This is a genomic window from Ohessyouella blattaphilus (assembly GCF_024721265.1).
Classification (GTDB): domain Bacteria; phylum Bacillota; class Clostridia; order Lachnospirales; family Lachnospiraceae; genus Aequitasia; species Aequitasia blattaphilus_A.
On record NZ_JAMXOC010000024.1, the window covers coordinates 1 to 46,455 of the forward strand.

40 protein-coding genes, 2 pseudogenes and 1 riboswitch are annotated in these 46,455 nt (G+C 43.3%); of the genes and pseudogenes, 31 read left to right on the forward strand and 11 right to left on the reverse strand.

Annotated features, from left to right (window positions below):
• Together NHH16_RS12840 and NHH16_RS12845 are read left to right on the forward strand one after the other, a co-directional pair.
• Positions 1-219, forward strand: a pseudogene (locus NHH16_RS12840) (hypothetical protein); the annotation flags it as partial.
• Between the two features lie 178 nt (positions 220-397).
• On the forward strand, positions 398-1,294 hold the full coding sequence (locus tag NHH16_RS12845) for a carbohydrate kinase family protein (RefSeq protein ID WP_262070010.1): 897 nt from the start codon (positions 398-400) through the stop codon (positions 1,292-1,294).
• Positions 1,295-1,465: 171 nt separating this feature from the next.
• Here NHH16_RS12845 and NHH16_RS12850 read toward each other — a convergent pair whose 3' ends face one another.
• Positions 1,466-1,843 (reverse strand): RidA family protein, encoded by a 378-nt coding sequence (locus tag NHH16_RS12850; RefSeq protein WP_262070011.1) that lies wholly within the window; start codon positions 1,841-1,843, stop codon positions 1,466-1,468.
• Between the two features lie 27 nt (positions 1,844-1,870).
• Complete coding sequence (locus NHH16_RS12855; RefSeq protein WP_262070012.1) at positions 1,871-2,533, reverse strand: helix-turn-helix transcriptional regulator; 663 nt, start codon at positions 2,531-2,533, stop codon at positions 1,871-1,873.
• A gap of 169 nt (positions 2,534-2,702) precedes the next feature.
• Between NHH16_RS12855 and hydA the strand changes: the two genes are divergently transcribed.
• From hydA to yqeB, 3 genes are read left to right on the forward strand one after another with little or no spacing between them, the layout of a single operon-like run.
• On the forward strand, positions 2,703-4,073 hold the full coding sequence (gene hydA, locus NHH16_RS12860; protein WP_262070013.1) for a dihydropyrimidinase: 1,371 nt from the start codon (positions 2,703-2,705) through the stop codon (positions 4,071-4,073).
• A gap of 14 nt (positions 4,074-4,087) precedes the next feature.
• The gene (yqeC, locus tag NHH16_RS12865) at positions 4,088-4,840 is read left to right on the forward strand and encodes a selenium cofactor biosynthesis protein YqeC (RefSeq protein ID WP_262070014.1); all 753 of its coding nucleotides are present in this window, start codon (positions 4,088-4,090) and stop codon (positions 4,838-4,840) included.
• Complete coding sequence (gene yqeB / locus NHH16_RS12870; protein ID WP_262070015.1) at positions 4,837-5,661, forward strand: selenium-dependent molybdenum cofactor biosynthesis protein YqeB; 825 nt, start codon at positions 4,837-4,839, stop codon at positions 5,659-5,661. The genes yqeC and yqeB overlap by 4 nt, the downstream gene beginning before the upstream one ends.
• Here yqeB and NHH16_RS12875 read toward each other — a convergent pair.
• The 4 genes from NHH16_RS12875 to NHH16_RS12890 form a co-directional block, all read right to left on the reverse strand.
• The gene (locus NHH16_RS12875; RefSeq protein ID WP_262070016.1) at positions 5,649-6,236 is read right to left on the reverse strand and encodes a nucleotidyltransferase family protein; all 588 of its coding nucleotides are present in this window, start codon (positions 6,234-6,236) and stop codon (positions 5,649-5,651) included. The genes yqeB and NHH16_RS12875 overlap by 13 nt on opposite strands.
• 33 nt (positions 6,237-6,269) lie before the next feature.
• A complete protein-coding gene (locus NHH16_RS12880) occupies positions 6,270-6,962 on the reverse strand; it encodes a helix-turn-helix transcriptional regulator (protein WP_262070017.1) in 693 nt (230 codons plus the stop codon).
• A 108-nt stretch (positions 6,963-7,070) separates the two neighbouring features.
• A complete protein-coding gene (locus tag NHH16_RS12885) occupies positions 7,071-8,462 on the reverse strand; it encodes an NCS2 family permease (protein ID WP_262070018.1) in 1,392 nt (463 codons plus the stop codon).
• Positions 8,463-8,480: 18 nt separating this feature from the next.
• Complete coding sequence (locus NHH16_RS12890) at positions 8,481-9,887, reverse strand: uracil-xanthine permease family protein (RefSeq protein ID WP_262070019.1); 1,407 nt, start codon at positions 9,885-9,887, stop codon at positions 8,481-8,483.
• Between the two features lie 165 nt (positions 9,888-10,052).
• Positions 10,053-10,156: riboswitch (purine riboswitch) on the forward strand.
• Positions 10,157-10,244: 88 nt separating this feature from the next.
• Between NHH16_RS12890 and NHH16_RS12895 the strand changes: the two genes are divergently transcribed.
• The 23 genes and pseudogenes from NHH16_RS12895 to NHH16_RS13005 all read left to right on the forward strand — a co-directional run bounded on the left by NHH16_RS12895 (position 10,245) and on the right by NHH16_RS13005 (position 33,738).
• Entirely contained in the window at positions 10,245-11,519 is a 1,275-nt protein-coding gene (locus NHH16_RS12895) for an amidohydrolase family protein (protein WP_262070020.1), read from the forward strand.
• 27 nt (positions 11,520-11,546) lie between these two features.
• Positions 11,547-13,862 carry a xanthine dehydrogenase subunit XdhA gene (xdhA, locus tag NHH16_RS12900; RefSeq protein WP_262070021.1) on the forward strand — a complete coding sequence of 772 codons (2,316 nt, stop codon included), beginning with the start codon at positions 11,547-11,549 and terminating at the stop codon, positions 13,860-13,862.
• Positions 13,855-14,742, forward strand: a complete 888-nt coding sequence (gene xdhB / locus NHH16_RS12905; RefSeq protein ID WP_262070022.1) for a xanthine dehydrogenase subunit XdhB — start codon at positions 13,855-13,857, stop codon at positions 14,740-14,742. The genes xdhA and xdhB overlap by 8 nt, the downstream gene beginning before the upstream one ends.
• The gene (gene xdhC, locus NHH16_RS12910) at positions 14,735-15,202 is read left to right on the forward strand and encodes a xanthine dehydrogenase subunit XdhC (protein WP_262070023.1); all 468 of its coding nucleotides are present in this window, start codon (positions 14,735-14,737) and stop codon (positions 15,200-15,202) included. The genes xdhB and xdhC overlap by 8 nt, the downstream gene beginning before the upstream one ends.
• Positions 15,203-16,317: 1,115 nt before the next feature.
• Positions 16,318-17,322 (forward strand): LacI family DNA-binding transcriptional regulator, encoded by a 1,005-nt coding sequence (locus tag NHH16_RS12915; RefSeq protein WP_262070024.1) that lies wholly within the window; start codon positions 16,318-16,320, stop codon positions 17,320-17,322.
• Positions 17,323-17,342: 20 nt separating this feature from the next.
• A complete protein-coding gene (locus NHH16_RS12920; RefSeq protein WP_262070025.1) occupies positions 17,343-18,173 on the forward strand; it encodes a sugar phosphate isomerase/epimerase family protein in 831 nt (276 codons plus the stop codon).
• A gap of 19 nt (positions 18,174-18,192) precedes the next feature.
• A complete protein-coding gene (locus NHH16_RS12925; protein WP_262070026.1) occupies positions 18,193-18,687 on the forward strand; it encodes a TRAP transporter small permease in 495 nt (164 codons plus the stop codon).
• Between the two features lie 18 nt (positions 18,688-18,705).
• Complete coding sequence (locus NHH16_RS12930) at positions 18,706-20,016, forward strand: TRAP transporter large permease (protein ID WP_262070027.1); 1,311 nt, start codon at positions 18,706-18,708, stop codon at positions 20,014-20,016.
• Positions 20,017-20,048: 32 nt separating this feature from the next.
• Positions 20,049-21,086, forward strand: coding sequence for a zinc-dependent alcohol dehydrogenase (locus NHH16_RS12935; protein ID WP_262070028.1), 1,038 nt, complete (start codon positions 20,049-20,051; stop codon positions 21,084-21,086).
• Positions 21,087-21,106: 20 nt separating this feature from the next.
• Entirely contained in the window at positions 21,107-22,153 is a 1,047-nt protein-coding gene (locus NHH16_RS12940; RefSeq protein WP_262070029.1) for a TRAP transporter substrate-binding protein, read from the forward strand.
• A 19-nt stretch (positions 22,154-22,172) separates the two neighbouring features.
• Positions 22,173-22,961: a sugar phosphate isomerase/epimerase family protein gene (locus tag NHH16_RS12945; RefSeq protein WP_262070030.1), complete on the forward strand. Its 789-nt coding sequence runs from the start codon at positions 22,173-22,175 to the stop codon at positions 22,959-22,961.
• Positions 22,962-22,974: 13 nt separating this feature from the next.
• A complete protein-coding gene (locus NHH16_RS12950; RefSeq protein ID WP_262070031.1) occupies positions 22,975-23,412 on the forward strand; it encodes a cupin domain-containing protein in 438 nt (145 codons plus the stop codon).
• 14 nt (positions 23,413-23,426) lie between these two features.
• Positions 23,427-23,999 (forward strand): SIS domain-containing protein, encoded by a 573-nt coding sequence (locus NHH16_RS12955; RefSeq protein WP_262070032.1) that lies wholly within the window; start codon positions 23,427-23,429, stop codon positions 23,997-23,999.
• A gap of 44 nt (positions 24,000-24,043) precedes the next feature.
• A complete protein-coding gene (locus NHH16_RS12960; RefSeq protein WP_262070033.1) occupies positions 24,044-25,003 on the forward strand; it encodes an ROK family protein in 960 nt (319 codons plus the stop codon).
• A complete protein-coding gene (locus NHH16_RS12965; protein WP_262070034.1) occupies positions 25,004-26,104 on the forward strand; it encodes a Gfo/Idh/MocA family protein in 1,101 nt (366 codons plus the stop codon).
• A gap of 12 nt (positions 26,105-26,116) precedes the next feature.
• Positions 26,117-27,082, forward strand: a complete 966-nt coding sequence (locus NHH16_RS12970) for a sugar phosphate isomerase/epimerase family protein (protein WP_262070035.1) — start codon at positions 26,117-26,119, stop codon at positions 27,080-27,082.
• A 166-nt stretch (positions 27,083-27,248) separates the two neighbouring features.
• Positions 27,249-28,279, forward strand: a pseudogene (locus NHH16_RS12975) (LacI family DNA-binding transcriptional regulator).
• Entirely contained in the window at positions 28,276-29,181 is a 906-nt protein-coding gene (locus NHH16_RS12980; protein WP_262070036.1) for a dihydrodipicolinate synthase family protein, read from the forward strand. The pseudogene NHH16_RS12975 and the gene NHH16_RS12980 overlap by 4 nt, the downstream one beginning before the upstream one ends.
• Positions 29,182-30,129, forward strand: a complete 948-nt coding sequence (locus tag NHH16_RS12985) for a Gfo/Idh/MocA family protein (RefSeq protein ID WP_262070037.1) — start codon at positions 29,182-29,184, stop codon at positions 30,127-30,129.
• Between the two features lie 10 nt (positions 30,130-30,139).
• Complete coding sequence (locus NHH16_RS12990; protein ID WP_262070038.1) at positions 30,140-31,021, forward strand: sugar phosphate isomerase/epimerase family protein; 882 nt, start codon at positions 30,140-30,142, stop codon at positions 31,019-31,021.
• A 20-nt stretch (positions 31,022-31,041) separates the two neighbouring features.
• Positions 31,042-32,022: a Gfo/Idh/MocA family protein gene (locus NHH16_RS12995; RefSeq protein ID WP_262070039.1), complete on the forward strand. Its 981-nt coding sequence runs from the start codon at positions 31,042-31,044 to the stop codon at positions 32,020-32,022.
• 17 nt (positions 32,023-32,039) lie between these two features.
• The gene (locus NHH16_RS13000; protein ID WP_262070040.1) at positions 32,040-32,822 is read left to right on the forward strand and encodes a sugar phosphate isomerase/epimerase family protein; all 783 of its coding nucleotides are present in this window, start codon (positions 32,040-32,042) and stop codon (positions 32,820-32,822) included.
• Positions 32,823-32,865: 43 nt separating this feature from the next.
• Positions 32,866-33,738: a ribokinase gene (locus NHH16_RS13005; protein ID WP_262070041.1), complete on the forward strand. Its 873-nt coding sequence runs from the start codon at positions 32,866-32,868 to the stop codon at positions 33,736-33,738.
• A 96-nt stretch (positions 33,739-33,834) separates the two neighbouring features.
• On the opposite strand, the gene arcC is transcribed toward NHH16_RS13005, so the two are convergent.
• From arcC to dpaL, 4 genes are read right to left on the reverse strand one after another with little or no spacing between them, the layout of a single operon-like run.
• Complete coding sequence (arcC, locus tag NHH16_RS13010) at positions 33,835-34,779, reverse strand: carbamate kinase (RefSeq protein ID WP_262070042.1); 945 nt, start codon at positions 34,777-34,779, stop codon at positions 33,835-33,837.
• Positions 34,780-34,794: 15 nt separating this feature from the next.
• A complete protein-coding gene (gene ygeW, locus NHH16_RS13015) occupies positions 34,795-35,988 on the reverse strand; it encodes a knotted carbamoyltransferase YgeW (RefSeq protein WP_262070043.1) in 1,194 nt (397 codons plus the stop codon).
• 19 nt (positions 35,989-36,007) lie between these two features.
• Positions 36,008-37,324 (reverse strand): YgeY family selenium metabolism-linked hydrolase, encoded by a 1,317-nt coding sequence (locus NHH16_RS13020; protein WP_262070044.1) that lies wholly within the window; start codon positions 37,322-37,324, stop codon positions 36,008-36,010.
• Positions 37,325-37,339: 15 nt separating this feature from the next.
• Entirely contained in the window at positions 37,340-38,566 is a 1,227-nt protein-coding gene (gene dpaL / locus NHH16_RS13025; protein ID WP_262070045.1) for a diaminopropionate ammonia-lyase, read from the reverse strand.
• A 272-nt stretch (positions 38,567-38,838) separates the two neighbouring features.
• Here dpaL and ssnA point away from each other — a divergent pair, with 272 nt between their 5' ends.
• Genes ssnA through xdh form a run of 3 tightly spaced genes read left to right on the forward strand, consistent with a single transcriptional unit; the run spans position 38,839 to position 45,736 of the window.
• Positions 38,839-40,170 carry a putative aminohydrolase SsnA gene (gene ssnA, locus NHH16_RS13030; protein ID WP_262070046.1) on the forward strand — a complete coding sequence of 444 codons (1,332 nt, stop codon included), beginning with the start codon at positions 38,839-38,841 and terminating at the stop codon, positions 40,168-40,170.
• A gap of 15 nt (positions 40,171-40,185) precedes the next feature.
• On the forward strand, positions 40,186-43,176 hold the full coding sequence (gene ygfK, locus NHH16_RS13035; protein ID WP_262070047.1) for a putative selenate reductase subunit YgfK: 2,991 nt from the start codon (positions 40,186-40,188) through the stop codon (positions 43,174-43,176).
• Between the two features lie 13 nt (positions 43,177-43,189).
• Positions 43,190-45,736, forward strand: coding sequence for a selenium-dependent xanthine dehydrogenase (xdh, locus tag NHH16_RS13040; RefSeq protein ID WP_262070048.1), 2,547 nt, complete (start codon positions 43,190-43,192; stop codon positions 45,734-45,736).
• A 171-nt stretch (positions 45,737-45,907) separates the two neighbouring features.
• On the opposite strand, the gene tnpA is transcribed toward xdh, so the two are convergent.
• Positions 45,908-46,318, reverse strand: a complete 411-nt coding sequence (tnpA, locus tag NHH16_RS13045; RefSeq protein WP_262070049.1) for an IS200/IS605 family transposase — start codon at positions 46,316-46,318, stop codon at positions 45,908-45,910.
• Positions 46,319-46,455 lie beyond the last annotated feature (137 nt).

Sequence of the window (46,455 nt, forward strand, 5' to 3'; positions counted from 1 at the left end):
CCGATTTTTAGCGGCAATCGAATCAAAAGAGGTTTATATGCTTCTGGGTCAGGTGCCGTTTTAAATGCTGATGTAAACGCCGCTGCCAACATAATGAGAAAAGCGCTTCCTTTAGCCTCGTTAGAAATAGAGCCTAACAAGCTAGAATCGCCTAAGGCCATTAACCTACAAGATTTAAATTGTAAAAGTATTCCGGTCAAACGGATAGTGGCGGCATGAGACCACCTTCTCGGCACGAACAGCCTGTACAATACAGGTTCGAAAGACGAAAGTGTTACGGCTAGTAAAGTAAGTCGAAGACTTACATCCTTGTTCGCACTTCGGTGCACAAGATACCACTTCCAAGCATAGACACCCCGAGTTGGTTATTCATCCGAAAAAAGGTAATCTGACCTGGATGTACGATCCGATTCCCCATACAGGTGGCGCGAATAATCTCCTGGTTGATTTAGCGCGATTAGATGCCGACTTACCGCTAAAATACAGCGGCCAGTTAGGCGACGATGAAGATGGTCGCTTCGTGCTTGAGACATTAGCTGCTTACCCTAATATAGATGTGCAAAATGTAACAATCAGAGGGAGGACGGCGAAGTCTTTAGCGATGACGGAAAGGGAGAGTAAAGAGCGAACCTTTTTCTACGATCCCGGCTCTAGTCTAGACTTCTGCATCGACGATATCGATTTTGAACACCTAGAAGCGGATTTTTTTCTCTTAGAGTACCTGTTGCTTTTTGGAAAGCTAGACGAAGCTCATCCTGAGTACGGTACGTATGGCGCCGAAGTGCTACACGCAGCACAGAAGCGAGGAATGAAGACTTTTGTGGATATGGTCTCGGAAGAGACGACGCGCTATGAAAGCGTTGTCCGCCCAGCGCTTAAGTATGTGGATTACTATATCTCCAATGAGGTAGAAGCAAGCGGCGTACTGGGGTATAAAATCTACGATGACCAGGGAATTATCGAAGATATGCTTCCTGAGGCGTTAGATAAGATTAAAGAATACGGAGTCCAGGAATGGGTTATTATCCATTCGCCAAAAGCCGGCTATGGACTTAACTGCCGTACCGGCGAAAAGGTAAAAGTCCCCAGCATGGATCTGCCAAAGGGATATATAAAAGGAACCACAGGAGCCGGAGATGCGTTCTGCGCTGGCGTTATCTACTCGGCTTATAAAGAGTTAGACCTTACCCAGGCTCTACGAAACGGTGCTATGTGTGCCGCCCTTTCGCTCTCGAAGGAAGATAGTAACTCTGGAGTTACTTCGTATGAAGAAATGCAAAATACAAGATTTTAAAATAGAATTTGCGTTCCGCAAATTCCTGCGCCTTCGGCGTGTGCTATTGCACAAAATTCCTATCGCCGAAGTGCGCATCCTTAGCGGAGCGCTTTTTATGTAATAGGAAAGTTCTTTGAACTTTCCTATTACATAATTAATGAGGGACAGGCTTTGCCTGTCCCTCACTAATTAACTGTTCATTTCGACGATCGCTTCTACTTCACAGAGAACCCCTTTTGGCAGGGTTTTTACCGCTACACAGGAGCGGGCGGGTTTGCCGGTAAAGTATTCGGCGTAAACCTCGTTAAAAGCAGCGAAGTCGCCCATGTCTGCTAAAAAGCAGGTGGTTTTGATGACGTTATCAAAGGATACATTTTGGCTTTCTAAGAGTCCAGCCATATTTTTCATTACCTGTAAGGTTTGTTCTTTGATGTCGCTACCGATGATTTCGCCGCTTTCAGGAGAAAGAGGGATCTGTCCGGAAGTGAAGAATAAATTGCCGGAAATAACTCCTTGAGAATAAGGTCCGATAGCAGCTGGAGCTTTGTCTGTACTTACTTTTTTCATTGATAAATACCTCTCTTTATTTTAGTTTTAATTGTTACCTTCTGTTTTCGTGGCGGCGTCGATATAGCTATACAGAGTAAACTTGGAGATGTTAAAAAAGGCAGAAATCTTATCCCCTGATTTGGTGACGAGGAAGGCGCCAGCGTCGTTTAAGAAGCGAATCGCGTCCACCTTATCTTCCTTGGTCATTAAGGCCACCGGTTTACCAATAAGGGCTACCGATTGGTCGATCAAATCATCGAGAATATCATTTACATTGCTAGTAATCTGCTTGGGTTTTTTTGCCGTGCTCTCTTCTGGAGTGCTGATTAGGGAATCAAGAGCGCTATGGATCGTCATCAGCCCCGTAATATCGTAGTTTAGAGAAAAGATATATTGAACCTTATCGTCCTCAGTGCGGATATACATAGTGCTGGATTTGAGAATACGTCCATCTTTGGTCTTGGTAAGGTAAGCTAGCTGATCCTTTAGTGCCTCGGGATTCTTATTAAGAGTCTCGATTACAATGGCTGAAGGACCATCGTCTAACTTTCGGTTACTGACGTGGCCATTGATAATATAGACGATGGAGTGCTCAAAGTCCTTTTTCTTCAAATCGTGGATGACAATCTCGCAATTGCTTCCAAATTGTGCAGCTAGCCCGTCGGCCATTTGGATTAACAAACCGAGGGTACCCTTTGTGGTTGCCATATACAACATCCTTTCACGAAACATTCTACTAATATCATACCACCTAATATATTTTTAGGCAACCTAAAAAATATTTATAAACCATAAGGAGAATGCTTGCTTTTTGTAGCTTGCTTAGGGTACTATAAGGTTAAAGAAAAGACGGATTGGTAGAGGAGTGTGGTTACATATGAAAAAGCTTTTTAAAGGCGGTAAGACCGTCTCTAGCGAGGGGGTCTTAGAACAGGATATTTTAATCCAAGATGAGAAAATCGTGGCCGTGGGAAAGGATTTGCCTGACGAGGACGCAGAGGTTATCGATGTGTCGGATAAGCTTTTGTTTCCTGGGTTTATTGATGCCCATACCCACTTTGATTTAGAAGTAAGCGATACGGTGACGGCTGATGATTTCTATACGGGCACGCGCCAAGCGGTGGCAGAAGGCACCACCACGATTATTGATTTTGCTACCCAGAATCACGGTGAGACCTTAAAGGAAGCGTTAGTTAACTGGCATCGAAAGGCCGATGGCAAAAGTAGCTGTGACTATGGCTTTCATATGGCCATATCCCAGTGGAATGAGCGGATTGCCCAGGAGCTGCCACTAATGAAGGCGGAAGGGGTGACTTCTTTTAAGCTGTATATGACGTATGACGCCATGTATTTAAATGATGGGGAGATATATAAGGCGCTGAAAGCCATTAAAGAGGAGCATGGTGTGGTAGGGGTGCACTGCGAGAATCGGGATTTGATTGCGGCTTTAGTAGAAGAAGCTAAGAGTAAGGGGGATTTGGCCCCTTTTTATCACGAAAAGACAAGACCGTATCAAGCGGAGGCGGAAGCGATTAACCGCTTGCTAGAGATCGCTTCAGTGGTTGATGTTCCGGTGCTAATCGTCCATTTAAGCACGAAGGCTGGACTCGGCGTTATCCGGGGAGCGAGGGAGCGTGGTCAGAAGGTATTTGTGGAAACGTGTCCTCAGTATCTCCTGATGAACAGCGAGAAATATCAGCTAACGGACGAAGAGGCGATGAAATATATTATTGCGCCACCTCTTCGCACGGAAGAGGATCAAAGGGCCTTGTGGGAAGCGATAGCAGTAGCAGATATCGATACGGTAGCGACGGATCACTGTAGTTTTACGACTGCGCAAAAGGAGAAAGGCCTTCAGGATTTTACGAACATTCCCTGTGGTATGCCAGGAGTAGGTACTCGTCCGGCGCTTATGTATACGTTCGGAGTGGGCGAAGGGAAGATTAGCATCGGCGAAATGTGTCGTCTGTTAGCGGAAAATCCGGCGAAGCTATACGGCTTATACCCGAGAAAAGGGACGCTCCTACCAGGAAGCGATGCCGATATTGTGGTGTGGGATGAAGAGGTTAGTCGCACCTTAACGAATCAGTCGCTATCTGCTTGTGACTATAACCCTTATCAGGGGACGACAGTAAAAGGCGGAGCTACTAAAGTTTATTTGCGGGGCACGTTAGTGGCCCAGGACGGGGAGATGGTTAGAGAGAATACAGGGTGCTATCTTTATCGCCAACCGACCCAGATGTACTAAGGGGGGGGCAAGCCATGAGTAAAAATCAGAGTTTGGCAACGGTAATGAAACTTACACCTGGTGAGGTGATTACCCTAACAGGAGCAGGGGGGAAGACTACCACCTTGTTTCAGATCGCCGAAGAGCTTCGTGTTCATAAGGTGCTACTGAGCACAACGACGAAGATGTGGCAGCCTACTAAGGAACAAGTGGATTATCTATATTCTCAGTCGGAAATGGGGCAAACCTTAATCGTCCCGAAGAGAGGGCGAACCTTTCTGTATGGTACCATTCTGGAAAACGGAAAGTGTACAGCAGTAAGCGAAGAGCTATTAGAGAGGGTAGCGACGGGATATGAATATACGGTTATTGAAGGGGACGGTTCTCGGGGTCTACCCTTGAAGGGGTACAACGAGGATGAACCTTGCATCCCTAGCTTTGCTAGCCTCGGAGTAGGGATCGTTACTCTAAAAGGATTGGATAAAGAGGCGAACGAAAAGAACGTTCTGCGACCATTAGCGTTTACTCAGATGACCGGAATGCAGCCAGGAGAGTTTGTAAGCGAAATTCATCTTGCTAGGTGGCTAGCTCATCCCTTGGGATTATTTAAAAATAGCCCTAGACGTAAGATTTTATTATTTAATCAAGTGGATATTGAGAAAGAGTTAGAAACAGTAAAGCGTATCCTGGATTTGTGTTCAGCGGATTTTACCAAGGAGCTGGAGAGAATCATCGTTGGCGATGTGAAAAAGGGCGAGTACGAAGTGTTAGAAGGAGGTATCGGGTGAGAAAACTACTAATGAATAAAGAGATTATCTGCGTCAGAGGGGCAGGGGATTTGGCTACCGGCGTCATTCAAAAGCTTGCCCGCAGCGGCTTTCGTGTATATGCGTTAGAGATTGAGCGGCCGACCACCATTCGCCGTCAAGTGGCACTATCCACAGCCATGGCAGAAGGGGAGGCTAAAGTGGAGGATATCTGCGGGAGAAGGGTGGAATTCTCTGTAGACAATCTTGAAAAATGTTGGCAGCAAGGTGTAGTGCCTCTACTTACGGATAAGGAAGGGGAGACAACGAAGAGGATTAAGCCAGCGGCTTTAGTGGATGCTATTCTGGCGAAAAGGAACTTAGGAACGAAGCGGGAGATGGCGCCGATTACCATTGGGCTAGGACCGGGATTTGTGGCAGGAGAGGACGTAGATGTGGTGATAGAGACCATGCGTGGTCACGATTTGGGAAGGCTGATTAGTGAGGGCGCAGCGCTGGCGGATACGGGGATGCCAGGCGAAATTGGTGGTCAAGGGAGAAAACGGGTGATTCACGCACCCATCCCGGGCTGTGTTCACCATATAGCAAATATAGGTGATTATGTTGAGGCAGGAGCGCCCCTTTTAAAGATTGATGAACAAGAAGTGTGTGCTCCTTTTTCCGGAGTTTTGCGCGGGTTAATCCAGGAGGGCATGGAGGTGCCGGCGAAAATGAAGATTGCTGATTTAGACCCGAGGCGCCTAGAAGACGAACAGATTTATCGGATCTCCGATAAGGCTAGATGTATCGGCGGCGCCGTTCTCGAAGCCATTCTTTATCTGCAGACAAATCAGTCTAAATAGGTTTTTTCAGAGAGTAGTCTTTGGTAATCACTGTAAGTATCAATATCGGTAAAGCAAAGCGGGTCGTCAAAAGCGACTCGCTTAATTTTATCAGGAAAAGCTTTTATGATACTGCGGCCACCTTGGTCGCCAGTAACCTCTAATAGGGCAGGGCGAAAAGCGGCCGGAAAGATCACGGGGTTCTTATCCTGACCATTGATCACGGGGAGAATAATCTGCTCAGGGTTCTCCCTATGAGTCGTGATTAGCTTATTGATAATCCCAGTCGTAAGTAGGGGCTGATCAGCCACGAAAAACATCATTGCCTGATTCTCAGGACAATGCTTTACGCCAAGGAGTAGAGACTGGCTTTGTCCAAGCTTAGCCTTGGTGTTTTTAATGCTCTGAAACCCGTACTTGTTTCCAAGGTCGGTGTACGTATGATCTCGCTGGATTAGTAGTTTTTCGGAAACGTCAGCATGGCTAATGGCTTCCATCGTGTATTCAATTACCGGCTTCCCGGAAAAATCCATCAGTAGCTTGTCGTCTGCAAAACGCTTACTAAAGCCAGAGGCTAAGAGGATGGCTGTTACCATAGATTTCATCTCCTGTAGGTTTCCCTTAGATGCTTATTGATTGGTAATTTCACTTAAGTAGCGATAGATAGTAGCTGACGAACAGCTTAGTTTTTCCGCGGCAAAGGGAATGGCTCCCTTTAGCTGAAAGAGTCCCTTTTCGTGTAAGCGGGTTACAATCTCCATCTTTTCGTGTTGCTTTAAGCGGTTGCTAGGAACGGTAATGTTTTCTGTGGCTTCCTGGTACATGTTTTTCATTAGGGCAGGCACATCCATAAAGAGGTTGTCGTTGCCATTTTCCTTGGTGCCACCGTTATCACTGGCGGTGCTCCCGGTCTCATTACCAGTAATGAAATTTTTGATAAACGCCTCAGGGTGGATGGCCGAAAGAAGCCCCTGGCGCAGTTCCTCAAAGCGGCTGTCGTCAAAATTGACGTGCAATAGGCCAACGGTTTCGCCCTCGTCATCCTTAATAAACATTGTGGAAGAACGCAGGATTTTACCACTTTTTGTAACTACTCGGTAGTTACAGATAGAGTTATTATTTTTATACGCTTTCGTAGAAAGCATGTGATGAGCGGAATCGGTGATAGGGCTACCGACGACGCGACCGCTGATGTGATTATTGGCGATGGCAACGATGGTATTTGATTTTAGGCCCTGGAGGACGATTTCATAATCCGGTCCTAGAGCATTCCCCAAAAACTCTACAATTCCTGCATAGTGTCTTATTATATCTTCTCTCATAGATTCTTTGCCTCATTTCTGTTCTGTGAATAAACGTACCAAAGATAGTTCGGATTGTCAAATGAGGCATATCGCTGCTGCGATATGCCTCGTAAAGATAGACTCTTCCTATAAGAAGAGATATTTTAAAATAAATAGGACCGTCAGTATATACATGAGAACACTTAGTTTCTTTTCCTTTGCCTTTCCGGTTAAAAGAGTCATAACGGTATACGCGATAACGCCCATAGAGATTCCTTCAGAGATGCTGTAGAAAAACGGCATCGCAATCATACAAATATAACATGGAATCGCTTCAAGAGCATCATCAAAATCAATCTCCGTAATATTTGTCAACATATAGAAGCCAACGATAATCAGAGCCGGTGCCGTCGCAAAAGACGGAATCGCTAGGAAAATCGGTGAAAGAAGTAAAGATAGAGCAAAGAGGATGGAAGTTACCGCCGCTGTTAAGCCGGTGCGTCCGCCCTCTGATACACCAGATGCGCTTTCAACGTAGGTGGTAACGGTTGTGGTTCCTAGCACAGCGCCTGCCGTAGTGGCCACTGCATCTGAAAGAAGAGCGCCCCTTATGCGGGGAAGTTTGCCGTTTTCATCTAGCATACCTGCTTTCGTAGAAACACCAATTAGGGTGCCGATTGTATCAAACATGTCCACAAAGAGGAAGGCAAAGACTACCACCACAAAGTTTAAGGAGAAGACCCCGGAGAAATCTAGCTTACCAAAGACCGGCATAATACTAGGAATGGATAAGCCGTTACTAAAGTCTGGCAATAGGCTGTAGAAACCAAGCTCTGGGTTAGGAACGTAGAGCGTAGTTACTTGACAGACGATTCCTAATAACCAGGTGATGATAATTCCCCAAAGAATATTGCCTTTCACCTTTTTGACCACAAGAAAACCGGTAATCAGCACACCGATTATTGCTAACACCACCGTGATGCCTGCGTCGTTAAAGGTGGCGGTAACGCCTTCTACTCCGTGGGTATTGTTAAAGCCATCGAGAGAAAACAGTTCTACTAAGGTGGCGCCACCGATGACGATTTTCGCGTTCTGCAAACCGATAAAGGCAATAAAGAGGCCGATACCTACGGATACTGCGGATTTTAAATTGCGGGGAATGGCATTGAAGATCGCTTCCCGAACATTGGTTAGGGAAAGCAGGATAAAGATAATGCCTTCAATGAAAACGGCTGCCAGCGCCGTCTGCCAAGAATACCCCATTCCCAGGACGACAGTGTAAGCAAAGTAAGCATTGAGTCCCATCCCTGGTGCGAGAGCAAAGGGATAGTTAGCCATTAAGGCTATTAAGAGAGAGCCAATAGCGGAAGCGATGGCCGTGGAGGTAAAGATGGCTCCAGGGTCCATCCCCGTAGCGCTTAAGATGCTTGGGTTGACGGCCAGAATGTAGGCCATGGTCATAAAGGTGGTAATGCCGGCAATCGTTTCTGTTTTTACATTGGTTCCGTTTTCTTTCAGTTTGAATAATTTTTCTAGCATAGATGGTGCTCCTTTCGGTTAGGAATCTAGTAACGCTGCCTTGGCCTTTTCCAGCTCTTCCTTATCTTTAATCGGGAAGATTAAGTTGAGAATAATAGCAACGATACAGGTAGCAGCAACAGAGTCTGAGAAGATAAAGCGGATCGCGCTTGGTAGCTGCGCCACCGCGGCAGGATCTTTCGCTAGTCCCAGACCTAGGGCAAAGGTTACCCCGAGGATCAAGACGTTTCGTTCACTAAATCCGGCTTTGGCGATCATCTTAATGCCATTGATAATAATCATGCTAAAGACGGAGATAATGGAACCGCCGAGAACTGGTGCCGGAATAGCGGCAAATAGCGCACCGAGCTTAGGGACAAAACCGCTAATCATCAGGATAAAGGCTCCAGTTGCGATACAAAATTTGTTGACCACTTTAGTCATTGAGACGATACCGGCGTTTTGACCAAAGGCGGTATTAGGTAAAGCGTTAAAACAAGCTGCCAAGATAGAGCCGCCAGCATCTGCTAGAATAGCTCCTGAGGTCTCGGTCTCGGTGGCTTCCCGGTCAAAGCCAGCCATAGTAATTCCGGAGGTGTTGCCAATTGTCTCTAACCCCGAGGTGATATAAAGAGCGGCAAAGCTTATGGTAACGGGGATAGAAAACGTCATCTTAAAATGGAAAGGCTTAGGAACGCTAAACCAACCAGCTTCCATAATCGCCTGGGTATCTACCATCCCTAAGAAGGCACAGAGGATATAGCCGATAACCATGGCAATAAGTAGGGCAGAGCTTTTAAATAAGCCCTTACCGAAGCGCTGGAGTAAGACGACGATTGCCAGTACCAAGAAGGCGATGGAAAGGTTACGGATGGAGCCGTAGTCCTCTGACCCGACGCCACCGGCAAAATAGCCAGCTCCAGCGCTCATCAGGTTGATACCGATGGTAATGAGAGTGCTACCAACTACCAAAGGTGGAAAAAATTTGCGTAGGTACTTATAAAAGACCCCGATTAACACTTCGGAGACGCTACCGAGAAGACAACCACCTAATACCGCACCGATACCGCCAGTTGCTGCTACTGTGGTTGCTGTGGGCACAAAGGCGAAAGAAGTCCCCATAACGATAGGCAAGTTGCCACCAATACGTAGGCGTTTGCCCAAACGAATAGGGTAAAGTTGAATAAAGGTGGTTAGTCCCGACACGAACATGGCACATTGCATCATGATAATTGTGTCGGCGCCATTTAGGCTACAAGCTCCCGCGATTAGGAGAATGGGAGCAAGGTTTGAAGCAAACATGGCGAGAACGTGTTGCATTCCTAAGGGGATGGCTGTTCGTAGACGGGGTTTTCCATCCAATTGATAGACCAAATCGTGTTCTTGCTGCTCCAGCGACTTCGCGTTTACTGACGCAGCAGTTTCTACAGTTTCTACAATTTCCATTTTTATACCTCATTCCTTTCAAAAACGAGTACTATAAGGGCAAGATTGTTATAAATTTATTGTAAGAAAAAATTATTATAATGTCAATTTATTTGTGCAAGTTTGTGTAGTTTCATATAAATGCATATTTACTATTGTGTATATTGACGAAATATAGTATTATGTTTGTAAGAAAATATTTGCATTTATATATGTTCGATGTATGAATCGGGTCGGACGTCTCTACCAACTACCGTAATCAGTTGCCTATAAATGCCTACGTCTTTACAGATGATATGGCATTTATAGGTTTTTCTAATGCTTTTTCTGTAAAGCTGTAAAGATGAAAACTTATGTTTATGGAAAGGATAGGTGCAAATGAAAGAAGAAGTAAAAGTTCTAAAAGGCGATATCTGCTACAGCGATAAAGATAGGAAGCTGATTACGGTGGCAGATGGATATCTTGTGTATCAGGGGAATCAGATATTAGGAGTTTACGAGGCGCTGCCGATAGAGTATCAAGGGGTGCCCATAAGCGACTATACGAACAAGCTGATTATTCCTGGGCTTACGGACCTACACGTTCACGCTCCTCAGTATGGGTTTCGCGGTTTGCAGATGGATTTGGAGCTACTAGAGTGGCTTAATACGACCACCTTTGTGGAGGAGGCAAAATACCAAGATCTAGAATATGCCAAGAAGGCTTATACTCAGTTTGTCAATGATTTGCAAAAAGGGGGTACTACTAGAGCTTGTATTTTTGGCACGATTCACTCGGAAGCGACGAAGATGCTAATGGAGTTATTAGATGAGTCGGGGCTAGTAGCGTATGTGGGAAAGGTGAATATGACCCGCAATAGTCCAGATAATCTGCGAGAAACTGCAGAACAGTCACTAAGGGATACGAAGCAGTGGGTTCAGGAGGTGGGAGATAAATATACTCACGTGAAACCGATTTTGACCCCGAGATTTATACCCTCTTGTGATGAAGAAACCTTGCATGGCCTTAAGGCTATTCAGGAGGAATATAAGTTACCGGTCCAGTCCCATCTCTCGGAGAACAGGGATGAAATCCGTTGGGTGAAAGAACTGGTGCCAGCGTCAACGTGTTACGGAGATGCTTATGCCAGAACCGGTCTATTTGGCGATGAGGTACCAACGATTATGGCACACTGCGTTTATAGTACCGAAGAGGAAATCGAGATGATGAAGGATAGAGGGGTCTATGTGGCTCACTGTCCCCAGTCCAACACCAATTTATCCTCCGGGATTGCGCCTGCCCGGTTGTATCTAGATAAAGAGCTTAAGATAGGGCTTGGTACAGACGTGGCTGGTGGCGCGAATCTTTCGATTTTTCGGGCGATGACCGATGGGATTCAGGTCTCGAAGCTTTATAAAGTCTACGTCCAGCCAGACCAAAAGCCCCTTACAATGGAAGAAGCCTTTTATCTAGGCACTTATGGAGGCGGTAGTTTCTTTGGTAAGGTGGGGAGCTTTTTACCGGGATTTGAAATGGACGCTTTAGTTCTTGATGAAAGCGATATTCCTCATCCTCAGGAGCTGACGGTAAAGGAACGCCTAGAGCGGTTCTTATACTTATCTGGGGATCCGGGAGTTAAGCATAAATATGTAGCTGGTAAGCAAATTAGGTAATCTATATAAAAAAGGGAGGAAAGTTAGATGGGCGTTTATAGTAACTTTAAAAGAGTAGATGCTACCGGCAAGGTAACCGGCGAAGCCAAGTATACCGATGATCTTTTGCCGGAGCGCTGCCTCGTTGCGAAGGTGGTTCACAGCACCATCAGCAATGGTCTTGTGAAGAAGATTCACACTGAGAAAGCGGCGGCGCTTCCTGGCGTGGTGAAGATCGTTACCTGCTTCGATGTGCCGGATATACAGTTCCCGACCCCGGGACATCCGTGGTCTGTAGAAGAATCTCATCAGGATGTGTCTGATAGGAAGCTGCTCAATCAAAGAGTGCGCTTTTACGGGGATGACATTGCCGCCATTGTCGCGGAGGATGAAGTCAGTGCTGCTAGGGCCGCAGCCCTATTAGAAGTAGAATACGAGGAATACGAACCGATTCTCTCGCCAGCGGCAGCGATGGCACCAGGAGCGTCAGTGATTCACCAGGAGTATCCGGGAAACGTGCTTAAGAAAACCGGTTTTAAGCTGGGAGATTGTACCTACGCGGAAGCCCTTAAGGAAGAAGGGTTAGTGCGTCTAAGAAAGAACTATGAAGTGCCAAGAGTTCAGCACTGTCATATTGAAGTACCGGTCTCCTTTGCCTATATTGATGTGAACCAAAAGATTACCATCGTTAGCTCCACTCAGATTCCTCATATTGTTCGCCGAGTGGTGGGTCAGGCTTTGGGAATCGGCTGGGGTCAGATCCGCGTAATCAAGCCGTATATCGGTGGCGGCTTTGGGAATAAGCAGGATGTGCTCTACGAGCCGTTAAATGCTTTTTTGACCCAGCAGGTGGGCGGCCGTCCTGTAAAGCTTGAGTTATCGCGAGAAGAAACTCTGGCTTGTACAAGGATGCGTCACCGGATGCTTTTTTCGGTGGATGCAGCCGTTAGGAGTGACGGAACACTGGTGGCGAGAAAGGCCGAAATTCTATCGGATCAAGGGGGATACGCTTCCCACGGCCATGCGATTGTGGCCAATGCGGCCAATGAATTTAAGCAGCTATATCACGATGAGAAGGCCTTAGAAATAGACTGTGCAACGGTCTACACCAATCTAGGCGTAGGCGGAGCGATGCGAGGATACGGCATCCCTCAAGGAGATTTTGGTCTGGAGGCTATGATTGATGATTTGGCCGCCTGTATCGACATGGATCCTTATGAATTTCGTCTTAAAAACTGTGTGAAGGAAGGGTACGAAGACCCACATAACCATATTAAGTTTCATAGCTACGGGTTAGAGAAATGTATGGAAGAGGGAAAGGCGTTTATCCACTGGGATGAGCGCCGAGCAGAGTATGCCCAGCAAACGGGGCCGATTAGAAGAGGTGTCGGAATGGCCATCTTCTGTTACAAGACTGGTGTTCACCCTATATCTTTAGAGACGGCGGCTTGCCGGATGATCCTTAATCAGGATGGTTCCGTTCAGGTACAGCTAGGGGCTACTGAGATTGGTCAGGGTGCCGATACGGTCTTTACCCAAATGGCAGCCGAAGTCTTGGGAATTACCGAAGATAAGATTTATGTAATCTCTACTCAGGATACAGACGTGACCCCCTTTGATACAGGCGCGTACGCTTCTAGACAGTCATATGTAAGCGGAAAGGCGCTAGTGAAGACCGGGAAGGTCCTAGTAAAGCGGATTCTCGATTACGCCGGCGAAGTATTGGCACGCCCGGCCGAGTCCCTTGCTTTAGTTAAGAATCAGATTGTGGATAAAGATTCGGGGAAAGTTTTGCGCTCATTAGCAGAGGTGGCTACAGAAGCTTTTTATTCTTTGCAGCATAGCGTGCATATTACCGCTGAAGAAACGTCTCACTGCAAAGACAATACCTTTGCCAGTGGCGCTTGCTTCGTGGAAGTAGAGGTGGATATACCTTTAGGTCAGGTGAAGGTCCTAAAGATTGTCAATGTTCACGATAGCGGCAAGCTTCTTAATCCCCAGCTAGCCCAGGCTCAGGTCCATGGCGGTATGAGCATGGGGCTTGGTTACGCATTATCAGAGGAGCTTCTATATGATGAAAAGGGCAAGCCTCTTAACGATAACCTTCTGGATTATAAACTGCCAACGGCGATGGATACTCCGGATTTACACGTGATTTTTGTGGAAGAAGAGGACGAAAGCGGACCCTTTGGCAATAAGGCTTTAGGAGAGCCGCCGGCAATACCGGTAGCACCAGCTATTCGTAACGCAGTGCTACACGCCACCGGCGTGGCAGTAGACTCGCTACCGCTGGCGCCTCAGAAGTTAGTAAGGGCATTTACGGAAGCAGGACTGATAAGTAAAGGAGGTGAGGGCCATGTATGATCTAGGGTCAATTTATCAAGCGAGGGCAATAGAGGACGCGATTCGCGCCTTACGTGAACGGCCAGGGAGCAAGCTAATAAACGGTGGTACGGACGTCTTAGTTCAAGTAAGAGAAGGGCGATTAGCAGGAGTTAGTCTTGTAAGTATTCATAATCTGGAGGAATTAAAGGGGGTTCGCCTAGAAGCGGATGGAACGATTGTCATCGGTAGCGGCACCACCTTTTCACAGATTACGGGAAATGCGATTATTCAGAAATATATCCCTATGCTAGGGGAAGCAGTAGACCAGGTGGGCGGTCCTCAGATTCGTAACGTGGGGACTATTGGGGGCAACGTCTGTAACGGTGTAACTAGTGCCGATAGCGGTTCGACGCTAATGGTATACAATGCCGTGATGGTGGTGCAAGGATCAGAAGGCATTCGCCACATTTCTATTCACGACTGGTATGCAGGTCCTAGCAAAACGGTGTTAAAGCCAGATGAGGTGTTACTGAATATTCAGATTCGAAAAGAGGATTATGAAGGGTATACGGGACAGTATTTAAAGTATGGGAAACGACAAGCGATGGAGATCGCCACCTTAGGCTGTGGTGTTCTGGTTAAACTATCGGCGGATAAAGAGAAGGCAGGCGACATTCGGATTGCTTTCGGGGTAGCTGGTCCTAATCCGCTCCGCTGCCGGCAAACGGAAGAGGCTTGCAGGCAGCGCCCAGTGAATCGGGAAACGGCTCTCTTTATCAGTGAGCAAGTCTTACGTGAGATAAAGCCCCGAGACAGCTGGCGAGCCAGCAAGGAATTCCGGGAGCAGATCGCCTCGGAATACGCAAAAAGAGCCTTTATCCAGGCAGTCGCGAAACAAGGAGGGGAGATAGATGCTTAAGATTATCAAGTTATTTGTGAATGGAAAAGAAGAAGAGGTAGCGATTGATGAGCGAGAATCTTTAGCTGATGTGCTCCGGTATCGCTTAGGGATAACCAGCGTGAAAAAGGGCTGTGAAGTCGGTGAATGTGGTGCGTGTACCGTTCTAGTTGACCGGGAGGCTGTGGATTCATGCATTTATCTAGCCCTATGGGCTGAGGGAAAGCATATCCTAACGGTAGAGGGGCTAAAGAGCCCTACCGGCGAACTCTCAGAGATTCAGCAAGCCTTTGTGGACGCAGCAGCAGTTCAATGTGGCTTTTGCACACCGGGAATTATTATGAGTGCGGTGGAGATTATCGAAAAGCAAAAGTCCTATTCCCGGGAAGAATTAAAGAAAATGATTTCTGGACATTTGTGTCGCTGTACGGGGTATGAGAATATCATTACAGCGTTAGAGGGATTGGTTAATAAAGAGTAGGAAAGGGAACTGTCTCAACATGAAACGTGATTTTCAACATGATTTTAGCTAAAATACAAGAAAAAAGTTGAGATTGAAGGAAATGAATGCTTGGTGCTAGTGTAGCCTTAGGATTTGATGATTATTTTATGGGGGGATAGAGTGAGAAATCATGTGAAGCGGCGAAAACTAATAACTGTTCTTTTATTAATTGTAGCAATATTGTTAATCTTTAAAGTATCATTTCGGGAAGATTTATTCAGTATAGGCTTATCTTTAATCGTTGCGATACCATTAGCTGTATTAGCCATTGATGATTTGATTTCTAAAAAGTAAAATCATTGCTTCGAGAGATTCTTTCAAATCTTTCCGCCATATGGCCGCCCTCAGCAATAAGAGCGATAGAGTTGTAAGTCGCTCGAGTTTGTGAAGAGTTACTTTCTTTAAGTGTATTCATTAGACAAGTAAGATATTCAATTTTTTGATTAATATTCCTCTTTTCGGTCACGCGGAGATCACAGTTTAGCTCAAGGACTTGAGCTAAATCGACCTTAAGTAGATACACGACGGGATTTCGCCAAAAGTGGTAGCAGTATAACTGAGTTAGTAATTGCTTTTGCTATCAATATAAGTAGTATATTGTTACTGATAGGTGTTTTGAGTATAGATAAGAATCGTGTTGGAAAAATCATGACCACCGGCTCAGCCGGTGGTCATGATTCTGGGCGAAATATAGATTAATAATCAAGAATTTCGTCATTAATCAAGTATGCAGGAGTTAATGAAGTGTAACGAAAACATTCAAATGCATAGTGATAATGCTTTATTTACGTAACATAATTTTAGCTATAATTACTAAAAAAGACATTTAGCCATGTAAATGATTGGAAATTCGTTGACAAAAAAATATATATAGTATATCGTGAACGTACAAACAAAATGTAATCGATTACAAACGAGCTAGAGAGAAGGGAGGCATATTTTTTTGATAGTAATGTAATCGATTACAAGACTCGAATATAGGACATGTTTGCTTTTTTAAATCCAGCCTTGTAATCGTTTACAAAAAAGATTGATTGTGTCATAATAGTCATATAAATTCTTAAGATTAATAGAGCAATTAGGAGGAATACAAAATGGCCACAATCAAAGACGTTGCAAAAAGGGCAAAGGTATCAGTAGCGACAGTATCTCGCGTAATGGGAAATAAGGAACATGTTACTGAAAGTGCAAGACTGAAAGTTGAGAAGGCAATTAAGGAATTAAATTATCAACCTAACATTACTGCAAGAAGGCTCCGGGAACAGAAGACAAAAAGTATTATTGTCATTGTACCAGATATAAATAATACGTTTTTCCCAGAGGTGTTTAGAGGGATTGAAGCAGTCGCTACCCAAAAAGGTTATCGTGTGTGGTTAGAAGATATGCAAAATAATCCAGATATTGAAAGAGAGATATTTGAGGTTTTGCCACAAAAACAAGTTGATGGAATTATTTCTCTTACGGCAAGAACTAAAAGGGAAACCATTGAAGCTGTTGCCAAACAATACCCTCTGGTGATTGCCGGTCAGTATTTAGAGGATTCAAAGATCCCATATGTGGGAATTAGTAACATCAAGGCATCAAGGGATGCAGTAAATCATCTAATAAAGTTGGGACACACGAACATTGCGCATATTTCTGGACCTTTAAATCAGTTGATATTTCAAGATCGTTTAAAAGGGTATGAAAGTGCACTAGAAAGAGCAGGTTTAAAAGTAGACAAGGATTTAGTGTTTAAGGGTAATTACACATACGAGTCAGCGTTTGAGCTTTCAACAGAAATTATAAAAAGCAAAAAGCAAATTACTGCGATTTTTGCAGCTAATGATGAAATGGCAGCCGGAGTAATCAAAGGTATAAAAGCAGCAGGTAAACGTGTTCCAGAAGACTATGCGGTTATTGGGTTTGATAATATACGCTTAGCTGCAATTATTGAACCAGCGATTACTACCATTAACCAACCTAAAAAGGAAATGGGAAAAAGGGCAATAGAAATGCTATTCGACTTGATTGAGGGAAGGGCATTAAAGGAAGAACGAGTTGTTCTTAAACATTCATTAGTAGTACGGGAAAGTTGCGGTGAGAAAGTTAGGGATTAGGAACGAATGGAGGATTTGACTTGAAAATAAGTGTTAGTTCAGCAGTATATGGAATGGAACCTCTTGATAAAATTATCTTTAGAGCAGCTGAGTTAGGATATGATGCGGTCGAGTTGACTGGGGCTTTACATATACCTGTTGAAACATCAGCTGAGAGAAGAAAGACAGTAAGAGGCTGGATTCAATCGGCAGGAATTGAATGTAGTGCACTGCATTATATTTGGGATGGAAGTGTAAAAATGGCAACTGCAGACAAAGATGAGATGAAAAGGTGTACGGATTATCTTTGTAAAGTAATCGATATGTCTTCGGACATGGAGTCAAGGACAGTTATTGTTGGAAGCGGAGGAAAGACCAGATCTTTTGAGGACGATCAAGATAGATCAGAAGTCACCAAAAACATGGCTGAAATAATATTTAACGCAGGAGAATATGCAAAAGATAAAGGCGTGATTTTGGCTATGGAAGCGATTAATCGTTATGAAACAAATTTTTTAAATACATTAAAAGAGGCTGTAGAATTCACGAAAATGGTGAACCATCCAAATGTGCGAACGATGGCAGATACATATCATATGAATATAGAAGAAGTAAGTCCTGCTGATGAAATTAGAAAATATGGTCATACGCTTGCTAATATTCATTTCGCAGATTCCAATAGACAAGCCCCAGGAGAGGGACACTTTGATTTTGTATCATTAGCTCAGGCCCTAAAAAAAGTTAACTTTTCTGAGTATATTTCTTTTGAGGTATTTGGATTATATCCATGGAAATTGTGGTTTGATACATTTGAAGAGGCGGATAGCCAAATGGAAAGAGGAATTAAGTATGTGAGGAATCTGTTTAAGTAGACAGGCAGGAAGGGAGAAAGTGGTGAAAAAAATATTCAATGATTTGGACAAATTAATTAGTTGGATAGAAAACATTGTGTGTGTATTAACATTGGTTGGAATTGTTAGTATAGCAACGGCAGGGGTAATTGCGCGCTATGTTTTTAAAGCGGGATTTTTTTGGGCAGATGAAGTTAATCAGGCTTTATTAGTAGCAATGGCCATGTTTGGAAGTGCAAGAGCAGTACGTATGAATGGACATACAGAGTTCACTACTATTTCTAGCAAACCAAAGTCAAAGAAGGTGCGAATAGCATTTCGAACGATAATCATGGTAATTACAATGGCGTTGCTCGTGTTTTTACTGATTAATCTATCCGAATATGCGGCCAGTGGTACGATGTTAAGTACCGTATTGAAAATACCAAGAATGTACTATTATATGTCGATGCCGATAGGTATAGCGTTATGTCTTTATGAATATGTAAGAGCATTTAAACGTAAGGTCATAGATGATCCGGTAACAGAGGAATAGACGAGGAGGAATTGAACAATGGAACTAGTCATTGGGTTACTTATAGCACTAACCTTTATATTAATTATCATAGGTGTTCCCATTTATATTAGTCTTTTGCTAACAGGTCTTTTAAGTCTTGCAGCATTAGCAGCTAGTACGGGCACACCGATGGCAACAATAGCTGTTTCTCAGGCTCTTTTTAATGGAATGGGAAGCTTACCATTACTAGCAATTCCTTTCTTTATGCTAGCTGGAGAAATTATGAATCGCGGTGGTATTACAGAGAAGTTGATTCGTTTTGCAATGCTTCTTATTGGCCGCCTTCCAGGAGGACTTGCTCATGTAAGTATTGTATCAAGTATGTTTTTTGGTGGAATTACTGGATCTGCTCAGGCATGCGCCTCTTGTATGGGAGGAATTTTAATTCCGGCTATGAAGAAGGAGGGTTATAAAACGAGCGAGGCAGCAGGTGTTATTGCGGCAGCATCGACTTGTGGTCCGATTATCCCTCCAAGCATTATTATGGTAGTGTATGCAACGGCGGTAGGAGCTTCTGTAGGAGCCATGTTTATGGGCGGAATAATTCCGGGTATATTATGTGGTGGTGCACTGATGATAGTGGTGTTACTTAGAAATAGAGTTTGTCATTTTCCGCGTCGTACAGAAAAATTGGCGAAAGGTGAAGTGAAGCAAGTTGTAATTGATGCGATTATTCCTCTAGGAATGCCGATTATTGTAGTTGGTGGTATCATGGGCGGAATTTGTACTCCAACAGAAGCTGGAGCAATAGCAGTAGTATATAGCTTAGGGGTGAGTTTGATTGTCACTCGTACGTTAAAAATCAGTGAAATGGGATCTATTTTACTTCATTCTGTTAATAGCTCAGCTCCATTATTACTAATTATTGCTTGCGCAAAAGTGTTTAGTTATGGTTTGACAGCGCTACAAATGCCGATACTTGTTAATGATTTAATACTTTCTATTACAAGTAATAAATACGTATTCTTACTACTTGTTAATATTTTACTCCTTATCATGGGAATGTTCATGGATGGTGGAGCAGCGGTTATCATTTTAGCTCCAATATTGGCTCCGGTAGCAGCGTCTATGGGAATTAGTCTGATTCATTTCGGAATTGTTATGGCTTTTAATTTGACAATTGGAAACATTACACCACCGCTGGGTTATTGCTTATTCATAACAAGCAAGATAGGAAAGATACCAGTTGAAAGTGTTGTAAAAGGTACAATGCCTTACTTGGCGGCAGAAGTAATTGTGCTTTTACTGCTTACATATATTCCTTTTATAGTCACATTTATTCCTGGCATTTTAGGGTATGCACTTTAAAACCATGAAACAGTTATACGAGGAGAAAGTAAATGAAAAAAATTGCATTGGTAGAATATGGGAAATTAGAGCTTCAAGATAATTGGGAAGGTGTTAGAACCATTCAAGATGGAACAGTAAAAGTGGATGTTAGTGCTTGTAGCATATGTGGTAGCGATATTGCATTGTTTAAGGGCAAGAGATCATTAGTTGATGAACGGTATTTTGGCCATGAATTCTCTGGTGTAGTAATAGACGCAGGCGCTGGAGCAAATGGTATTACTTCCGGGATGCGTGTAGGCAGTGAATTATCAAGAACGTGCGGTCAGTGTTGGAACTGTTTGAATGGTCTGCCAAATTATTGCAAGAGTATGAACGATGCGCTACTCCCAGGAGGGTTTTCTGAAGAGACGTTAGTACTTAACCGACCAGATTATAGCTTTATCAGTCCCTTACCAGATGAAATAGATGATATCACAGCTACTCTATTAGAACCAACAAACTGTGCCTATCATGCAGCGCGACAGGCGAATATAACTCCTGGCGATAGTGTCGTAGTATTTGGTATGGGTACAATTGGTTTAATAACAGCCTGTATTCTAAAAAGTATGGGAGCAAGCAGCGTCATAGGAATTGATAATAGTAAAGAGAGATTGGCAAAAGTTCGTGAGTTAAATCTTGTTGAAACCATAGATTGTAATGATAAAGACTGGTTAGAACAAGTGAGAGAACGAGGCGGAACTTTTGGGGTAGATGTTGTGGTTGAGGCAACGGGAGCGGTTCAGGTTTTAAAGAATGCTTTTGATGCAGTTCGTCCTGGTGGGAAATTGGTGGTGGCAAGTGTTTATCATGGCCCAGCAGGCGATCTAGAATTACTACCTATAATGCGCAAAGAGTTGACAATTAAAGGTGCGAAAGGGCCCTTCCCTCATCGCAAGACAGAAGGATCTTCAGCTGCTTTGGAAACACTTGTTAAGTTGCAAGGTGAACTAAAAAAAATTATTACAGTGTACGAGTACAAGGATGCGCTTAAAGCATTTGATGACATGATGAGCGGAGCTGCACTTAAAGCAGTAATTAAATTCAAATAGGATACGAGGAGATTAAAAAAATGAAAAAAATGAAAAAATTAATTAGTTTAATGTGTGTGATGGCTATGGTGTTTTCGCTATACGGTTGTGGGAATAAATCTGAAGAAACGGAGTCTAATGATAAAGGGGCATCTTCAGATAAGGTAGTTGTAAAATATTCGGTTACTTATCCGGCTACTGGTACTCAAGCAGACGGAGCGAATGCGTTAGGAAAGTATATAGAAGAATGCTCTGATGGCAGAATGAGCATGGAATTTTATCCTTCTTCTCAATTAGGAGATAAATCGGCAACTTTTGAGGGACTTAAAGCGGGAACTATTGAGATGACAGAGTGTGCTGCAACAGATTTATCAGGCTTTAATGATATGTGGTCTGTGTTCTCACTACCTTATTTGTGGGAAAACGGCCAACAAGCTGTAAATACAGTTATGGATAAATCAGTTAGAGAAGTTTTAGAAGCAGATGCTGAAGCCAATGGATTTATCATTATCGGCTGGACGGATATTGGTAGTAGAAGTGTTTTGAATAAGACGAAGACTGTTAACACGCCAAAAGATTTGAAAGGGCTTAAGTTACGGTGTATGGAAGATACGATTTTAGCAGAATCGGTAAATGCGATGGGAGCCATCGGTACACCAATGGCAGCGAGTGAAGTGTATACTGGCTTACAGCAGGGGACTATTGATGGTCTAGATCATACCCCTTCAGTAGTAGTGTCAAATGGCTGGGAAGAATTATGTAAGTACTTTTCACTAACAGAACATTTTACAATTCCTGATCCCGTATTTGTGAGTAAAGCATGGTTCGATACCTTATCTGCAGAAAATCAAGAAGCAATTATTGAGGCCGGCGAGAAGTTCTCCGATGATTGGAATAACAATATTTGGCCCGACGCCACAGACAAGGGATTAGAGGCTATGAAAGCTGCTAATGTCGAGATAGTTGAAGTTGATAAAGAACCCTTTAAAGAGTCAGTACAATATGTAATTGATGATTTCTTAGATGGGGCAAGTGATGGACAAAAAGAACTGTATGAATTGTTAATTGAGGTTCGCGAAAACTATTAATTGTACGAGGAGATTATAGATGAAACTGGGTGGTTTTGGAAAGATTGCTGATTATAAGTATATTGCTAGAGCAGGATTCGACTATGCGGAATTGGATATCCCAGAAATCGTAGAACTAAGCGACGCTGATTTTGATGGTTTGAGAAATGAAATTGAAGAATGTGGTGTGAAAGTACAGGTTGGCTCAAGATTGTTGCCAATTGCTGAACCTCTCTTCTTCAAAGAAGGATTTTCAATTACAGATCATACAGCCTATTTGCGAAAGGCCAGTGAGCGAACGAGTGTATTGGGAATAGATAAGGTTATTCTTGGTAATGGTAAGGCTCGCTCTCTATTAAGGGAGGAAGATCAAAATAGAGAAGCAATCTTTATAGACGCCCTACGTGTTATGACAGAAATCGCTGCAGAGTTTAATCAGGAGTTTATTCTAGAACCCCTAGGACCAAAGTATTCGAACTATATTAACACGATTCCCGAGGCTGTGGATATGATTTCAAAGATTTCTCGACCTAATTTTTTTACTATGGCTGATTTGCGCCACATGGTTTGGTCTAAAGAGTCCTTTGACAATTTGCGAGAGTATGCCTCTTATTTACATCATATCCATATAGATTATCCTCTATCCTATCCAGAGCGAGGGTATCCAGCCTTAGAAGATGATTATAATTATGATGAGTTTTTGTTTGCATTATACAAGTCTGGTTATAATGGAACGCTAACAGTCGAGGCAGATACGCCAAAAGATTGGGCGAGAGCGTATGAGCAATTGCTAGTGCTTATGGGAAGTGTGAAAATTGACAATGCATAGAGGAGATAAATAGATGACGAAAAAGGAATATGTACAACAATATGGTGGGAAATTTAATATTAATGAGGGAGAAGTATGGACGATGCCAAACGGGCATGATGTTCACTTTACATTAACACCTAAGGTGGGTTCTCTGCACTTTAATATTGCCACAGGATGGCACATCCCGGGAAAGGAATTTGCTCCACACGTCCATCCGGTATCAGCAGAATTATTAGTGGTTTATGAAGGAGAAGGAGAATGTTTTCTTGGTGATAAGTGGATTCCTTGTAAGAAAGGCGATGTTATTTATGCTCCACCAGGGGTATATCATGGCACGAGGAACCCAGCAACGAATACGGAAGAGTTTGTGACGTTAGGAATTGCAACACCACCTCAATTAGATCTCTACACGAGAGCGGCTTATGATGTTATGGATGATGATAAATCAAAATTCGAACCAGAATGGTAAAAAGGAGAAAGAATATGTTTTTTGATGATTATAGTAAAGGGTTACAAGAGACACTGGATAAAATTAGTAGAGAAGATGTTCAGTTGTTATATAGTTTAATTGATGAGGCAAGAAATAAAGATAAGCATGTATTTGTACTCGGAAATGGTGGAAGTGCAGCGGCAGCGTCCCACTGGGTGTGCGATTTTGGTAAGGGCATTAATATACCAGGGGCTAAAAGATTGAAAATATTTGCGCCAGTTGATAATGGAGCTGTATTTAGTGCATATGGTAATGATAATTCATATGAGGAGACGTTTGTCGAGCAGTTGAAGAACCTATTAGAAGAAGGCGATTTAATAATTTCTTTATCTGTATCGGGTAATTCAGGGAATCTATTAGAGAGCCACCGCTATGCAAAAAGTATTGGTGCAAAAACAGTATGTATCGTTGGCGACAAGCAAGGAAAACTGATCGATATGTCTGATAAGGCTATTGTCATTAAGTCGGAAAACTACGGAATTGTTGAAGACATTCACATCATTATTGAGCATGCAATGTCTCAATATATGAAGTCTAATAATGAGGAAGCAGTTAGACAGGCATAGGTCTAGTGTAGCGTTATTTAATAGGTAGTTGGAGGGTTTAGAGGATGTTTGTTGGTGCATTTGATATTGGTGGAACCAAGACTATTGTTGGAATATTGGATCAAGCAGGAAAAATAAAAGAAAAAAAAGTGTTTCCAACCCAAGCATCAGATTGCTATGCGCACTTAGATTATTGTCTTGTGGTATTACAGCAGCTACTAAATAGAGCGGGTATAAATAAAGAGGAGTTATCTGGTATAGGTGTCACTTTACCAGGTGTAGTCAATAGCGAAAAAGGAATTTTGGTTTTGGCTGCATATGAGAAATGGGAAAATATACCAGTAGCTTCTTATATATCCGAGAATTTTACTGGTATTGATGTTTATTGTGAAAATGATGTAAATGCCTGTGCTATAGGCGAAAAGTTATTTGGACTCGGACAACAATATCAGCATTATGTCTGGATGACAGTCAGCACGGGTGTAGGTGGTGCGATAGTCTGTAACTCGGAGTTAGTTAAAGGAGCAAATGGCTTTGCTGGTGAATTGGGACACCTAAAGGTAGAATATGAAAAACCAGAACAATGCCACTGTGGTCAGTATGGTTGTTTGGAAGTGCAAGGTTCAGGAACGGCTCTCAATAGAATCGTAAAAGAAAGAGCACAGGATAATGCTGATTTTGCGAATGATTTAAGAGCCAGTGGTGCAAGTGTAGATGGGGCCGGTTGTGCAAGTCTGGCTAATAAAGGTAATCAAGTTGCACAAGATATTTTTCATCAATTGGGAAATTATCTTGGTAAAGGAATTTCTTATTGTGCGAATATTGTAAATCCTCAAGCGATTATTATTGGTGGCGGGGTAGCGGCCTCTTTAGAATTTCTAGTTCCAGGAATGCAAGAAGCTATAGCAGAATGTACATTTGAGCCTATGAAAAATATAGATATTAGAATGACGGAATTAGGGTATGAAGCAGCTCTGATAGGAGCGGCAGCGCTTGTATTACGGGAGCGAAAGGGAGGGTGTTAGATGAGACGCTTAAAGGCAGCGGTTATAGGTGTCGGATTTATAGGAGAAGCGCATGTTGAGGCGATTAGGAGAGTTCCTTATGTGGATGTTGTTGCCATTGTAGATGGCTTTAATGCAAAAGAGAAGGCTCAAAAGCTTGATGTAGAAAACTGTTTTGCCGATTATAAGGAAATGATAGAAGTATGTGAACCGGATTGTATTCATGTGTGCACTCCAAATCATACTCATATGGAGATTGCTCTTTATGCGTTCGAGCATGGAATTCACGTAATCTGTGAAAAGCCAATGGCGATGAATGCAAAAGAGGCAGAGGTCATGCTAAAAGCCGCAAAAGCTAGTGGTTTAGTTAATGCCTTGAATTTTCACAATAGATATTACCCAGCTACTCATAATTTGCGTAATATGGTAAGAGCTGGTGAACTAGGAGAGATATTCTCGGTACAGGGCGGCTATCTTCAAGATTGGTTACTATTTGATACGGATTTTAGTTGGAAGGTAATGTCTCAACAGGTAGGAAAAACGAGGGCGGTTGCTGATATTGGTTCTCACTGGATTGATTTATGCGAATATGTCATTGGTCATAAAGTAGTAGAAGTTTTTGCGGAATTTAAGAAAGTTCATCCTACTAGAAAACAAAAAACTGCAAATGGCTATGAAGAGATTGAAGTGGATACAGAGGACCTAGCTTACATCTTACTGCGATTTGATAATGATGTTATTGCCAGTGGCGCAATATCAACTGTCTTTTCGGGAAAGAAAAATCAGACCACATTGTTGGTATCAGGTGCGAAGATGTCAGTAGAATGGGATAATGAAAAGCTAGAAAATCTTCAGATGGGATATAGAGACCGACCCAATAGCGTTTGGAGTAAAAATCGGGATATGGCGGATGCCAATACAGCACCTATTATTTCTTATCCAGCTGGTCATATGGAAGGCTTTTCGGATGCATTTAAGCAGAATTTTACTGCTATTTACGATGCAATTCGAGGAAAAGAGCCAGCAAATCCATTTGCGACATTTGAAGATGGCTTACACTTAATGAAGATATGCGATAAATTGTTTGAAAGCTCACGCTCAAGACAGTGGGAAAAAGTATAGGAAGGACTGCATATGAAGATAGGTATTGTTGCGAATATGCTTCAAGATAAAACCTTAGTGGAAGCGCTGGAGTGTTATCAAAGGTTAGGGATTCAAAAAGTAGAGATTGGTTGTGGTGGTTATCCTGGAAAGTCTCATGCAAATCCGGAAGTGCTACTTGCCGATAAAAGCGAATTGGACAAATTTAAAGAAACGATTGCTGCCTCAGAATTAGCTATTAGTGCGTTTGCATGTCATGGTAATCCAATCCATCCAGATAAGGAGATAGGAGATAAATATCATGAGGATATGTGCAATGCAGTTAAGCTCGCTCACGAAATGAATGTTGATACACTTACCTGCTTTTCAGGCTGTGCCGGTGATTATCCGGGGGCCAGGATGCCAAACTGGGTAACTTGCTCTTGGCCAGATGATTATCTAAAAATTCTGGAGTATCAATGGAACGATGTAATGGTTCCATATTGGCAGAATTTCGTGAAGTATGCTAAAACGTATGGTGTGAACAAGATTGCTTTGGAGATGCATCCAGGATTTATGGTTTACAATACAGAAACATTAATGAAATTGCGTAGTGCAGTTGGTACGGAAATAGGAGCAAACTTTGATCCAAGTCATTTAGTCTGGCAAGGAATGGATCCGATAACTGTGATTAGAGAGTTGAGAGAGGCTATTTTTCATGTACATGCCAAAGATATCAAGCTCGATAGATTGAATATCGAGAAAAATGGCGTTTTGGATACAAAACATTATAGTGATGAAATTAATAGATCTTGGATATTCAGAACCGTAGGTTATGGAAATGATGTGTCCTATTGGAGAGATATCTTCTCGGCTCTTCGCATGGTAGGTTATGATGATGTAATCAGTATTGAACATGAGGATAGTTTAATGGATCGCTTTGAAGGTTTAAAGAAAGCCGTTCGTATGGTGAAAGAAAATATACTTGTTGAAGGTAAAACTGAGATGTGGTGGGCGTAGATAGTTAACATTATATTTTTTTGAGCTACGAAGGAGAATATTTCGTAGCTCAAAGCCCTAGTGATAAAGATAAAAAAATAAGTGATTATAAATAGAGGAGTTAAGACACTCCTGATTTTTAAAGCGAAATTGTAAACGTTTACAATTTCTTGTGAGGAGGAAGATAATGGCTTCAATCAAGGATGTTGCTAAAAGTGCTCAGGTGTCGATAGCAACAGTGTCTCGGGTGATGGGAGATAAGAAGCATGTAACGGAAAAGGTAAGACTGAAAGTAGAGAAAGCGATTAAGGAGTTAAACTATCAGCCTAACATTACTGCTAGAAGGCTAAGAGAACAGAAGGCCAAAAGTATTATTGTCATTGTGCCAGATATTAATAATACCTTTTTTCCGGATGTGTTTAGAGGGATTGAGGCCGTAGCTACTAAGAAGGGCTATCGCGTATGGCTAGAAGATATGCAGAATAACCCAGACGTCGAGAGAGATATATTTGAGGTACTTCCACAAAAGCAGGTAGATGGCATCATTTCATTAACTGCTAGAACAAAAAAGGAAGTAATTGAGGCGGTTGCCGCAAAATATCCGTTAGTAATTGCCGGCCAGTATTTAGAAGATACAAAAATTCCTTATGTTGGAATTAGTAACATAAAGGCGGCGAGAGAAGTGGTAGAACACTTACTGAAACGTGGGCATAGGAGAATTGCTCATATATCTGGGTCACAAACTCAACTCATCTTTCAAGATCGGCTAAAGGTTATAAAAGTGCCTTAGAAAGAGCAGGGATAGAGGTTGACGAGGAGTTGCTTTTTCAGGGCAATTATTCATATGAATCAGCATTTAAATTAGCTAAGAAAATTATTGAAAAGGACAAATCAATTACCGCCATTTTTGCAGCTAATGATGAAATGGCAGCAGGAGTAATTAAAGGTCTTAAGGCTCTAGGAAAGCGAATTCCAGAAGATTATGCAGTCGTTGGCTTTGACAATATCCGGCTGGCGTCAATTATCGAACCAGCGTTGACAACGATTTATCAACCCAAAAGGGAAATGGGAAGAAAAGCGGCAGAAATGCTTTTGAAATTGATAGAAGGGAAAAAATTAAAGGAAGAAAGAGTGGTTCTTGAACATTCATTAACTATTCGTGAAAGTTGTGGAGCGAATCTAGATGACACAGATGATAGGAAAGGAGATTTCAAATGAGAAAAGAGAGATTGTATGGTGTAGTTATTCCTACGATAACGCCAATGAATGAAGATGGAAGTATTGATGAGCAATCTTTAAAAGATTACACGGAATATCTGATAAAAACAGGTGTGAATTGCTTATATCCAAATGGTACAAATGGTGAAAGTCTACTTTTGTCAAAGGAAGAAAGAGAGCAAGTAGCTAGTGTTATGGTAGAAACAAATAATCATAGATTACCTATTTTTATCCAGTGCGGAAGTATGACTACCGAAGAGACAATAAGCCATGGTAAGCATGCGGTGGAAATCGGTGCAGATGGTATCGGCGTTATGTCACCAGCCTTCTTCCCGATGGATGATCAATCATTACTAGAGTACTATAGTGCGATTATTGAAAGTTTGCCGAGTGATTATCCGGTTTATCTGTATAACATACCAGGTTGTACGGCAAATGATGTGAAACCAGAGGTGCTGAATCAGCTGATGGCAAAGTATGATAATCTTGTAGGTATTAAATATAGTAATTCGGATTTGATTCGGGTGGAGAACTACTTGGAGTGTCCAAAACGTAAGCCGGATCTCCTAATTGGATGCGATAGTCTATTTCTTCAATGTCTGACCTCAGGAGGAGTAGGCACCGTGACAGGTCCTGGCGCAATTTTCCATAAAAAGTTTAATCGTCTATACCAACAGTTTAGCCATGGTGATCTAGAAGGTGCGATTAAAACCCAGCAAGAGATTGTGAAAATAGATCGTCAATTGGAAGGTATTCCCGGTATTCCAGCGCTAAAAGCCATGCTGAAGATGCGCGGAGTAATCAAGAATGATACGTGCCGTGCCCCTCTGCGGAAGTTAACGAGCGTAGAGTATAAGACGGTAGAAGCAGTATTGGAAGCGTATGATCGGGAGGAAAATTAAATGGATAACAAAAAGCTAAGAATCGGTGTTATTGGTGTTGGCTATGTTGCCCAAAATAATTTCTTACCAGTTTTACCTAAGTTTGATGATGTTGAATTTGTGGGTCTGATGGCTAAGAATTTAGATAACGCAAAACGGGCGCAAAAACTTTGCGGAGCAGAAAACACAGTGGCCTCAATTGAAGAGTTTGTCAATCTTGGCTTGGATTGTGCCTTTGTGCTTACACCAAAGCAATGCCACGCAGAGCAAATATCATTTCTATTGAATGCAGGAATAGATGTTTATAGCGAAAAACCAATGGCAACGACGCTAAAAGATGCTGATCATATAGCTGATTTAGCTGAGAAAACAGGAAGAAAATTAATGATTGGCTTTAACCGTAGATATGCTCCAATTTGCCAGAAAGCGAAAGAGGTTTATTCAAGTATAGTTCCAGACGTTATTGTTGCTCAAAAAAACAGACCCCAGACAGAGTATCGTGCAACCTTAGAAAATGCCATTCATATTGTTGATCTTATGCGGTATTACGGAGGCGAAGTACGAAATGTGAATGCTATTTCAAAGTTTTCGGATCCGTATTATGAAACATATACCACTGCGCAGATGGAGTTTGAAAACGGTGCCTCAGGAATTCTAGTAGCAGACCGCAGTTCAGGTCAATGGGAAGAGACCATTGAAATACACGGGGGCAATCAGTCTGTTCTAATCAATATGCCGGATAGTGTTACGGTGACGGATGCGAAGGAGAAGCATACGATGGAGATGACTCCGTTAGCAATGGGCTGGGCTAGATCTGAAGATAAATTAGGCTTTACAAATTCTATTCGTCATTTCCTAGACTGTGTAAGGAATGATCAGACACCACTAACAAATGCTGCCGATGCGTATAAAACTCATGAACTTTTAGATCGTGTATTACGCAGTGCAGGACTTCCAGCCATGGATTAAGGAGGGGAAAATGTACAAAATAGCAGGACATACAATGGGAACACCAGAGTATAATATATATGAAGCCATTGAGTTAATGGAGAGAATAGGAGCGGATGGAATTGAAATTGTAATTCAAGACGGATACCAGTCAGGTCTGCCGTGTAACTGCAGCAAAGAAGAGCTAGAAAAAGTAAAGCAATATGCGGATAATCATCATGTTCAAATTATTTGCTTAACGCCCTATAATTCCTATTTTAATTCCTTAGATGAGAGCCAGCGAAGAAGTGAAATAGAGGAAATAAAAAGGATTATTGAATATTGCGTGTATTTTAATGCAAAATACATACGAATTTATGGCGGTAATCTGGTGGCCGGTGATACTGACCATTATGAAGAGAAGTGGGAAGCCTTGGTTCAATCTTTAAAAGAGCTTGGTGAAGCGGCAGAAGACAAAGGGGTAACGCTAGTGGTTGAGAATCATTTTAACACCATGACGGTATCAGCGAAGGAAAGTGCTGCGTTGATGAAAGATGTTAATCATCCAGCTGTTCGTATTCTATACGATCAGGCAAATCTTACATTTACCGAACAGGAAGATTATGAAGAGGCGATTCGCATTCAGCAACAATACGTAGGATATATTCATGTGAAAGATTTAGTATTTCAAGAAGGAAAGCCATTTGCATCTTCCGACGTTGCTCGTCCAAGTGATGATGAGAGAAATGTGTATACCAGAATTGTGGGAGAAGGCGTTATAAAATGGCCAGAAATACTTAAGTTGATTAAAAAGCAAGGGTACGAAGGTTGGCTTTCTCTTGAGTATGAACGAAGATGGCATCCAGATGATATTCCAGATGCATCGGTGGGAATGAAAAAGTCATTGGAATATTTACAATCCCTTGCTATATAAAATAGAGAGGAACCAAAAATATGATGAAAACTTCAGAACTAAAAATTGCTTTATTAGGCGTGAGTCATTGGCATGTACCTTTATATTTGAGTGGAATCCCAGAAGGAACAGTAGTTGCTGTTAGTGATGAAAATGAGGGCTTTACGCGAAATTTTGCCAAACAGTACAATTGTCCTACCTATAAAGACTATCGGGAAATGATACTGGGAAGTAAACCGGATTTTGTATTTGCCTTCGCACCTCATTGGCAGATGAAAGAAGTCTCGGATTATCTTTTAGATGCTAACATACCATTTACGATGGAAAAACCTGCTGGGTTAAATGCGGGAGAGGTAGAAACTCTGTTTAACCGGGCGGAACAAAAGAAGTCTTTTTGCGCTATTCCATTTGTATGGCGTTATAGTGATACGGTGAATAATTTGAAGACAAAGTATCTTACTTCTGATATTCAGCATATGTCATATAAATTTGTGGCGGGACCACCATCTAGATATTTGGAGACTTCAAAATGGATGCTGTCTCGCAAAACTGCAGGTGGCGGTTGCATGACCAACTTAGGTGTACATTTTATCGATATGGCGTTATTTCTTACAGAGAGCGAAGGAGCTGAAGTACTGTCGTCAATATATCAGTATGGTTCGGAATACGATATTGAGACATATGCCTCTTCTATGTTAAAGCTAAAAAGTGGAGCTTCACTTTTATTGGAAAGTGGGTATGCATATCCGATGTCTGAAGATTCAAAACGGGATAATCAGTGGAATATAGTTACGAAGAATGGCTATTATGTGTTAGCAGATGGCAATATTGCTGTTCGGGAACAGGGAAAGATTCCACAGAACATACCAATTGATACGGATAGTGATGTGTATTACCGAATATTTGCGGAAACTACGCTTAACGACTATGTAAATGAGGTGCGGCCTAGGGCTTCGCTACGAGAGATGCTTGTCGTCAGTAATCTTCTTGATCAAATGAATCAAAAAGCAATGAACGAATAACTGTTAGGAGAAAAAATATGAAGTTGGGTGGGTTTGGCCAAATAGGTGATTATCAGAATATTGGCGAAGCAGGGTATGATTTTGTTGAACTGGACATGCCAGAAATAGAAGGATTGGAAGAAAAAGAGTTTGAAACTCTTCGTGAGGTTATCGACTCCTGTGGATTTCCAGTTCTTACTGGTGCGCGACTATTTCCCATAGCAGAGCCATTATTTTTTACAAATGAATTTGAACCCGAAGAATGGTTTCCGTATTTGAGAAAGGTGTGTGAAAGAGCAAGTAAATTAGGGATTAAGAAGATTATTCTTGGAAATGGAAAGGCACGTTCTTTAGATGCCAAAGACGATAGAGAGAGAATTAATGGTTTCATAGAATTTTTGCGCTCCATAGCAGACATTGCAGCAGAGCATGGGCAAGAACTGATTTTAGAACCGTTGGGTCCAAAATACTCTAATTACATTCAGACTATCCCTGAGGCTGTCGATGTTATAAAACTGGTGAATCGGCCAAACATATTTACAATGGCGGATTTACGACATATGCTTGGGGCAGGAGAAGCCTTTGAGAATATTGTAGATTATCTATCGTATATTCATCATATACACGTAGATTATCCAAAGTCTTATCCTGAGCGAAAGTATCCAAGCTTGGCAGATGATTATAATTACGATGAGTTTATATCAATATTAGAAAAGTCTGGTTATAACGACACTTTGACGATTGAGGCAGATGTGCCAAATGACTGGAAGGCGGCTTATCAACAGATACTTCCAATTTTTGAAGAAATAATTGGTGAGTAAAGGTTAGTCTTAGGAAGCAAATGAATAGAAAGAGGAAGTAAATATGAAGGTCTTAAATTTTGGGTCCTTAAATCTTGATTATGTCTATAGCGTTGAACACATGGTGATGGCAGGAGAAACTCTAGATTCAGAAAGCCTAACCACATTTTGTGGTGGAAAAGGGTTAAATCAATCCATTGCCCTAGCTAAAGCTGGCACCCAGGTGTTTCATGCGGGCTTAGTGGGTGAAGAGGGAGACATTTTACTTGAAGCGTGTGAGGCTGCCGGCGTAAATAGCGAATATGTTCGAAAAGTTTCTGGTAAATCGGGTCATACTATTATTCAAGTGGATAAAAAAGGACAAAACTGTATTCTGTTGTATGGCGGCGCCAATAGAGGTATTACTAAAGAATATGTAGACGAGGTGTTAAGTCACTTTGCGGAAGGGGATTATATAGTTCTTCAAAACGAAATAAATTTGTTAGATTATATAATTGAACAAGCGTTTAATAGAAAATTTAAGATTATTCTTAACCCCTCGCCTTATAATGCTAATCTAGATAGTTGTGATTTCTCCAAAATATCTATGTTTTTACTAAATGAGATCGAAGGTGAGCAAATCACTGGCGAAAAGGATGCAGATAAAATATTAGAAGTTCTAGCGGAACAATTTCCTAAGGCACAAGTAGTGCTTACGTTAGGCTCGGAGGGCTCGGTGTATCAGGAAGCTGGTAAAAAATATCGACAAGAAATTTATAAAGTTCAAGCAGTCGATACTACTGCTGCGGGGGATACCTTTACTGGATATTTTATTGCTTCTCGGATACGTGGATTATCGATAGAAGAGAGTCTTAATATAGCTGCGAAGGCGGCGGCAATCGCTGTATCGCGAAGAGGAGCAACCTTATCTATTCCGCTATTATCAGAAGTGCTATAAAACAGTTGGATTGTATTAGGAAGAAGGAAGCGCTTGCTCTAGCTAACTAGTTGGCTAGAGCAAGCGCTTCCTTCTTTAACACGCAAACCTTGTTTTTTATAGGTGGAAAGTCGTTCCCGTTTTTCCTTGAATACCTTCTTTTGATTTTTCTAAAAGAGTTATCAGGGCCGTACGACCGGCCTTTGAAGAGGCGAAATCTACAGCCGCTTCAACTTTAGGAAGCATGGAACCTGGGGCGAAGTGCCCTTCGCTGATGTACTGTTTTGCTTCTTCTATGGAAATGTCTCCTAACCATTTTTCTGATGGCGTGCCAAAGTTTAACGCTACTTTTTCCACGGCCGTTAGGATGATTAGGAAATCCGCATCTAATTCTTTGGCCATCATGCAACTGGCAAAGTCTTTGTCGATAACGGCGCTTGCGCCCTTTAAGTGATTGCCACTGCGGGTGACGGGAATACCGCCACCACCGCAAGCAATTACCAATTCGCCTGCATCCACTAAGGTGCGAATGGTTTCGATTTCGACGATTTCCACGGGCTTTGGCGAAGCCACTACCCGGCGATAACCTCTACCAGAGTCTTCCTTCATAATATAATTATATTTTTCCGACAAGGCTTTGGCTTGTTCTTGATCGACGAATTTGCCTATAGGTTTGGAGGGTGTTAAAAAGGCAGGATCGTTTTCGTCAACCCGAACTTGGGTGATCATGGTTGCCACCGGAATATCGTGGATACCGCGATTAAGAAGCTCTTCTCTTAAGGCGTTTTGCAGATCGTAGCCAACGTATGCTTGACTCATCGCCACACATACCGATAATGGCGTGTTAGGCTGACTACTATCTTCGTGAGTAAGAGCGATCATGGCATTATTGACCATCCCCACCTGAGGGCCGTTGCCATGAGCGACAACGACTTCACAGCCTTCTTCGATTAAATCGACGATAGCTCGGGCGGTGGTCTTTACAGCTTTCATTTGTTCAGGTAGCGTATTACCAAGGGCATTGCCCCCGAGGGCAATGACAATTCTTTTTTTCTTTTTCATAAGGCTCCCCCTTTGTTAGTCAAAGATGCGAGGAGTTCCCTTTTCTTCCAACTTTTTAAGGACGTCAGCCGGATCGGCAAATTTCGCCAGGAAGATCATCGCAGCGATGATGTATGGTTTGTAGCTTGCTTCTTTATAAAGTGGGTCACGGTAACGATCGAAGACGCTGGCATCCACTTCACCTTCATCACAGCTTACGCCAGTGATGTCAGCAGGTAGACAGTGCATATAGAGCGCTTTTCCTTCTTTCGTTAACTTCATAAGATCTTCTGTACAAGCCCAGTCTTTATGTTTCGCATTTTGTGCCAATAATTCTTTTTCTAGAGCAGCGATGCCTTCCGTGTCGCCTTCGCCGTAGAGTTCCGTCCGTTTTTCCATAGCAGCAAAAGGTGCCCAGCTTTTTGGATAGACAATATCAGCATCTTTAAAGGCTTCGGCCATATCGTTGGTCTTAGTGAAAGAGCCGCCAGATTTCGCTGCGTTCTCTTTCGCCACAGCTTCCACGTCGCTAAAGATTTCGTAGCCTTCTGGGTGAGCTAGCGTAACGTCCATACCAAAGCGAGTCATAAGACCGACGATTCCCTGAGGAACGGATAGAGGCTTGCCGTAAGAAGGAGAGTAGGCCCAGGTCATGGCTAGTTTCTTTCCTTTTAGGTTTTCTACACCGCCGAATTCATGGATGATGTGAAGCATATCGGCCATCGCCTGGGTAGGATGGTCAATATCACACTGAAGGTTAACAAGGGTTGGCTTTTGTTCGAGAATACCATTTTGTTTTCCTTCAGTAACAGAGTCTACCACTTCGTGCATATAAGCATTTCCCTTGCCGATATACATATCATCACGGATACCGATAACATCAGCCATAAAAGAGATCATATTGGCGGTTTCACGGACGGTTTCCCCGTGAGCGATTTGTGATTTGCCTTCATCAAGATCTTGAACTTCAAGACCTAAAAGGTTACAAGCTGAAGCAAAGGAGAAGCGAGTTCTGGTAGAGTTATCACGGAAAAGTGAGATTCCCAGACCGCTTTCGAACACCTTAGTAGAGATGTTGTTTTCTCGCATATAGCGAAGAGCATCGGCGAGAGTGAAGACGGCTTCTAGTTCGTCATCAGATTTTTCCCAAGTGAGGAAGAAGTCACCATTGTACATGTCTTTAAAGTTTAAAGCGTTGAGTTTGTCGATATAAGTTTGTAATGTTTTCATAGTATAATCTCCTTTATGCTTATTTATTGAAATAGTTATAAGGTAGGGCTGCGTAGACAGCTGCACAAGTTACAAGGTCCTTTTTCCAAGTGATTTCGTTAGGGGCGTGCGCCTGAGCTTCTGCTCCTGGTCCAAAACCGATGCATGGAATATTATTACGTCCCATAATGGTGACACCGTTGGTTGAGAAGGTCCATTTGTCTGTTAGTGGTCTTGCTTCTCTTTCTTTGGTAACAGCCTCGGCGCCAATTCTCTTATCGCCGTAAAGCGAGGTGTGAGCAGCTATTAAGGACTGGGTTACTGGATGATCTTCGGGAATCGCCCAGGTTGGGAAGTAACATTCGATTTCGTAGACACAGCCAGTATAAGAAGGACGATCGTAATGGTACATGGATACTTTTACGTCATCGCCGTATTTTTTTACATTTGGTAATTCACGAATCTCATCGAGACAGCTTTCCCAAGTTTCACCAAAGGTCATTCTTCTATCTAAAGAGACGGAACAGGAGTCGGCAACAGCACAGCGGCTAGGAGAAGTGTAGAAGATCTCCGAAGCGGTAATGGTACCTTTTCCAAGGAATCTAGCTTCTTCGTAACCCTTATTGTATTTAGGATTAAGCATTTTAACGAGTCCTTTGATTTCCTTATCATCGGCATCGTCGTTTTCGTTTAGAGAGCGTACGTCTTGGAGAATGTCTGCCATTTTATAGATGGCATTATCACCACGCTCTGGTGCGGAACCATGACAAGAGATACCTTGTACATCCACCCGGATTTCCATTCGTCCACGATGTCCTCTATAAATACCACCGTCTGTAGGTTCGGTAGAAACTACGAATTCAGGGCGAATCTTGTCTTCGCGGATGATATACTGCCAACATAAGCCGTCGCAATCTTCTTCTTGAACGGTACCAACAACCATGATTTTGCAGCCTTCCGGAATTAAATCTAAATCCTTCATGATTCTTGCTCCGTAAACAGCAGAGACGATTCCGCCACATTGATCAGAAACGCCACGACCGCCGATTTCTGTTTCGTTTTCATAACCTTTATAAGGATCAAAATCCCAGTTAGCCAAGTTACCGATACCTACCGTATCAATGTGGGCATCGTAAGCGATTATCTTATCGCCATCACCCATGTAGCCGATAACGTTACCTTGAGGATCAATAGTAACTTCGTCAAAGTTCAGTTTTTTCATTTCGGCAGCGATAGTATCGATATGTGCTTTTTCATCACAGCTTTCACCTGGATCTTTTACGATGTCTCGCAGGAAAGCGATCATTGCCTTTTCGTGACTCTGGGCAGCTTCTTTAATTTTGTTGTAATCTAACATTTCATTTCCCTCCTCTTATTGAATGTCTGCAAATGGTTGCTTGTCGGTGCCACATAAACCTTCCCACACAATTTCGTGGTAACGCTCTGGGTCGGTATCTCCTTCGGAAGAAACCAACAGGACTTGCGATGCGGCATCTAGTTTTAAAGTATCTTTTAGTTCTTGGTGTTCTGGTCTCGTCATAATGGCATGTAGAAGTCCTAGGGTTACAGATCCTGATTCACCAGAGATTACTTGCTCGTCGCCTCTTAAAGGAGCACCGTAGATCCGTGAGCCGTTAGCACTAACCCAGTCAGGGCAAGAGACGAAGGCGTCAGCGTGGTTCCTTAATATATCCCAAGAGACGGTGTTGGCTTCCCCACAGGCAAGTCCTGCCATAATGGTAAGCATATCGCCGGTTACATCGATGGTAGAGCCATCTGCTTTTACCGCTGATTGATAGAGGCAATCGGCGGCGCCAGCTTCTACGACTACCATAACCGGGGGATTTTCCTTAAAGCGATTAGCGAAGTAGCCGATTACGGCACCTGCTAGCGAACCTACACCGGCCTGAATAAAAATATGGGTCGGTCTGGCACCATCGCTTGTAAGCTGTTCATCTGCTTCGAGAGCCAAGGTTCCGTAACCTTGCATAATCCAAGTAGGAATTTCTTCGTATCCCTCCCAAGCAGTGTCTTGCACCATTACGCCGTAGTCGGAAGCGGCAGCTTCTTCGGCAGCCATCCGCACACAGTCGTCATAGTTCAAATCTTCAATAGTTACGGTGGCATTTTCTTTAGCAATATTCTCTAAGCGGGTTTTGGTAGTTCCTTTTGGCATTCTTACTACACACTTCTGGCCTAGCTTATTAGCTGCCCAGGCGACGCCGCGTCCGTGGTTGCCATCCGTGGCGGTAAAGAATGTAGCTTGCCCAAAGTCTTCTCGGAGCTTATCAGAAGTTAGTACATGATAGGGTACTTCGCTGATATCCTTACCGAGATGATCGGCAATATAACGGGCTATGGCGTAAGAACCGCCGAGTACTTTAAAAGCGTTTAGGCCAAAACGGAAGGATTCATCCTTTACATAGAGTCTATCAAGGCCTAAGTATTTGGCTAAGTTCGTTAAGGGTGTTAACGGGGTAACCGTGTACTGGGGAAAGCTTTTGTGAAACTGAATCGCTTTTTCCATTTCCCCGGTGGACATATGAGCGACTTGTAGGTCCTCGCTTGCCGGCATATTGTTACTGGTCCATTTGATCATCGTATCTTTTCCTCCTTTAGTTTTTACGATCCTCTTAAGCTCATCATAGCAGAAAGAAATCAAAAATCAATAGAAAAATACAAAAAAATTTAGGAAAGCTAAAAAAAATTTAGGGAGAGGTATAAAATTTTATCAATATGAGAAAAAATTATTAAAATCCATTGAAACATGAGCGAAATGATGATAAAATAAGAATAATCATATGTATATTTGTTAAAAATATACGAATAAAGTAGGGCGAACGAAAACAAAAGTAGAAGAGGAGGCTAGCTATGTTAATAGTTGGAAACGGTAAATTATTTACCAGAGATAAGGAATTTCCCTATGAAAAGGACGGAGCAGTAGTAATTAGCGGAACGGAAATATTAGCTCTTGGAAAGACTGGGGATATGAAGAGCAAATATCCAGAGGCGGATTTTATCGATGCTAAGGGTGGTGTGATTATGCCGGCATTTATCAATACCCATGAACATATTTACAGTGCATTTGCTAGAGGGCTTAGTATTAAGGGACATAATCCGAAAGGATTTCTCGATATTCTCGACGGACAGTGGTGGACAATCGACCGCCATTTAAGTCTTAATCAGACTAAGTACAGCGCAGTTGATACCATGATTGGTTGTATTAAAAGCGGAGTAACCACGATTTTTGATCACCATGCCAGCTATGGCGCGATTACCGATAGCCTTTTTAAGATCGCCGAAGCTTCTAAAGAACTAGGAATGCGGTCGTGTCTATGCTATGAGGTGTCCGACAGGGATGGCAAGGATAAGGCGAAAGAAGCAGTTATGGAGAATGAGAACTTCATTAAATACGCTTTAGCCGACGATTCGGATATGCTCGCCGGGATGATGGGAATGCATGCTCAGTTTACGATTTCTGATGAGACTATGGAGCTAGCGGCAGCTCATAAGCCAGCAGAAGTAGGGTATCACATTCACGTGGCAGAAGGCATTGAGGACTTACACGACTGTCTTCGTAAGTACGGAAAGCGAATTGTGGATCGCTTAATGGACTTTAATATCTTAGGAGACAAGTCTTTACTGGCTCACTGTATCTATATTAATGGTCACGAGATGGAGTTGATTAAGGATACTAAGACGATGGTGGTTCATAATCCTGAGTCAAATATGGGAAATGCTTGTGGCTGCCCACCGACGATGGAATTAGTGAAGCGAGGAATCTTAACAGGTCTGGGTACCGATGGTTATACTCATGACATGATTGAGTCTTATAAGGTGGCTAATGTGCTGCATAAGCATCATCTCTGCGATCCGAACGCGGCCTGGGGAGAAGTGCCCACTATGCTTTTTGAAAACAACGCCAAGATTGCCGGTCGCTATTTTAAAAAGCCTTTAGGCGTACTAAAGCCAGGAGCGGCAGCAGATGTCATCGTCGTGGACTACGACCCACCGACGCAGATGGATGAAAATAACATCAATAGTCATATTCTCTTCGGAATGATGGGCCATGATGTGGTGACGACGATTGGTAATGGTAAGATACTGATGAAAGACCGGGAGATTACGGTAATAGACGCTGAACAGGCGATGGCGAAGTGCCGAGAAGAATCGGCGAAACTATGGAAAAGCATTAATGGCTAAGAGGAGGAAGGATTGATGAGTGATATAATGAGTTGTATGCCCTTTGAGCAATTGCTTAACTGGGTACGAAAAGAGCATAAAGAAAAACAGACGGTTTTTGGTTTGCATAAGGCTTACGTGGCTTCTAAGGACCAAGAGATGCACATTTTTGGTCGCCCCCTAGAAACCCCAATCGGACCAGCAGCCGGACCAAATAGTCAGTTAGCACAGAATATTGTAGCTTCTTATTATGCAGGCAGCCGTTTCTTTGAACTGAAAACGGTGCAGATTATGGACGGCGCTGAGTTAGCCGCTTGCGTCAACAAACCGTGTATCAAAGCGGATGATGAAGGGTATAACTGTGAGTGGTCAACGGAACTATACGTGCCACAGGCGCAAGATGAGTATATTAAAGCCTGGTTCCTCCTTAAGTTTATGGCTAAGGAGTACGGTCTTGGGGAGATGGATGGCTTTCAGTTTAACATCAGCGTAGGATATGATTTGGCCGGGGTCAAATCAGAGAAGATCAATACCTTTATCGACAATATGAAGGATGGCAAGAACACGGACGTCTTTAAGGAATGTCAAAGTGTACTCTTAAAGTACGCAGATGAGTTTGCGAATTTTACCGCCCAGGATGCCCAGAGTGTACCAGGTGAAATTTGTAATTCGGCGACTATTTCTACCCTGCACGGATGCCCGCCAGAGGAGATAGAAAGCATTGCATGCTATCTATTGGAAGAGAAAGGATTACATACCTTTGTAAAATGTAACCCGACCTTACTGGGCTATGATTTCGCCAGAGCTCGTCTGAATGAACTAGGATATGATTATATCGCCTTTGGTCCTTTCCACTTTGAAGACGACCTTCAGTATGAGGATGCGGTACCGATGTTTAAGCGGTTGATGAAGTTATCTGGAGAGTTAGGACTTGAATTCGGCGTTAAGATTACCAATACCTTCCCAGTAGATGTAAAAGCAGGCGAGTTGCCTTCAGAAGAGATGTATATGTCAGGGAAATCCCTCTTTCCGTTATCGATTTCCTTAGCTGCTAAGCTGTCTGAGGAGTTTGACGGTGGCTTACGTATCTCTTATGCTGGCGGAGCCGATGCCTTTAATATTAAAGAGATTGTAAGCTGTGGTGTCTGGCCAGTTACGGTAGCAACCACGATTCTTAAGCCAGGCGGCTATCAGCGATTAACCCAAATGGCGAATCTAGTGGCGCCTTTAGGAATAAAAGAATTTAACGGTATTGATGTAAAAGCGCTGCGGGCACTAGCGGAAGCAGCTAGAAGCGATAAGCACTATATGAAGTCGGCGAAGCTTCCGGGAACGCGTAAGTCGAAAGAGAACGTACCTTTAATTGATTGTTACATGGCTCCTTGTGAGGAAGGGTGTCCTATTAATCAGGAAGTGGCAACTTATATGAAGCTGTCCGGTGAAGGACGCTACGAGGAGGCACTACGAGTCATTTTAAATCGCAATGCACTACCCTTTATCACCGGTACTATTTGTAATCATAATTGTCAAAGCCGGTGTACCCGGAATTTCTATGAAACGCCGGTACAGATTCGCGATACGAAGCTACTTTGCGCTGAGAACGCCTTTGCTAAAGTGAAGGGTGAGGTGAAAGCCATCACCCAGACGAAAGACAAAGTAGCGATTGTAGGTGGTGGTCCTGCCGGAATGGCAGCTGCCTATTATCTAGCCCGGTCTGGTGCAGAAGTGGTATTATATGAAAAGAAGGAGCGCCTAGGTGGTGTGGTTAGTCAGGTGATTCCTAATTTTAGAATTGATGATAAAGTGATTGCTAAAGACGCCGAGCTACTAACACAGCTAGGAGTTACCTTACATTTAGGAACAGTAGCGCCGAAAGTCGCCGAGCTAGAAAAAGACTTTGACCGAGTCATTCTTGCAGTCGGCGCCTATAAGCGGGGAAGTCTTCCTTTAGAGGGTTGTGAAACGAAAAACGCTCTGGATTTCCTAGAGGCGTATAATCAAAATGACGGTAAGGTGAGTCTTGGACGAAACGTGGTGGTAATCGGTGGCGGGAATACCGCGATGGATACTGCCCGAGCAGCGAAGCGCTGCCCAGGTGTAGAGAATGTCTACCTAGTGTATCGACGGACGAAACGGTACATGCCAGCGGATGAGCATGAACTAGTACTTGCTAGAGAAGAAGGCGTAGAATTCAAGGAGCTTCTGGCTCCAGTTAAGCTAGAAGGCGGAGAACTTCTCTGTAAGGTTATGGAATTAGGCGATATCGATAGCTCTGGTCGTCCTTGCTGCGTAGAAGGTGAGGGCACGGAAGCGGTTCAGGCGGATACAGTTATTGTCGCCGTCGGTGAGAAGGTGCCAACAGACTTCTATAAAGAGAATGGACTAGAAGTCGATGAAAGAGGCTATGCTAGAACAGGCGATAACTACGAAAGTAGCAGAAAGGGAGTATACGTTATCGGTGATGGTCGCCGGGGTCCAGCTCTAGTGGTCAGCGGCATGGCGGATGCTCTAAAGGTGGCCGAAGATATCGTCGGTGCTGACGTCTGTCTGGATATGAGCGAAACGGCGGATGAGCAAGTGACCTATGAGAAGCAAGGAGTCCTAAAAGAAGTGGTGAAAGATCAGGATGGCAAACGCTGCTTAAGCTGTCAGGCTATCTGTGAGAACTGCGTTCAGGTCTGCCCTAACCGGGCGAATCTGGCAATCCAGGTTCCGGGAATGGAGAAAACTCAGGTGATTCACGTGGATTATATGTGTAACGAATGTGGAAACTGTGCCAGCTTTTGTCCTTATGCAAGCTCTCCTTATCTGGATAAGTTTACTTTATTTGCCAACCTAGAGCACATGAAAGACAGTAAAAATCAAGGGTTTGTGGTCCTTGACCGGGAGCTTAAGCAGGCGAGGGTACGACTTCTGGGCAAAGAATTCACTTGGCAAAAGGGAGAAGCATCCGCTGTACCAGAGGCCATTGCGAACTTAATGGAAGCAGTGATTGATGACTATGCCTATGTATTAGACTTTAAATAAGATGGAGGCGCCTATGTACCATTTAATAGTAAATGGAAAAGAGTACGAAACGACGGAAGATAAGAAGTTGATCCGCTACCTCCGTGATGATCTAGGTCTAACCTCGGTCAAAGACGGTTGTAGCGAGGGCGCGTGTGGAACGTGTACGATTATTGTAGATGGCAAGACGATGCGAGCTTGCATCCCGATGGTTTCTAAGATGGTAGGTAAAGAGATTACTACCGTAGAAGGACTAAGTGAGTGGGAGCAGGAGGTGTACAGCGGGGCCTTTGCAGAGGCGGGGGCGGTACAGTGCGGCTTTTGTATTCCGGGCATGGTTATTAGCGCAAAAGCGCTGCTTGACCAAAACCCTGAGCCTACGCGGTTAGAGGCGGCAGCGGCAATTCGCAATAACATCTGCCGCTGTACCGGCTATCAGAAAATTATTGATGGGATTCTTTTGGCGGCAAAGCTGCTACAAGATGATGAAGGAACGAGCACCTTTGTGGGCGCCGCGCCTGTAGGAAAGAGAATACCTAGGATAGACGCGAGAGAAAAGGTACTGGGAACGGGCATTTATACAGATGATTTATATTTAGAGGGGATGATTTATGGAAGTGCTCTTCGTTCTGCGTATCCGAGAGCTAAGGTGTTAGCAATTGACACTGCAGAAGCTGAGAAACTGCCGGGAATCGTTGGCGTCTATACGGCCGCGGATATTCCTGGAAGCGTGAAAATTGGTCACTTAAAGAAGGACTGGGATGTAATGATTCCCGTCGGTAAGATTACTCATTACTTAGGGGATGCAATCTGTCTAATCGCTGGAGAGTCGCCGGAGGTAGTTGAAGAGGCGAAGAAGCTGATTCAGGTTGATTATGAAGTGCTAGAGGGGGTGTTTGACCCTCGCGAGGCTCTTGCTAGCGATATTAAAGTCCACGAGGAAGGCAACGTCTTGGCCCACGAGCACCTTAAGAGAGGAAATGCTGATGAGGTGATTGCCGCTTCTAGGTATCAGGTTACCAACTACTACGAAACCCCGTGGACAGAGCATGCTTTCTTGGAGCCGGAGACGGCGGTAGCGATGCCCTTTGATGATGGCGTTTTCATCTATTCTTCAGATCAAGGGACGTATGATACGAGACACGAATGCGCGCTGATGCTAGGGCTTGACCCGGAGAAGGTGATTGTGGAAAACAAGCTTGTAGGTGGCGGCTTTGGCGGGAAAGAGGATATGGCCGTTCAGCACCACGCCTCCTTGCTGGCATACTTAACAGGCAGAATCGTTAAGGTGAAGTTAACCAGAAAGGAAAGTCTCTTAGTTCACCCGAAGCGCCATCCCATGTATATCGAGATGACCACCGCTTGTGACGAGGACGGACAGATTACGGCTTTAAAGGCGAAAGTTATCTCTGATACGGGAGCCTATGCTTCTCTTGGCGGACCGGTGCTACAAAGAGCTTGTACTCACGCGGCTGGACCGTATCATTTTCAGACGATTGATATTGAAGGCACAGCAGTCTATACCAACAATCCACCAGCCGGTGCTTTCCGCGGTTTCGGGGTGACCCAGACGTGCTTTGCCTCAGAGATGAATTTAAATCAATTGGCCCAGAAGGTGGGAATTTCGCCTTGGGAAATCAGGTATCGCAATGGGATACGACCAGGAGAAGTCTTGCCGAACGGCCAGATTGCCGATGAGTCAACGGCGATCGTGGAGACCTTATTAGCCGTTAAGGAACAATACGAACGGGAGCCTTATGTAGGCTTAGCCTGTGCAATGAAGAATGCGGGTGTAGGCGTAGGCATCCCCGATTGGGGACGGTGTCGTCTTTTCGTTAAAGACGGTAAAGTGCAGATCCATGCCGGTGCTTCTTGTATCGGTCAAGGATTAGGAACGGTGCTGGTACAGATTCTTTCGGAGACTACCGGTATTCCAGGGTCGCATATCAGGTACTGCTTACCAAATACCAGCCAGGCTCCAGATGCAGGGACTACGTCCGGATCGCGGCAGACCTTAGTGACCGGTGAGGCCACTAGACGAGCAGCGTCAAAGCTTCTAGAAGCGCTAGCAGGAAAAGAGTTAGCGGACCTAGAAGGTCAGGAGTTCTTAGGCGAATATCTGGCAAAAACCGATCCTATGGGAGCGGATGTGCCCAATCCAGTTTCTCATGTGGCTTATGGGTACGGAACCCAAATGTGTGTACTAAATGAGGATGGAACGGTAAAAGAGATGGTGGCCGCTCACGCCGTAGGAAAAGCAATTAATCCTCTGAATGTAGAGGGGCAGATTGAGGGCGGCGTAGTAATGGGTATGGGATACGCTCTGACGGAGAAGTATCCTCTCGAAAAGGGCGAACCAAAAGCTAAGTACGGAACGCTGGGTCTCTTTCGGGCCGATAAAGTCCCACCGATTACCTCGATTATTATTGAAAAAGAGGGAGTAGAAGGCGCGTATGGAGCGATTGGCATCGGTGAGATTACCTCAATCCCCACAGCCCCGGCTATTGCTGGTGCTTATGAAAAGTTGGGGCTAGGCTTTCAGTATAATTTGCCGCTTTCGGGCACGCCGTATAATAAATAGATGTAGAAAGACAGAGGAGAAGGCTTTCATGATCAAAAAAGGAACGCTATTACTAAAAAATGCCAGTTGTATTGTCAGCTGCGATGAAAAGGATACCGTCTATCGCCAGGCAAATCTATAAATTTAAGCAGAGTACCACGTCCATAAAACTTGCATGGGCGTGGGTGAATGCTACTGATTTTTAATATATTCTTGTACTAGAGAGAGGCTTTGCTCGCTAACAGTAGCAACAAAATAACTACTCGACCAAAAGTAAGGTTTCCAGTAAAACCTCCCTACTTCTGTAGGATAATCTCGCCTGGCAAATCTTGCTGTCTTGGTTTTTAGCACATTTACAAATTCTGTAGGCGCCATTCCTGGAGTCGCTTCAAAAAGTAGATGTAGATGGTCAGCCTCTCCATTTAACTCTAAGATATTATAACCTCGCTCCGTGCAAATATCTTCAATCAACTTGTAGACATAGTTTTTTACTGGACCAGTCAAGACTGGTTTTCGGTATTTTGTAACCAGAACAAGATGATATTGAAGAAGAAAACACGAGTGCCGATTCGCGTAATAAGGTTGATTTTTCTTTTTGAACATATGTTCTTTTTCTCCTTTACGTCCGCTTGTGATAATGGTACAATTACACTATAGAAACAAAGAGGTATCAAGAGGTTTAACTATATGTATAAATCAAAGCAAATATTAATATCTAAGAGGAAAGAACCAGAACTATA

What these genes read in the sequence shown, in the direction of transcription:
- NHH16_RS12845 (WP_262070010.1), top strand. Translation starts at nt 398, where the DNA reads ATGTACGATCCGATTCCCCATACAGGTGGCGCGAATAATCTCCTGGTT.
- NHH16_RS12850 (WP_262070011.1), bottom strand. Translation starts at nt 1,843, where the DNA reads ATGAAAAAAGTAAGTACAGACAAAGCTCCAGCTGCTATCGGACCTTAT.
- NHH16_RS12855 (WP_262070012.1), bottom strand. Translation starts at nt 2,533, where the DNA reads ATGGCAACCACAAAGGGTACCCTCGGTTTGTTAATCCAAATGGCCGAC.
- hydA (WP_262070013.1), top strand. Translation starts at nt 2,703, where the DNA reads ATGAAAAAGCTTTTTAAAGGCGGTAAGACCGTCTCTAGCGAGGGGGTC.
- yqeC (WP_262070014.1), top strand. Translation starts at nt 4,088, where the DNA reads ATGAGTAAAAATCAGAGTTTGGCAACGGTAATGAAACTTACACCTGGT.
- NHH16_RS12875 (WP_262070016.1), bottom strand. Translation starts at nt 6,236, where the DNA reads ATGGTAACAGCCATCCTCTTAGCCTCTGGCTTTAGTAAGCGTTTTGCA.
- NHH16_RS12880 (WP_262070017.1), bottom strand. Translation starts at nt 6,962, where the DNA reads ATGAGAGAAGATATAATAAGACACTATGCAGGAATTGTAGAGTTTTTG.
- NHH16_RS12885 (WP_262070018.1), bottom strand. Translation starts at nt 8,462, where the DNA reads ATGCTAGAAAAATTATTCAAACTGAAAGAAAACGGAACCAATGTAAAA.
- NHH16_RS12890 (WP_262070019.1), bottom strand. Translation starts at nt 9,887, where the DNA reads ATGGAAATTGTAGAAACTGTAGAAACTGCTGCGTCAGTAAACGCGAAG.
- NHH16_RS12895 (WP_262070020.1), top strand. Translation starts at nt 10,245, where the DNA reads ATGAAAGAAGAAGTAAAAGTTCTAAAAGGCGATATCTGCTACAGCGAT.
- xdhA (WP_262070021.1), top strand. Translation starts at nt 11,547, where the DNA reads ATGGGCGTTTATAGTAACTTTAAAAGAGTAGATGCTACCGGCAAGGTA.
- xdhB (WP_262070022.1), top strand. Translation starts at nt 13,855, where the DNA reads ATGTATGATCTAGGGTCAATTTATCAAGCGAGGGCAATAGAGGACGCG.
- xdhC (WP_262070023.1), top strand. Translation starts at nt 14,735, where the DNA reads ATGCTTAAGATTATCAAGTTATTTGTGAATGGAAAAGAAGAAGAGGTA.
- NHH16_RS12915 (WP_262070024.1), top strand. Translation starts at nt 16,318, where the DNA reads ATGGCCACAATCAAAGACGTTGCAAAAAGGGCAAAGGTATCAGTAGCG.
- NHH16_RS12930 (WP_262070027.1), top strand. Translation starts at nt 18,706, where the DNA reads ATGGAACTAGTCATTGGGTTACTTATAGCACTAACCTTTATATTAATT.
- NHH16_RS12935 (WP_262070028.1), top strand. Translation starts at nt 20,049, where the DNA reads ATGAAAAAAATTGCATTGGTAGAATATGGGAAATTAGAGCTTCAAGAT.
- NHH16_RS12940 (WP_262070029.1), top strand. Translation starts at nt 21,107, where the DNA reads ATGAAAAAAATGAAAAAATTAATTAGTTTAATGTGTGTGATGGCTATG.
- NHH16_RS12945 (WP_262070030.1), top strand. Translation starts at nt 22,173, where the DNA reads ATGAAACTGGGTGGTTTTGGAAAGATTGCTGATTATAAGTATATTGCT.
- NHH16_RS12950 (WP_262070031.1), top strand. Translation starts at nt 22,975, where the DNA reads ATGACGAAAAAGGAATATGTACAACAATATGGTGGGAAATTTAATATT.
- NHH16_RS12955 (WP_262070032.1), top strand. Translation starts at nt 23,427, where the DNA reads ATGTTTTTTGATGATTATAGTAAAGGGTTACAAGAGACACTGGATAAA.
- NHH16_RS12960 (WP_262070033.1), top strand. Translation starts at nt 24,044, where the DNA reads ATGTTTGTTGGTGCATTTGATATTGGTGGAACCAAGACTATTGTTGGA.
- NHH16_RS12965 (WP_262070034.1), top strand. Translation starts at nt 25,004, where the DNA reads ATGAGACGCTTAAAGGCAGCGGTTATAGGTGTCGGATTTATAGGAGAA.
- NHH16_RS12970 (WP_262070035.1), top strand. Translation starts at nt 26,117, where the DNA reads ATGAAGATAGGTATTGTTGCGAATATGCTTCAAGATAAAACCTTAGTG.
- NHH16_RS12980 (WP_262070036.1), top strand. Translation starts at nt 28,276, where the DNA reads ATGAGAAAAGAGAGATTGTATGGTGTAGTTATTCCTACGATAACGCCA.
- NHH16_RS12985 (WP_262070037.1), top strand. Translation starts at nt 29,182, where the DNA reads ATGGATAACAAAAAGCTAAGAATCGGTGTTATTGGTGTTGGCTATGTT.
- NHH16_RS12990 (WP_262070038.1), top strand. Translation starts at nt 30,140, where the DNA reads ATGTACAAAATAGCAGGACATACAATGGGAACACCAGAGTATAATATA.
- NHH16_RS12995 (WP_262070039.1), top strand. Translation starts at nt 31,042, where the DNA reads ATGATGAAAACTTCAGAACTAAAAATTGCTTTATTAGGCGTGAGTCAT.
- NHH16_RS13000 (WP_262070040.1), top strand. Translation starts at nt 32,040, where the DNA reads ATGAAGTTGGGTGGGTTTGGCCAAATAGGTGATTATCAGAATATTGGC.
- NHH16_RS13005 (WP_262070041.1), top strand. Translation starts at nt 32,866, where the DNA reads ATGAAGGTCTTAAATTTTGGGTCCTTAAATCTTGATTATGTCTATAGC.
- arcC (WP_262070042.1), bottom strand. Translation starts at nt 34,779, where the DNA reads ATGAAAAAGAAAAAAAGAATTGTCATTGCCCTCGGGGGCAATGCCCTT.
- ygeW (WP_262070043.1), bottom strand. Translation starts at nt 35,988, where the DNA reads ATGAAAACATTACAAACTTATATCGACAAACTCAACGCTTTAAACTTT.
- NHH16_RS13020 (WP_262070044.1), bottom strand. Translation starts at nt 37,324, where the DNA reads ATGTTAGATTACAACAAAATTAAAGAAGCTGCCCAGAGTCACGAAAAG.
- dpaL (WP_262070045.1), bottom strand. Translation starts at nt 38,566, where the DNA reads ATGATCAAATGGACCAGTAACAATATGCCGGCAAGCGAGGACCTACAA.
- ssnA (WP_262070046.1), top strand. Translation starts at nt 38,839, where the DNA reads ATGTTAATAGTTGGAAACGGTAAATTATTTACCAGAGATAAGGAATTT.
- ygfK (WP_262070047.1), top strand. Translation starts at nt 40,186, where the DNA reads ATGAGTGATATAATGAGTTGTATGCCCTTTGAGCAATTGCTTAACTGG.
- xdh (WP_262070048.1), top strand. Translation starts at nt 43,190, where the DNA reads ATGTACCATTTAATAGTAAATGGAAAAGAGTACGAAACGACGGAAGAT.
- tnpA (WP_262070049.1), bottom strand. Translation starts at nt 46,318, where the DNA reads ATGTTCAAAAAGAAAAATCAACCTTATTACGCGAATCGGCACTCGTGT.